Raw genomic sequence first — 57,671 nt, 5'->3', positions numbered from 1 at the left:
CGGCAAGGGCTCGGCCGCTTCGCTGCGCCAGGCGGGTTGCCGCGTGCTGGTGTCCGAAATCGATCCGATCTGCGCATTGCAGGCGGCGATGGAAGGCTATGAAGTCGTGACCATGGAAGACGCCGCACCGCGCGCCGACATCTTCGTCACCGCGACCGGCAACAAGGACATCATCACCATCGAGCACATGCGCGCGATGAAGGATCGTGCCATTGTCTGCAACATCGGTCACTTCGACAACGAGATCCAGATCGCCACGTTGAAGAACCTGAAGTGGGACAACATCAAGCCGCAGGTCGACGAAATCACCTTCCCAGACGGCAAGCGCATGATCCTGCTGTCCGAAGGCCGCTTGGTGAACCTCGGCAACGCGACCGGACATCCATCCTTCGTGATGTCGGCTTCGTTCACCAACCAGACGCTGGCGCAGATCGAACTCTATGCCAACAACAAGGACGGCAAGTACAAGAAGGAAGTCTACGTCCTTCCGAAGTCGCTCGACGAGAAGGTAGCCCGTCTGCATCTCGCCAAGATCGGCGTCAAGCTGAGCACGCTCAGCAAGGAACAGGCTGCTTATATCGGTGTGAAGACCGAAGGCCCGTTCAAGGCGGACCACTACCGCTACTGAGTTTGTTTTGACGAATTGAAGAAGAAAAGCCCCGGAGTGATCCGGGGCTTTTTGTTATTTGAGCATCTCTCGGACCATCGGAATGACCTTTGTTCCGTATAGCTCGATACACGTCATCAGCTTCTCATGCGGCAATGGCCCCGCGCTGTATTTCAGATCGAAGCGCGAAATGCCGAGCGCCTTCGCGGTTTTCGCGATCTTCTTCGCCACGGTCTCTGGCGATCCCACATAGAGCGAGCCGTGTTCGGCTTCCTGATCGAATTCGCGGCGTTGCATCGGCGGCCAGCCGCGCTCCTTGCCGATGCGATCGCGCATTGCTTTGTAATCAGACCACAGTTCCTCACGCGCCTGCTCGTCGCTGACGGCGACATAGCCTGGCGAATGCACGCCGATCGGCTTTACCGGTCGCTTAATCTCGCCATAGGCGCGGTGATAGAGATCCACATAGGGTTTGAATCGCTCGGGCTCGCCGCCGATGATCGCCAGCATCAAAGGCATGTCATAGCGCACCGCGCGAACGACTGACTCAGGACTGCCGCCGACGCCAATCCAGGTCATCAGCCTGCCGGCCTCAATCGGCGGATAGACGCGCTGATTGGTGAGTGGCGGGCGGGTCGTGCCGCTCCAGGTTACTTCCGGCTCGGACGCGAGCGCGGCGAACAGATCGAGCTTGTCCTCGAACAGCGTCTCGTACTGGTCGAGCTTGAAGCCGAACAGCGGGAAGGATTCTGTGAACGAGCCGCGGCCGAGGATGACTTCGGCGCGGCCGTTCGATGCGGCATCCACGGTCGCAAAGCGCTGGAAAACGCGGATCGGATCGTCGGAGCTCAGCACGGTCACGGCTGAACCGAGGCGAATGCGCTTGGTGCGCGTGGCGATCGCCGCGAGCACGACTTCGGGCGCCGATACGGCAAAGTCTGCGCGGTGATGCTCACCGACGCCAAAGAAGTCGACGCCGAGCTGATCGGCGAGGACGGCCTCGTCGATGACATTGCGGATGACTTGTGCATGTGACAGCATTTCGCCGCCGGCGCCACGTGTGACGTCACCGAACGTGTCGAGACCTAGTTCGAGCGGCATGGATCGCTTCCCTGATGGAGCCGAAACGAAAAAGGCCGCGCGTGACGCGCGGCCTTTCGCAGTAAAGGCGTGCGTGACTTACTTGGGTTTGGTGATTTCGAACTTCAAGGTGCCGATGCCGTCGACGCCGCATTCGACCTTGTCACCCGGCTGAAGCGCGGCAACGCCCGCCGGGGTGCCGGTCAGGATCACGTCGCCGGCGCCGAGTTCGACCTGCAGCGACAGCTTGGAAATGATCTCGGCGATGTTCCAGATCATCTCGGACAGGTCGCCCTTCTGACGTTCGGTACCGTTCACCGAGAGCCAGATCTTGCCCTTCGAGGGATGACCGACCTTTGAAGCGGGGACCAGCGCGCCGGTGGGGGCCGACATGTCGAACGACTTGCCGATTTCCCAGGGCTGCTCTTTCTTGCGCGAGATGGTCTGGAGGTCGCGGCGGGTGAGGTCGACGCTGACGCCATAGCCCCAGACGTGATCGAGCGCCTTGTCCGGCGAGATGTTGAGGCCGCCGCTCTTCAGCGCGACGACGAGCTCGACCTCGTGCTGCATGTCCTTGGTCAGGGTCGGGTATGGGATTTCGCTGCCATCAGGCACGATCATGTCGGCATGTTTGGCGAAGAAGAAGGGAGGGTTGCGCTCGTCATTGCCGAGCTCCCGGATGTGCTCGAGATAGTTGCGGCCCACGCACCAGACACGGCGCACCGGGAATTTCGAAGTCTCGCCCTGAACGGCGATGGCGGCCTGCGGTGGAGGAGCGATAACGAACGATGCGGTCATGGACGGCTCTCGGGCTGGTTGTGAAGGCTGGGATTAAAACGGATGCCGTGCTTGCGCGGCAGAAAACAGAGGCAAGTCTTACGCCGACGCATGAAGCGGTGCCAGCGGCGAAGCATCACGATGTTGCAAGCGGAAGAACGACGCGTAGCGTCCGCCACGGCGCAGCAGGTCGTCGTGGCGGCCGCGCTCGACGATCTCGCCGCCCTCGACCACAAGAATGGCGTCGGCGTGCATGATGGTGTGCAGGCGGTGCGCAATGACGATCGTGGTGCGATTCTGGCAGAGATGCTCGATGGCTTCCTGCACCGATTTTTCGGATTCGGAATCCAGCGCTGCGGTAGCTTCGTCCAGCAGGATGACCGGCGCGTTCTTCACCAGCGCGCGCGCAATGGCGATGCGTTGGCGCTGGCCGCCGGAGAGTTGTGCGCCATGCTCGCCGACCGGCGTCTCGTATCCGAGCGGGAAGCCCATGATGAAATCATGGGCGCAGGCGGCCTTGGCTGCCGCTACGATCTCGTCTTCCGTCGCGCCCGGTTTGCCGAAGGCGATGTTTTCGCGGATGGTGCCGCGGAACAGATAGACGTCCTGGCCGACATAGGCGGTCTGGCCGCGCAGCGAGCGCCGCGACACCTGGCCGATCGACTGGCCGTCGATGGTGATATCGCCTTCGCTGACCTCATAGAGTCGCAGCAGTAGTGCCAGCACGGTGGACTTGCCGCCGCCGGAGGGACCGACCAATGCGGTCACCTTGCCGGGCTCGGCGACGAAGCTCATGCGGTTGAGCACCACCTCATTGGGGCGATAGCGGAACGTCACGTCATGCAATTCGACGCGCGCATCGGTCAGTTTCAGCGCCGGTTTGTGATCGTCGTTGGGTTCGGAAGCCGGACTGTCTACGATCTCCAGCAGCGTATGCGCGCCGATGATCTGACTGTTGAGATCGATGTTCAGCCGCGCCAGCCGCTTCGCCGGCTCATAGGCCAGCAGGAAGGCGGTGACGAAGGAAAAGAATTGCCCGGGTGTCGCGCCCATGGCCACCACGCGATAGCCGCCATACATCAGCGACGCCGCGATGGCGAAACCGCCGAGGGTTTCCATCAGCGGGCTAGAGCGGCTGGAGACGCGCGCCATCTTGTTGGCGTTCTGCTCGACGGCCGTGATGCTCGCTTCCATGCGTTGCTGCATGGTCTGTTCGAGCGTGAACGCCTTCACCGTGCGGATGCCCTGCAGCGATTCCTGCATCACTTCCAGAATCTCGGTGGTCCCGGTGAACTGGTTGCGGGCGAGACCCTTGATACGGCGGACCAGCTTGCGCAGCACCAGCATCGCGGGCGGCGCCACCAGGAAGCCGAACAACGCCATATAGGGGTCCTGCATCACCATCACGCCGACCAGCGCGATCAGCGACAGCAGATCGCGGCCGACGGCGTTGATCAACAAGCTGAGTACCTGCGTCACCGAATTAGCGCCGGCGGTAAGCCGCTGCAGGAATTCCGACGAATGCCGCTCCGAGAAGAAACCGATGCTCTCGTTCATCAGCTTGGCGAACAGCCGGCGCTGATTGTTGGCGACAATGGCGTTGGAGATCTTCGACAGAATGACGGTGTGGCCGTAGGTCGACGCGCCCTTGATCAGGAAGATCACCACCACGAAGCCCGAGAACAGGGCGATGCGCTCGATGCTCTTGTCCACATAGGCCTGGTTGATGACCTCGCCAAGCATATAGGCGGCGCCTGCGGTGGTCGCGGCGGAGACCGCCATCAGCAGGAAGGCCAGGAGGTAGCGCCGCCAATAGGTGACCGCCTGTTCGGCGACCAAGCGGCGGATCAGCGCCCAGGCGCCGTAAGGATCGTCAGTGACTTTGCGAGTAATCTTGGCCATCCGCGGTCCAGCGACGGCGCCGGGCAGGGATTTGCCGAGGCGCCAGGGTCAGCTTGCGAAACAGCCGCCTGATTGCCCGTTAAATCGCGGTTTTTCAAGCCAAAATCGGGCTTGCCAAGACTTTGTTAACCCGTTGGTCCGGCGGCATCTGCAGCCGGATTCGGGCCGATTTTGCCCTAGAATCTCTCGGAAGCACGGCACGCGACAGGTACGCGCCATGCTTCCGGTCGGCAGGATGTAGCCCGATCAGAACCGGTAATTCACCCCTGCTTTCATGGTGTGGAACCTGGTATCGACCGCGATGCTGGAGTTGGAGGAGAAGCCATTGGCGATGTCGTTGACGGCAGTGGAGAACAGCGTGCTCCGGCCAAGATCCACATAGAGATATTCGGTCTTGAACGACCACTGCGGGGTGAATGCGTATTCGAGGCCCGCACCGGCGGTCCAGCCCCACTGTGTCTGGCCGGCCGACACCGCCGCAACCTGGCCGAGCACACCATTCGGGCCGGTCAGAGTAAAGTTCCCGTTGGTGTTGACCCGGCCATAGGCGCCGCCGCCGGTGCCGTACAGGAACACGCGGTCCCATGCATAGCCGAGCCGGCCGCGAATCGTGCCGAACCATTCGACTTCGGAGCCGGTGCCGAATGCTGCGGACGTGGTCACGCCGTTATTGTTCAGCGTCTGATTGCCCTCGAAGCGGCCCTTGATGCCGGACCACTGGAAGTCAGTCTCGATGCCGACGACGAAGCCGCCGTTGTATTGATAGTTGTAGCCAGCCTGTCCACCGCCGAAGAAACCGCTCGAGGTCAGGCTGAAATTGCCGTTGGTGCTGGCAACGAGCGCGGCTGCCTCTGCCTGCAACTGCCGCTGTGTAGCCTGGAACGGATAGTCGAACTTGTCGCCGCCGAAACCGACATTGGCGCCGACATAGAAGCCGGTCCAGGAGAACACCTGGACGGGCGCGACTGGCGCCTTCACCGGATAGGGCATGTCGGCCGCAATGGCAGGAACGGCTGCACCGATAAGCAGTGCTGCGCCAGCGAATACTCTCTTCATGATCAGGCCCCTCAGTTTCTTGCGCGCGGCAAGTGATTTCCGATGCATCGCCGTCATCAGCGATCGCATGTGAAGTGTCGTCGAGCGAAGACATCTGCGAATGATGTCGGGACTCGCGGCTTCCACTTGCACAATGACAGGGCTGGCGGAGAGGTCTTGTTCACGCGCGTAGCAGATTTTAGTTCTCGCGCACTGCCACTAAACTTCGCGTCGATGTGGCGCTGTCGCAACAGCACATATGCGCACTATACAAAAATGGTCGCAGAACATCGCTCTGCCGAGATTTTTCGTGATGAGTTTGTTCTGTGTTGCTACACTATTCGTCGGAAATGAGTTGGACGTATGCATCAGGCCAGTTTTGTCTCAGATGGATTTGATCCGGAATTGCTGGATCATCAGAAATTCGCACTGTGGTGCGAAAACATGGAAGCGCTCACCTGCTGCGTGGACATCACACGTGCTGAAGATCGGCCATTCTCGGCCTTCGTGCACTGGGCAGATTATTCGAAGGTGCGGGTCACGCGGTTCGGCGGCACGTTCAGTCGAATCCGGCGATCCAGAACGGCAATCTCGCGCGGACCCGACGATGATTTCTGTTTGATGTTTCATCGAGGCGAGGGGATGCTGGTTGTCGATCAGGTCGGGCGCGAGACGGCCTTGTCGTCAGATCGCGCATTTCTTGGCACAAACGGACGTCCGGCCGATTTGCGATCGGATGCGGATTTCTCGTCGACGACGCTGACCGTCAGCAGGGAGCGCCTGTTGCCCCTCATTGGCAATGTCGACGATCTCCTGATCCAGCCGCTCGACGAACGGCGCGCAGCCGTTGCTCATTTACGGCGCTACATCGACATCTCGGTCGATCTGCTGCGCGATCCGCATGATGCGGAGCTCGACAGCCATATCAGCACAACATTGCTGGATCTGACGGCGCTCGCGCTAGGTGCCCGCGGCGACGCTGCACAACTTGCGTCGATGCGCGGTCTGCGCGCGTCGCGAACGCAGGAAATCATCGCAGAGATCGATCGCCATTTCGCGGAGCCGGATTTCTCGGTGGGGCAGGTCGCGCGCCGGCTGGATGTGTCGCCGCGCTATCTCCAGGACCTTCTGCAAGATACCGGATCGAGTTTCACCGAACGCCTTCTGGAGCGCCGTCTGCAGCATGCAATGCGTTTGCTGACGAGCGAGCAGGGTGATCGGCTGAAGATCAGTGAAATCGCGCTAGCCAGTGGCTTCAACGAGATCTCATACTTCAATCAGCGATTTCGGCGGCGTTTCGGCGAGACGCCGACGCAGTGCCGGCGCTGATCTAACTACTCAGGCCGACTTCGCTATCAATTCGATCCCATAGCGCTCGCGGGCGAGCTTCTCTTCCCAGGCCAGCGCGTGGCGGGCGATGGTTTCGAGATCGTCGTATTGGGGCGTCCAGTCGAGCGTCGCGCGGATTCGGGACGTATCGGCAATCATGGTCATGATGTCGCCGTCGCGGCGCGGCGCGTATTGAACCGCGAAATTTCGGCCCGATGCACGGCGCACGGCTTCGATGGTTTCCAGCACCGAATAGCCGCGGCCATAGCCGCAATTCAGGGTCGTGGATGCGCCGCCTTCGCGCAGGTAGCTCAATGCGGCGCGGTGGGCCTGAACGAGGTCGCTCACATGGATGAAGTCGCGGATGCAGCTTCCGTCGGGCGTCGGGTAATCGGTTCCGAACACGTCGATCTTGCTGCGCTGGCCGGTGGCGGCCTCGACGGCGATCTTGAGCAGATGCGTTGCGCCCATGGTGGCGAGGCCTGTGCGGCCCTGCGGATCGGCGCCGGCGACGTTGAAGTAACGCAGCGCGACAAACTCCATGCCATAGGCCGGTGCGATGTCGTGCAGCATGATCTCGGTCATCAGCTTCGACGATCCGTAAGGCGACAGCGGACGCGTTGGGGCATCTTCTGCCACCGGCGTGAAATCGGGATTGCCGTAGACGGCAGCGGTCGATGAGAAGATAAATTTTTTGACGCCGCACTTCACTGCCGCGCTGAGCAGGTTGCGTGTCGTCATCGTGTTGTTGCGATAGTAGGCAAGCGGGTCGCGCATCGATTCCGGCACGACGACAGAGCCCGCAAAATGGATGATGGCGTCGATGCCATGGGCAGCAATGACGCCCTCGACAAGGTTCTCATCAGCGACATCGCCGATAAACAGCGGAACGCCCTCGGGGAGATATGTTGAGAAGCCCGTCGACAAATTGTCGATCACGACCACGCTCTCGCCGGCTTCCACCAGCGCATGGACCATGTGACTTCCGATATAACCGGCGCCGCCGGTGACAAGGACGGTCATTGGATTTACTCACTCTCCCGTTTTGGGAACGCTATCGCGCCCGGGATGAAGAGTGGGTTTCGACGGCCGGCAACTGGCCACTATGCTTAATGTTGCGTATAGGAAATCGGGCGAAATGGAGTCACCTGTGCCGATTGCGGGCAAAACGGCCGATAAACTGCAGCTGATCGTCACGAATCTGCACTGGCGCTACTCCGGTGTGACGGCGACCAATCGTATGGTGGCGCCGAAACTCGCAGACATGTTCGACGCGGCTTGGCTTGGATCCGACGCGCCCGCCGGCATTGCGCGCATGGATATCGGCGATCTCGTGAAATTGTGGCTGCGCCGCAAGCCTGTGATTTGGCACGCGCGGCGCAACAACGAGATGATTGCCGGCGTTCTGCTCAAGGCGCTCGGGTGGCCGATGAAACTGCTCTTCACCTCGGCAGCGCAGCGCCATCATACCTGGATCACACGCTGGCTGATCAGCCGGATGGATGCCATCATCGCGACCAGCGACATTTCCGCGTCATATCTGAAACGGTCTGCGACGGTGGTGACGCATGGTGTGGATACCGACCGCTACGCGCCGCCCATCGATCGCCGAGCGGCGTTTGCCGAGGTGAAGCTACCGGGGCGCTATGCAATCGGCTGCTTCGGCCGCGTGCGCGCGCAGAAGGGCACCGATCTGTTTGTCGAGGCGATGTGCGAGTTGTTGCCGCGCTATCCCGATTTCATCGCCGTCATCGTCGGCGCGATCACGCCGGATCAGATCGGCTTTGCCAATGAGCTCAAGAAGAAGATCGCCGATGCCGGTCTGCAGTCGCGCATCGTCGTCACCGGCGAGTTGCCGATCGAAGAGGTCGAGCGATGGTATCAACGCCTGACGATCTACGCTTTCACTTCGCGTAATGAAGGCTTCGGTCTGACGTTGATCGAGGCTATGTCGGCGGGAGCTGCGTTGGTCGCAACGCGTGCGGGCGCCGCGGAGATCGTGGTCGAGGAGGGCGTGACCGGCAAGCTCGTGCCAACCGGCGATGCAGTGGCACTCACGCTGGCATTGGAGCCGCTGATGCGCGATCCCGATGCCGCTGCAGCCATGGGTGAACGTGCACGCCAGCGCGTGCTCGACAAATTCAGCCTCGATGCGGAAGCGCGCGGAATCGCTGAGGTTTATCGCAGGCTGCTCTGACCCTGCAGGATATCCGCAACGAACGCGTCCAAGTCGCCGCCTGCAAACAGGAAGCCGGGCAGGTGCGCAGCCTTGGCCGCTTCGATATCCGAATCGCGGTCGCCGATGGCAAAACTACCTTTGCGTTGCACAGGCCAGTGCTGCATCAGGTCGAGGATCATGCCCGGGCTCGGCTTGCGCCAGTGATGATCTTCCAGATAGCCAGCAACTGATCCAGCCGGATGATGCGGGCAATAGCGGACGTCATCGATGCGGGCGCCTTGTGCCGCGAGTTCGGAGCGCATCCACTTAAACAGCGTATTGAGTTCGTCTTCGGTGAAATAACCGCGTGCTACGCCGGACTGGTTGGAAAACAGGAAGACGAAATAGCCGGCATCGTTGAGCCGGCGAATAGCCTTGGCCGCGTTCGGCATCCAGCGGATGCGATCGGATGTGCCCATATAGCCGTCGTCGTAATTGATGACGCCGTCGCGATCGAGAAACGCTGCGGGCTTTGCTTGCGTGGTCGTCATATCTGCGCGCTTCTGTTGGACGCCTCGGCCATCACGCTCTGGATAATCTCGGCGACATCGTCGGCCGGAATGTCCCGCATGCAGGCATGGTTGTTCATGGTGCAGACCGGTCTGTGACACGGCTGGCAGGGAACGATGGTCTTGGTCTGCACGGTGGCCGCCAGCGGATTGAGCGGTCCCCAAAGCTGTGGGCTGGTCGGTCCGAAAATGCCGACGGTCGGCGTGCCAACGGCGGCCGCAATATGCATCAGGCCGGAATCATTGGCCACGGCGACATTGGCGGCGGCCATGCCGATCACGCCATTGCGCAGGTCGTTGGTCGTAAGATCGCGAGCGCGGGGACCGGCGGCGGCAATGATTTCGTTGGCGAGGTCCTTCTCGCCCGGGCCGCCGATGATCCAGACGTCCAGCCCGCGCTCGACCAGCAGTTTTGCGGCCTCGGCATAATAGGTCCAGCGCTTGGACGAGCCCACTGAGCCGGGACCGAGCGCGACCGCCGGACCGGTTCCCAGCCCATTGGTCTGCCGCCAGCGCGCGATCTCGTCGGCGGGCACGCGGAACTGGGGTACCGGCCATTCCGGCGGCAGTGGCGTGCCGTCCGGCAGCGCCAGCGCGCATTTCTTGTCGATCATGCGCGGCAGTTTCTTTTCGCCCCAGCGCCACTGGTTGATCAGGCCGAAGCGCGCCTCGCCGACGAAGCCGATGCGCTCCGGGATGCCCGCCAGAGCGGGTGCCAGAGCCGATTTCCAGGTCCGCGGCATCACCAGCGCGGTGCCATAGTTCCGAGCGCGCAGGGTGGCCGCCAGTTCCCATTGCTTGGCGAGCGCGAGCTGGCTGCGCGGCAGGTCCCAGACGATGCCTGCGCGCACGCCCGGCATGTAGTCGACCAGCGGGGCGACCAGTCTGGTCACCAGCAAATCGACCGGCCGGTTCGGCCAGCGCTCTTTCAGGACCCGGACGACCGTATGACCCCGAACGAAATCACCGATCCACATATAGGGCACGATCAGGATCGGCCGGGTATCGTCCGGATCGACCATCACGCCCTGGTATGGGGAATTTACGTTCATTCTTTCAAGGACTTCGCTGTTCTGCCGCGGGCTATATCCGGCTCACGTCGGTACCCGCTCCATTCGGACAGGTAAAGCCATTTGGGATGTTTCCAACCATGTCCCCATGGCGGCGACGAACATCCCGTTGCCCAAGTTGCCTGTGGGGCAGGGTTGAGGCAAAGGTGGGTCAATCATGAGATCGGGGACTTCATGCTGCTTGTGACCGGGGGAGCCGGTTTTATCGGATCGAATGTCGTGGCCGCGTTGAATGACGCCGGCCGCGCGGACGTGGCCGTCTGCGATGTGCTCGGTCATGATGGAAAATGGCGTAATCTTGCTAAGCGGCAACTTGCGGATGTGGTGCCGCCAGCCGAGCTGATGGACTGGCTGAAGGGCCGCAAGCTCGATGCGGTCATTCATCTCGGCGCGATTTCGGAAACCACCGCGACCGACGGTGATCTTGTGATCGAGACGAATTTCCGCCTCTCGATACGCCTGCTGGACTGGTGCACGGCCAATGCGACGCCGCTGATTTATGCATCGTCCGCTTCGACCTATGGCGATGGTGCGCAGGGCTTTCGCGACGAGCAGACCGTTCCCGAACTCAAGAAACTGCGGCCGATGAACCTCTACGGCTGGAGCAAGCACCTGTTCGACCTCGCAGTGGCCGAGCGCGTCGCCAAGGGCGAAAAGATGCCGCCGCAATGGGCCGGCCTGAAGTTCTTCAACGTGTTCGGGCCGAACGAGTACCACAAGGGCTCGATGATGAGCGTGCTGGCGCGGCGCTTCGACGACATCAAGGCCGGCCGCGGCATCCAGCTGTTCAAGTCACATCGCGAAGGTATTGCCGATGGCGATCAGCGCCGCGACTTCATCTATGTCGAGGACGTCGTCCGCGTAATGATGTGGCTGCTGGCGTCACCCAATGTCAGCGGCATCTTCAACGTCGGCACCGGAACCGCACGCAGCTTCAAGGATCTGGTGCTGGCTGCCTATGCTGCACTCGGCACCAGGCCGAACATCGACTATATCGATATGCCCGAGCAGATTCGCGGCAGCTATCAGTATTTCACGCAGAGTGAAGTCGATCGGTTGCGCGGCGCCGGCTACAACGGCGGTTTTACAACATTGGAAGATGCGGTCTCGCATTATGTGAAGGGCTTCCTCGACCAGCCCGATCGCTTCCGTTGACGGCACAACAGGTACCGGTGTGATGTTTGATTTCGACGCCCTGTCGCACGCGATTGCCGACCAGACAGTGCTCTGCGTCGGCGATCTGATGCTCGACGAATTCGTCTATGGCGAGGTGTCGCGGATTTCGCCGGAAGCGCCTGCGCCGGTCATCGCGGTTCGGCGCAGCGAGATCAATATCGGCGGCGCCGGCAATGTCGCGCGCAATATTGCAGCCCTCGGCGCGAAATGCATCTTTGTTGGCCTGGTCGGTGAGGACGATGCCGGCGTAACGCTCAAGAATGCGCTCGCGCAGGAGTCTCTGATCGAAACATTGCTGGTCGCGGATTCATCGCGCCCGACGACACGCAAGGTGCGCTTCGTGTCCGAGCATTTCTCGACACATATGCTGCGCGCCGACTGGGAACTGGCTACACCGGCGTCTGCGGTCATCGAGAAGCAATTGATCGATACGATTCTGCCGCAGCTCGCGCGTGTCGACATCGTACTGCTGTCCGACTACGCCAAGGGCGTGCTGACCGCGCGGGTGATCCGCAACGTCATCGACGCGGCGAAGAAGCTCGGCAAGCGCGTCATCGTCGATCCCAAGAGTGCAAATTTTGCGATTTATCGCGGCGCGACCTTGCTGACGCCGAACCGCAAGGAATTCGCCGAGGCAACGCGTAGCCGTGCAGACAGCGACATCAACATCGCGACCGCCGCGCAGGAAGCGATGATTCTGGCGGACTGCGCCGCGATGCTGGTGACCCAGAGCGAGCATGGCATGACGCTGGTGCCGCGCGATGGCGAGCCCATCCATGTGCCAGCGCTGCCGGTCAAGGTGCGCGACGTCTCGGGTGCCGGCGACACGGTGGCGGCGATGCTGGCTGTAGCGCTCGCGGCCGGAGCTGACTGGGAAGCGGCATTGCGCGCGGCAACTGCCGCAGCAGCGGTCGCTGTCAGCAAGAAGGGGACGGCGGTGGTCACACCGTCCGAACTGCGTCGCCGGATTTTGCCGCATGCATTTCTGGCCGCTGAAGAGAAAATCGTGGCATCGACTGAGCTCAATGCGCAACTGGCCGACTGGCGCAAACAGCAGTTGCGGATCGGTTTCACCAATGGCTGTTTCGATATCCTGCATCCCGGTCATGTAAAGGTTCTGACGGCTGCGCGCGCGACTTGCGATCGCCTGATCGTCGGCCTCAACAGCGACGCGTCGGTGAAGCGTCTGAAGGGCGAGGGGCGCCCGGTGCAGGACGAACGCGCCCGCGCAGAAGTGCTTGCGGCGCTGGAAGCGGTCGATCTGGTTGTGATTTTCGAAGAGGATACCCCACTGAACCTGATTACGCAGATCGCGCCGGCGACGCTGGTCAAAGGCGGCGATTACACGCGAGAGCAGGTGGTCGGCCATGAGGTTGTCGCCGCCAACGGCGGAGAGGTGATCCTGATCGATATCCTGCAAGGCCACAGCACGACGTCGCTGGTCGAGCGCGCGCGCAGCGGACAGTCATGACACGCATCACACAGTTTTCTGCCCGCAACTGGCTGATTGCGACGCATGACGCCATCGTCACGGCGGCCGCGGTCGTTCTCAGCTTCGTGCTGCGTTTCGATGGTGAAAATCTGTGGGATCGGCTGCCGCTGCTCCTGAAGATCCTGCCGTACTTCGTCGTCTTCAGCTTTTTCGTCTGTTACCTGTTCAATCTGACGACGACGAAGTGGCGCTTCATTTCGCTGCCCGATTTGCTGAACATCATCAAGGCATCCACGGTGCTGACGGGCGCGCTTCTGGTGCTCGACTATATCTTCCTGGCGCCGAACGTGTACGGCACGTTCTTCCTCGGCAAGACAACGATCATCATCTACTGGTTCATCCAGATATTCTTTCTGAGCGGATCGCGACTGGCCTATCGCTATTTTCGTTATACGCGTACGCGCAATCAGGCGCGCGCGATGGATGCGTCACCGGCACTGCTGATCGGTCGTGCGGCCGATGCCGAGGTGTTCTTGCGCGGCATTGAGAGTGGTGCCGTCAAGCGCATGTGGCCGGTTGGTATCTTGTCGCCGGCGATGTCCGATCGTGGACAGGCGATCCGAGGTGTGCCGGTCCTAGGCGGCATCGACGATCTCGGTAATGTCGTTGATGACTTCAGCACGCGGCAACGCCCGATCGAACGGATCGTGATGACGCCGTCGGCGTTTGAAGCAGAGGCGTTACCTGAGTCGGTATTGATGCGTGCGCGCAAGCTCGGGCTGACGGTTAGCCGGATTCCGTCGCTCGAGGAAAGCCGCGATACGCCGCAATTGGCGCCGGTGGCAGTCGAGGATCTGTTGCTGCGGCCGAGCGTCAAGATCGACTATGCCCGACTGGAGAATTTCGTGCGCGGCAAGGCGATCGTCGTGACCGGTGGTGGCGGCTCGATCGGCTACGAGATCTGCGACCGCGTCATCACGTTCGGCGCGGCACGGCTGCTCATTATCGAGAATTCAGAACCGGCGCTTCATGCGGCTATGGAAAAGCTGGCGGCCAAAGTCACCAGCGCAGCGATCGAGGGCCGCATCGCCGATGTCAGGGACCGCGAGCGCATTCATCAACTGATGATCGCCTTCAGGCCGGATGCGGTGTTTCACGCAGCCGCGCTGAAACATGTGCCGATCCTGGAGCGTGACTGGGGCGAGGGTGTCAAGACCAACATCTTCGGTTCTGTGAATGTCGCCGATGCGGCGCTCGCATCGGGCGCTGATGCGATGGTGATGATCTCGACCGACAAGGCAATCGAGCCGGTGTCGATGCTCGGCCTCACCAAGCGTTTTGCCGAGATGTATTGCCAGGCGCTCGATGGCGACGCCATCAGCGGCAGTGACGCCAAATCACCCATGCGGCTAATCTCGGTGCGGTTCGGTAATGTTCTGGCGTCGAATGGGTCCGTCGTGCCGAAGTTCAAGGCGCAGATCGAAGCCGGTGGGCCGGTGACGGTGACGCATCCCGATATGGTGCGCTACTTCATGACCATCCGCGAGGCCTGCGATCTAGTCGTCACCGCTGCAACCCATGCGATGAATGCGCAGCATGCCGACGCATCGGTCTATGTGCTCAGCATGGGGCAACCGGTGAAGATCGTCGATCTCGCCGACCGCATGATCCGGCTGTCCGGTCTTCAGCCCGGCTACGATATCGATATCGTGTTCACCGGTGTCCGACCGGGCGAGCGGCTCAACGAGATATTGTTCGCCGAGCAGGAGCCAACCAGCGAGATCGGTATTGCCGGCATCGTCGCTGCCCGCCCGAACGAACTGCCGTTGGAGACGTTGAACAGCTGGCTTGCGATCTTGCAGAAAGCCATTGAGGCGGATCAGCACGAGGTCGCTGTGGCGACGCTGAAGGATGCGGTGCCGGAATATCGGGCGGCGGCGCAGTGAGTCGGCGTCAGCGGCGCGGCGTCGAGAATGCCCGCAATGCCGTGGCGACGGCGACGCTGCCAAGGACAAGCAGAGCTGTGTCGGCGACGCCTGAGCGGAAATAGATCGACAGCCCGGCCAGGGCCGCCAGGCCGATATTGAGTACGAACACCGTTCGTACCACCTCGATCACGGTGAAGCCATTGTCCGTCGCGCGCTGATAGAAGTGCGAACGATGCGCCAGCCATACCGGTTCGCGTTTTGCCAACCGCCGCAGCAGGGTGATGGTCGCATCGGCAAGGTAATACAGCGGCAGCAGGATGGCGGCAGCCAGATGGTGCGCATAGGCGAGTTGCAGGAAGCACCAAGCCAGCAACAGCCCGATGGGGAGGCTGCCGACGTCGCCCAGAAACATCTTCGCAACGGGCCGATTGAACGGCGCGAAGCCGAGTGTGGCGCCGCAGAGCGCAGCGGCAATGAGCGCCGTTGATAACGGCAGTTGCCCGGAGAAGCCGATCAGCACCAGCGCCGCGGTGATCGGAATCACTTCGGCCACTGTGATCCAGTCGAGCCCATCCATGAAATTCACGAGATTGACGAACCAGAGTGCAGCCAGCAGCAGCAAGCCGCGTTCGATCCAGAGAGGCAGGTCCGGTGTAATCTGCAGTGTCGGGGGCAGAGCAAACAGGATCGCGGCAATACTGACGGCTTGCAGCAGCAGTCGCGGCGCCACGGAAATCGGACGCAGATCATCAATCGCGCCGATGGTCGCGATCAGGATCGTTGCACCGAACAGCACCCACAGCGCCGGTGTCGCTGAAACGGAAAGACTTGCAATCGAGCACCCGGCAACCAGCAGCGCGACTGATATCACCGCGATGCCGGCGCCTTGCGGTGTCGGCACCTTGTGGGACGATCGGGCGTTCGGTCGCGCCATTGCATAGCGGATGAGCAGCGGATGAATAGCGTTGATGCAAACCGCGGACAGAACGGCGGCTACAACTAGAGCGACGAAGGTTGTAATCAATTCGAATGACGACATCGGGATGACATTGATCGCAGGAAAGACATGCGTTGCGGGGAAGATTTGGGTCGCAATGAGACAAATAGTTCGGAGTTATGCACGGCGGCTCTTCTTATCCTGTTTTCACGGCATAGCTAGCGGCGAAGGCCGCGCTTCTGACGCAATCGGATGCTGCGATGCCGAAGTGTTGCAACATCATCGCCTGGATGGCTAATGGAATGCGACACGGATCGTCATGCAACATGGCGATTTCTGGCGAATGTCTGGGGACACGATGTCTGAACAACCCATCCTTGTCACCGGTGCTGCCGGCTTCATCGGTTTCCACGTGACGCGGCAGCTGCTGGCCGAAGGCCGAACGGTCGTTGGTCTCGATAGCGTCAACAGCTATTACGATCCGGCGCTGAAGGAGGCGCGGCTGAAGCTGCTGGAGGGCCAGCCTCGCTTTACCTTTGTGAGGGCGAATCTGGCAGATCGTCCCGCGATCTCGGCGTTGTTTGGCGAATACAAATTCCCGGTCGTCATTCATCTCGCAGCACAAGCCGGCGTTCGCTATTCGATCGATCAGCCGCACGCCTATGCCGATGCCAACCTCGAGGGCTTTCTCAATATCCTCGAAGGATGCCGGCACAATGGCTGCGCGCATCTGCTCTATGCGTCGTCATCCTCGGTCTATGGCGCCAACAAGAAGAAACCGTTCTCCGTCAGCGACAGGGTAGACAATCCGATCAGCCTTTATGCTGCGACGAAGAAGGCCAACGAGTTGATGGCGCATTCCTACAGCCATCTCTATCGCCTGCCGACCACCGGGCTGCGTTTCTTCACCGTCTATGGTCCTTGGGGTCGGCCGGATATGGCGATCTTCCTGTTTACCAAGGCGATTCTCGACAAGCAGCCGATCAAGCTTTTCAATCAGGGCAACATGCGCCGCGACTTTACCTATGTCGACGACGTTGTCGGTGCTATCGGGCGGCTGATTGATCATGTGCCGACGGGTAGTGAGGACGAGGCGCCAGCGCGAATCTACAACGTCGGTAACCACAAGCCGGAGGACCTTTTGCATGTGGTCTCGGTTCTTGAGAAAGAACTCGGGCTGGAAGCCATCAAGACGATGTTGCCGATGCAGCCGGGCGATGTGCCTGAGACTTTTGCCGATGTGGACGATCTGATGCGTGACGTCGGCTTCAAGCCGGATACCTCGATCGAGGAGGGGATTCGGCAATTCGTGACGTGGTATCGCAGCCACTACGGTAATCTGAACGCGAAGGGTTGAGAGCGACTGATGAGCAAGCGCATTATTCCCCTGATCATGTGTGGCGGTGCCGGTACGCGCCTGTGGCCGTCGTCGCGTGAGGGGCGCCCGAAGCAATTTCTGCCATTATTCGGGCCGCGCTCGACCTTTCAGGACACCGTGATTCGCGTGTCCGATGCTGGCCTGTTCGATCGTCCCATTGTCATCACCAGTGCCGCCTATCGGTTCATGGTGCGCGAACAACTTGCCGAGATCGGGCTCGATGCAGACATTCTGCTCGAGCCGGCGCGGCGCGATTCAGGTCCGGCCATTGCCGCCGGTGCCGCGTTCGCCCAAACCCGCGATGAGGACGCGGTCGTGCTTGCACTTGCGGCTGATCACGTGGTGCGCGATGTCCCGGCTTTCGTGGCGGCGTGCCGGGCTGGTCTGGTGGTTGCCGATGCCGGACACATCGTAACGTTCGGCGTGCAACCGGAGCGTCCGGCCACCGAATACGGCTATATTTCACCAGGCCAGGTGCTTTCCGGCGAGGTGAAGAGCGTCGCCAAATTCGTCGAGAAGCCAGACCTGAAGACGGCAACCGGTTATATTGAGGCTGGCTATCTCTGGAACAGCGGCAACTTCATGTTTCGGGCGGGGATGCTGCTCGATGAATATCGTGGTGTCGACGCCGATAGTGTCGAGACCATCACCAGCGCTGTGGCGAAGGCCGGCCGCGATCTCGGCTTCTTTACGCTCGATGCGGACGCTTTCGGGAAGGCAAAATCGATCTCTGTCGACTATGCCGTGATGGAGAAGACGAGGAAGGCGGCCGTGGTGCCGGTGTCCTGCGGCTGGTCGGATGTCGGCTCTTGGCTCGCAGTGTGGGAGCTGTCTGACAAGGATGCGCAGGGCAATGCCGCGCAGGGGGTGGCGGTGTTCGAGGACTCGCGCAACTGCAACGTGGCCAGCGATGGTCCGGTGGTGGCGTTGGAGGGCGTCGACGATCTCGTGGTGGTGGCGACGCACGACGCCGTGCTGGTCTCCCGTCAGAAGGATGCCAACGGCTTGAAACGGCTTGTGGCGAAGCTGAAGGTCACGGCGCCGCAGGTCACCGAGGATCATCTCAAGGTGCATCGCCCATGGGGATCTGTGCAGGCTCTCGAGGATGGCGAGCGCTATCAAGTGAAACGTCTCGTGGTGAAAGCCGGCGAGCGGCTGTCACTCCAAATGCACCACCATCGCTCCGAGCACTGGATCGTTGTGCGTGGGAGCGCGAAGGTGACGATCAACGATCTGATCAAGACCGTCCACGAGAACGAGTCGATCTACATCCCGCTCGGTGCCACGCATCGTCTGGAAAACCCCGGCAAGATTCCGCTCGAGCTGATCGAGGTGCAGACAGGTAGCTACCTTGGCGAGGACGACATCGTTCGCATCGAGGATGACTACAAGCGGAACTAGCCGTCGTTACACGTCATACTCGAATCAATGCACCCAGAGGGTGTGTTCTGGTGGATTGCTTGGCCGATAGCATGCCGCGCGCTCATTTGTGTCGTATCTTTTTCCATTTTACGAAATAGCGATGATTGCCACAATTGGGCGCGCTCTGGCCCGCCCAGCGCGCATTCATCGTCCTGGGGGCGGCTCTGCCGCTCACGAAATCGTGTTAACCTGTTGTTAGGAATTGATAAATACCTGAAATCAGGGACGAAAATGACAGCGTCGTGACGGATAAACGGACCGTGTCGCCTCCGGACGAGGTAATGCATTCTTGCAACAATGAGTCAGTTTTCGATCCAAAATGTGGCTTTCGGATTGCGGCAAGTTCCGTTTCTTGTTAGCGCTCAATCCATGAAGCAGATCGCAAAGATTTTCCTTGTAGTTGTATTGCTGGGATCGAGCGGCAAGTTCGCTCATGCAGCCGAACCATTTTTCATTCTTGACGCCATCAATCAGGCGGTAAAGACGAACCCAGGTGTCGGCGAGGCGTCTGCCAATCGCCGCGCCACCGAAGCCGAACTTCGCCAGAGCCAAGGTACTTTGCTGCCTCAGATCAGGCTGCAGGCGAATACCGGCCCCGAGATGTTGAACCGGGCGATCGTTCCTGCGCCGGCCGGCAATGGCTCCTATGTCAACGGCAGCGAGGCGTCGGTAACGGTGCGCCAGCTGGTGTTCGACGGCTTTGCGTCAATCAACGACATCTGGCGTCAGGCTGCGCGCGTCGATGCTGCGGCGTTCCGGGTGCTTGAACGGACCGAACTGATCGCGCTCGATGCGGCCGAAGCCTATGTCGATGTGACGCGCTATTTGCGTCTGGTCGCGCTTGCCGAACAAAATCTCAAGGTTCATCTCGAACTGCGTGCCAATGTCCGTGCACGTTTCGCTGGCGGTCGTGCCGGTGAGGGCGATACCCAACAGGCGGAAGAGCGTGTAGCCGCAGCAGAAGCTGTGCTGTCGGATTTCCGCCTCAGCCTCGATTTCGCGCGCGCCAAGTATCGCAAGACCGTTGGTCTTGAGCCGTTCAATGTGCGTTTCCCCGGTCGCCTGCCCGATATGCCGGCAACCAAGAACGAGTCGCTCGACGTCGCCTTCAAGTACAATCCGACGATCCGCGCCGCTGGTGCGGATGTCGATGCGGCCAAGCGTGCTTTCGACTCGACCGCCGGCGCATTCGTTCCGAACGTCGCCCTGGAAGGCCGCGCGCTGCGCGGCAAGGACTCGATCACCTATCCGGGCAACCGCGACGAAGTCAGCGGCAAGGTTGTTGTGAGCTGGGATATCTTCCGCGGCGGTCAGGATGCGTGGAAGCGCGCCGAAGCTGGCGAACGCATGATTGAGCAGCAGCAGCGCCATGCACGCCTGCAGCGCGATGCGCTGGAGTCGCTCGACAAGGCATGGGCTGCGCGCACGATCACGACGGAGCGTGCTGCAGCGCTGGTGCGTGAAGTTGAAGCCGCGCGTCGTACTTTCGTGGCCTACAACAAGGAATACGAGCTCGGCCAGCGCACGCTGATCGATCTGCTGAACTCGCAGAACCAGTACTTCAACGCCAACGTCTCGCTGGTGTCTGCACGCGGCGTCACCGTGTTCGCCGACTATCAGTTGCTGGCGGCCATGGGACAGCTGCTGTCCTATCTGAAGACCGGCAAGCCGCCGGAGTCTGAGCCGATCGAGAGCCGTGCATCCGGTCTTATCCCGTATCGCCTGCCGCCGATCCTGCTGACGGCGCCGGAGCCGGGATCCGAACCGCTTAATACGGTTCTGCCCTTCCAGACCTGGAATTCGCCTTTCGCGCCGGCGCTGGAACCGAAAGCCGTGCTGTTCGGTGATCGCTGGGCCTCGCAAGATCTGTCGAACGCCAACGCATTGTTCGTGACATCGGGCCAGGTCGGGCAGGGCAGCGTGTCGGCCGATGCTTCTGCGGGGCGCCGTTAACCAATTAAGCACGCGGATTTATAATCCGCGGTCGGGTTTACCGTAAGTTCAGCAATTCGTCTGAACCGCGAAATAGTACAGGCGCTCCGCAAGGATCGCCTGTAAAGCTGGCACGTCATATTTTGTAAGGCCAGTAGATCCGCACACGGGTCATACAAGGCGCCTGGAATTTCCGAGGCTGCATTGAACATTCCCTCACCCCAGTTCGATATTGCAATGGACCTGCCGGCTGCGCCCGTAGTGGAGGTCGAGCATCAGCATGCCGATCCGTTAACGGACAGCCTGCTTTATCTCGCCGCTCACCACGGCAGAGCTGTCAGCCGCAGTGCACTCCTTGCCGGTCTCCCTGTTGAGCGCGGCGTGCTGACAACGGCACTGTATGAGCGTGCCGCGCAGCGGGCGGGCCTCGAGGCCGAACTGAACGAGCGACCGCTCAAGGATATCCCTGCGCTGGTCCTGCCTGCTGTGCTTCTGTTTCACGATGGTTCGACGCGGATTCTGCGCGGCATCGATCTGGCGAGTGGCCGTCTGACACTGGCAACCCCCGTCGGTGACGGTGCGATCGCCATGGAGCGGATCGAAGCCGTCGAAGAGAAATATGCCGGCTTCGTCTATTTCGTCCGTCCGGCGTCCGTCAGCGATCCGCGCGCGATCGCCGCCGGCGATCTGCCGAAGGCTCACTGGTTCTGGTCCGTCGTCAGCCGGTTCGGCTCCAACTACAGCCATGTCGCCATTGCAGCTTTCATCGTCAACATGCTGGCGCTCGCCGCGCCGCTGTTCACCATGAGCGTGTATGACCGCGTCATTCCGAATGGCGCGATCCCGTCGCTGGTTGCACTTGGTATCGGCCTGTCGCTGGCGATCGCTTTCGACTTCCTGCTCAAGGTGGTCCGCAGCCGCATCATCGACATGACCGGCAAGAAGATCGACGTGGTGCTGGCGTCGAACATCTTCGAACATGTGATGGCGCTGAAGATGGACAAGCGTCCGCCCTCGGTCGGCATTCTCGCCAATCAGATGCGCGACTTCGACTCGGTACGCGAATTCTTCACATCGGGCACGGTCGTGTCAGCGACCGATATGATATTCGCGATCATCTTCATCGCAGTGCTGTTCGTGATTGCCGGCCCGCTGGCCTGGATCCCGCTGGCGATGCTGCCTGTGATGATCCTCGTCGGTCTCTTGATCCAGCGGCCGCTCGATCGTGCGATGAAGCGCCTGCAGGCGGAATCGGCCGCACGCCACGGCATCCTCATCGAATCGCTGAACGGTATCGAGACCGTTCGCGCAGTTGCTGGCGAGAGCCGGGTGCAGACAGTGTGGGAACGTTCCGTCGCCGCGACTGCGCGTTCAAGCGAAGGCGTGCAGTTCTGGTCGTCGCTGGCGATGACCAGTGCGAGCGTGGCGACGCAGTTGTGCAGCCTGTTGCTGGTCGTGGTCGGCGTGTTCCTCATTCTCGACGGCAAACTGTCGGTCGGTGCGCTGGTTGCGGCCAATATGTTGTCGGGCCGCATTCTCGGTCCCATCGCCGGCATCGCGGCCGTGATGACGCGCGCGACACAAACCATGTCGGCCCTGCGGTCGATCGATCGCCTGATGGCGACGGAGCGCGAGCGACCGCCGGAAAAGATCTTCGTGGCCCGCGAGATCACCAAGGGCAGCATCGAATTCCGCAATGTCAGCTTTTCCTATCCGAACAGCCCGGCCAAAGCACTCGACGGCATCTCTTTCCACGTGAAGCCTGGCGAGAAGATCGGCATCATCGGCCGGGTCGGCTCAGGCAAGACCACGGTCGGTCGTCTGGCGACGGCGTTCTATCCGCCGAGCGAAGGCAGCATCCTGATCGACGGCATCGATATCCGGCAATACGACCCGGCGGACCTGCGCGCCGGCATCGGTTTCGTGCTGCAGGACACCGATCTGTTCTATGGCAAGCTGCGCGACAACATCACGCTGGGCCGTCCCGATGCGACCGATGAGGAAGTGCTCGCGGCTGCACGGCTGTCCGGCGTCGAGACCTTCATCGCCGGTCATCCGCAAGGCTACGATATGATGGTTGCCGAAGGCGGCCGTAGCCTGTCGGGCGGCCAGAAACAGGCGATCGGCCTCGCGCGCGTACTGATCCGCAAGCCACGTGTGTTGTTTCTCGACGAACCCACGGCCCATTTCGATGTGCGCAGTGAGGGTGAATTCCTCGATCGCCTCAAGACGCTCGCCAAGGGCGAGATGTCGATCATCGTCTCGACGCATCGCCCGTCGCTCCTGTCGCTGGTCGATCGCATTCTGGTGTTCGACAACGGCAAGATCGTCGCCGACGGTCCCGCCGATCAGATCCTGACGCGCTTGCGTCCGCAGCCGCAGGCTCCTCAAGCAGCGGGGAGGCCGGTCAATGTCGCAGTCTGATTTCGCATTTTCGAACGACGTTCGTGCCGCCATGGAAATGCGCACGCCGCGCACGGCGCGGATGTTGTTGATGACCGTCACCGGTCTGCTCGTCGTGTTCCTGCTGTGGGCACACTTCGCCGTGCTGGATGAAGTGAAGCGCGGCAATGGCAAAGTGGTGCCGTCGCGCCAGACCCAGGTGGTGCAATCGCTTGAAGGCGGTATCATCAGCGAATTACTGATTCAGGAAGGCGCCATCGTCAGGAAAGATCAGCCGCTGGCGCGCATCGAAGATACCAACTTCGCGGCGCAATTTGGCGAAATCCGCGAGCGGCGCGGTGCCATGGCTGCCCGCGTGATCCGACTGGAGGCAGAGACCTTCGGCAAGACCAGCGTCGAGTTTCCGGAAGATCTCACGAAGCTTGCACCGCGTGCGGTTCAGACCGAACGGAGCGTGTTCGACGCTCATATGCGCAAGCTTGCGCAGGACATCGACGTGATTGCCCAGCAGGAATGGCAGAAGAAAAAGGAAATCGACGAGCTCCGTGCGTCGGAAACCCGTTTCTCCGAGACGCTGACGCTGTTGACCCGCGAAACCTTGCTGACGCGCCGGCTTTATGAGCAGAAGGTCGTTCCCGAGATCGAGATGCTGCGGTCCGACCGCCAGGCCACCGACATGCGCGGCCAGCTCGCGGTGGTGCAGGCGACCATGGTCAAGACCGAGGCCGCCGTGAAGGAAGCGCAGTCGCGACTTCTCAATATCACCGCGGCATTTCGTTCCACGGCGGAAGATGATCTCGCGAAATCGCGCGGCGATCTCGCGGTGCTCGACGAAAACATCAAGTCCGCGCAGGATCGCGTTCGGCGCACCGAACTGCGGTCGCCGGTCTACGGCATCGTTAACAGACTCAACGTCACCACCATCGGTGCGGTCGTTGCACCAGGCGCCAGCGTGATGGAGATCGTGCCGCTTGAGGATACGCTGCTGGTCGAGGGGCGCATTCGTCCGCAGGACATCGCCTTCATCCGTCCGGACCATGAGGCGGTGGTGAAGCTCAGCGCCTACGACTCTTCGGTCTATGGATCGCTTCACGGCCGGGTCGAACGTATCAGCGCCGATACCATCACCGACGAGAAGGGTGACAAGAATGAGCGCGGCGAGACGTTCTACCGCGTCATGGTGCGCACCGAAAAGAACCACCTCGGCACTGCCGAGCAGCCGCTGCCGATCATTCCCGGCATGGTAGCGACAGTCGAAGTCCTGACCGGCAAGAAGTCGGTGCTGGATTATCTCGTGAAGCCTGCGCGCATGCTGCGTGACGAGGCGTTTCGTGAACGCTGATAGCGCTACGGAGCATCTCCGCTGCTCCGTATGTTACCTTGCTCCCGGTCCATCAGAGTCAACGAACTCTTAAAACGCAGGCTTCGCTAAAATTCGAGCGAATGCGTTGGTAGGCGATTGAGCGCGTTCAACGACATACCCGCACAGGTTGACGTGTTTTAACCGGCCTGAAGCAGCCCCCGATTTATCCCTGATGCCACAAGATCCGGACGGGGATCGACGCAATGACGTCGGCCGATGCTCCGGACAACGGGGCGTCAGTCATGTTGCGTATCGATCAGACGCGGGCATTCCCGCGTGCGCTGGGGTTCGTGCTCGCCGGTGTTGTAAGCGTCAGCGCTTGCGATGGAGCATTTGCAAAGTCACGCGCGAAGAAGACGGTGCTTGAGCGCCCCGTGATGGAATCGGTGATCGCGGGCATGACCGCGCCGCCGGTTCGGTTCTTCACGATCAACCAGGTGCTGGCCAAGCGTGACAGCGAGAACCGTGCAAAGCCCGGCAATATCGAACTCGCATCCTTGGACGCGTCGCAGGGATCAGATGCCAAGGTGATCAGCGATGCGCCGTCTCCGGCCGCGATCCTGCCTGCCACCAGCGAGGAGCCGTTCGGCCTGTTCACGTTCCGCGCGCCTGAAGGGCTGCTATGGACGAAATGGCGCGGTGTGGAAGCGCGTATGCGCGCCGACTTGAAATCGATCGAGGACTGCAAGGCTGATAGCGAGAACTGCGCCGCCGGTGCGCGCAAGTTTGTCGCCGTCACGCGTTCCGCCGCCGAGTTGGGTCTGCGCACACGCGTCGAGGCGATCAATCGCGACGTCAACTATGCGATCCGCTATGTCGGAGACTATCAGCAGCACGGCGTCGCCGATCTGTGGAGTTCGCCGCTCGAGACGCTGTCTGCGGGCATCGGCGATTGCGAAGATTATGCGATCGCCAAATTCGCCATGCTCGTCGCAACGGGTGTGCCGGAGGCCGATATCAAGATGATGCTGGTGCGTGACATGGCGGTGCGCCAGGACCATGCGGTGCTGACCGTCCGTGTCGATGGCCGCTGGCTGGTGCTCGACAATCGCTACTCCCGACTGTCGGAAACGCGCGATCTGCCGCATTTCATGCCGCTTTTCGCCATCGACCACAAAGGCGTCAGCCTGTTCGCCGCGCCCTATGCCGCGCGTCCGCATCATGAGAGCGAGACCGACATGTTGCCCGCGGCCGAGGTGGACGGCTTCGGCGGGGGCTCTTCCTTGCCGCTGGCGCTCTGAGATAGTTCGACAACACAACGTCGACAATCGGCCTGATATCGACGTTTTATGCGCTTCGCGATCTTGTACTTCCGTGCATCTTGGGCTCTTAATGCGCCAGGGTGAGGTCGACGAGGGGATTGAGATGCGCTTCAAGCACACGCTGTTGGGTTTGTTGGTGGCGGCCGGAATGGCTTCCGGTGCAACTGTCTCGCATGCCGAAGGCCTGCTTCCGGGCGCTGCCTTCTCCGTCGATTGTCAGAATGGGGCGGTCTACAAGCTGACCTCCGGCCGTGTGACCTTTCCGGGTGATATCGTCACCGGCCATCTGTACCTGACCCCACGCCGTGCAATGCCTGTTCGCCTGATCCCGATGGGTGAGGGATATCGCTATGCAGGCCGTGGCGTATGGCTGGATGGCATTCGCGAGCACGCGCTGTTGTATCGGGCCAAGTATAGCCCGGTCGCGTGCGTCGTTACCCGCATCTAGACTTTTATCCTATCAATTATCTCCTGCGATAGCAGTCCTGCGATAGCAGTTCTGCGATAGCGAGTTGCGTATCTGCGCAGCTTGCCGATTCACGTCTGTGTCCGGAGAACAAGTCCGCGATCTCAGAGATTCGCGGACTGCGCACGGCAAATGGCGACCTTGCCATCTGGCCGTGACACGAATGCGCTTTAAGCAACTGTCCCATTTCGAAATTTACTCGCGAAGGGCGATCACCACGCGGCGGTTCGCGCCGCTGTCGATATCGGCTCGCGAAAGCAAATTCAGGCGCCCGTCCAATATTGGCGGAGGTGCCTGTGGTTGTGAGTTGATTTCGTTGTTCAGTGCGATATGAGAAGTCATCTTATCAAGTATAAAATAAGTCGTTTTTTCGAATACTTTCTTATTTTTACAATAGATACGCCGCGATTTGTGGATTTTTCCGGGCATTCCCAAAAATAGACTGTCTAGACGAAGTATTACTGTCGAATGGTTCATCTTTATTAATACGCTGTTTCATTTTTGAACTTAACCAATGCAACGAAAACGCTTCAAATTTTACAGGTATTCATTGACGTCTCTGCGTTCTTAAGAATATTTTAACCCTCGCAGGACTTGGACGTTTTTCGGTCCGATCAGCTTGAGGTTGTAGTCATGAACGCTCCCGTATTGCTCGCGCAGCTCGCCGGTTCCACCACGCAGACCCCGCCGTCTCCGAAGAACCTGAAGCTCGAGAAGCCGCAAAATGGGCAGGCGATTTCGGTCCATCTCGACGGGAACACCAAGCTCGATTTTGCTGATATCGCGAGCGAGAAGCTGACCTTCGTCAAGGTCGGTGAAAAGCTGATCATCCTGTTCGACAATCAGTCGACGGTGACTGTCGATCCGGTGTTCGACTCGATGGGCAAGCCGCTCACCGATCTCGCATTCGACATGGGCTCCGATCGCACGCTGACAGGCGAGCAGTTCGCGCAAACATTTCCGATCACCACCGATCAGTCCGTTCTGCCCGCAGCCGGCGGTGCAACGGGCCCGACGGGCGGCGCGAATTTCGGTGATGCGACCGTCGGCGCGCTCGGTGCTTCGGGCGCGCGTCTCGCGCTGCTGACGGGCGAAGACACTGGCGGCGGCTTCGACAATCTCGACGATGGAACGCCTAACCCGTCGCCGATTCCCGGCGGTGTGACGGCGGTGACGCTGAACGAAGACGGTTTTGCGGAAGGCAATCTCGGCGGCACCGGTGACACGGGCGGCACCGCGACGTCCGTGACCGGTTCGCTCAATGTCGATTTCGGTACCGATGGTTCGAATCGCAGCTTCGCATTCTCGCTCAATCAGCCGACGCTCGTCGGCCTGACCTCGGATGGTCAGACCGTTCAGCTCGCTTTCACCACCGTGAACGGCCAGCCCGTGCTGATCGGCTATGTCGGTGGCGATTTCAATGTCGCCGCCAATCAGGTCTTCACGGTGTCCCTGGATGCTTCATCGCTGCAGGGCAACTATACCTTCACGCTGTTGCGTCCGCTCGATCATCCGATCGGCGGTACCGAAGACACGATCAATCTCTCGATCAACGTGATCGCGACGGATGGTAGTGGCGACACTGTGGCCGTCACGATTCCGATCGGCATCAACGACGATACGCCAGTGATCGGCACGCCTGCCGATGCCGCGCTGACGGATCCGCTGTCCGGCAATCCGGCGACGCAGACGGGCTCGCTGGGAATCTCCTGGGGTGCCGATCGCTACAACGATCATGTCGATGGCGGCGTATCCGCGACCACAGGCGCAACGGGCGACCGCTCGGTCGTGTTTGCCAACACGCAGGTGACGGCCACCGGCGACGGCGCAACGGCCATCGGTACGCTGACGTCGCATGGCGAGACCGTCCACTACGTGCTGCTCGAAAACGGCACTGTGCTGGTTGCCTATACAGGTGCGACCGCGCCGACCAGCCTCGCCGACCTGCAGCAGAGCGGCACGCCGAGCGGTGAAGGCGAGGGTGGCGAAGGTGGAATTGCCAACAACGTCGTCTTCGTCGTGACCCTGTCCGACGCCAGCAATAGCGGCAGCTATGTCGTCACCCAGTATCGTTCGCTGGATCACGATAATGGTTCAGCCACGTTCCAGAACATCGATCTGGCCTTCAACTTCACTGCGACGGACAGCGATGGCGATACGGTGAACGGCACGCTGCATGCGGTGATCGCGGATACGGTGCCGGTTGTGACCGGTCCGGCCGACGCAAGCACACTGAGCGAAGGCAACGGCGAAACGCCGCCGAGCGAAGGTGGCGGGGACATGCCCTCCTTGCTGGTGGTCGGCGGTTCATTTACGCCGAAGGATACGGGAGCCGTATCGCTGCACATCGATTGGCGTTCGGATAATCAGAATCCGACTGCTGCGGGCGGCGCGCATGATCGCTCGGTCACATTCACCGCTGCGACGCAAACCGCTCTCGAAAACCTCGGCCTGACTTCCGACGGCGCGACGATCATCTACACGATCTCCGCGGGGGGGACTTTGCTGACGGCAACGACTGCTGCCACCGAAGGCCATAGCGCGCGCACCATCTTTACTGTGCAGTTGTCCGACAGCGGAAATGGCAGCTACGACTTCACCTTGCTGGACAATCTGGACCATCGGGGCAGCTCCGAAGGCAGCCAGGCGCTGACATTTGGCTTCATTGCGACCGACAGCGATGGCGACTCGACGGTTCCAGCGAGTTTCACGGTCAACATTACCGACGAAACTCCGTCCTTCACCTCCGAAGGCGTTGCGCCCCAGTTTGTCGATGAGGAGGGCAATGCGGGCGACACCTATGCGTCCGGCGATCTCGCTGGCGAAGCCAAGACCGCGACCGCATCGCTGAACATCGCGTGGGGGGCGGACGACGCCAATAACGTGGTCGATGGCGGCTTCACGGGCAGTGCTGGCGACCGTTCGGTGGTCTTTGCGAGCAATGCCGTCAGTTCGCTTCAGGGGCAGAATCTCACGTCTAACGGCGTCGCGCTGCAGTATGTCCTGTCGACCGATGGTACGACGCTGACGGCCTATCAGGGTTCAGGCCGTCTCGATGGCGACAAGGTGTTCGCCGTCACGCTGTCCGATCAGGGCAACGGCTCTTACAATTTCACGATGCTGGGTCATCTCGATCACCCGATTTCGGGCGTTGAAGATGATCTGACGCCGGTGTTCAGTTTCACGGCGCGCGACGGCGACGGCGACGCGATCTCTTCGAGTTTCTCGGTGACGATCAACGACGACGCGCCAGTGGTGCCGGTCACCACGCCGGTCAATCTGATCATCAATGGCGACTTCTCCGCCGGCGACTGGTCGGGCGTCGCGAGCTGGGGCAACTACAGCACCAATGTCACCGGCTGGACCATCACCGGCGACCGTCTCGAACGCGTCAATAGTGGCTATCTCGGCGCGACCTTGCCGAATGGCGGTCACATGGTGGATCTGGAAGCCTCGCCCGGCGACCTGACCCTGTCCCAGACCATTGGCGGCATGACCACCGGCCAGACCTATCATCTGTCCTTTGCGATCGGCGAAGCGACGGGGCCGTATGGTGCACATCTGGAAGTGTATTGGAACGGCACCCTGGTTGGCAGTTATTCGCCGCAGACCGGCGCGATGCAGACCATTGATCTGACTGTCGTTGCCGATGGCACCAGTAACACGCTGTCGTTCAAGGAAACGGGCGCCATCGATAACAGCGGCACCTTCCTCGCTAATGTCAGCCTGACGGCGGCAGCGGTCGGTATCGTCGATGAAGATGGTTTGGCCAACGGCGTGGCAGGCGGTGTCGGCGATGTCGCCGGTCAGGTGACCGTGGTCACAAATGCGCTGAATATTTCTTGGGGCTCCGATAACGGCAACAGCGTCGTTGATGGCGGCATCACGGGCTTGCCGGTGAATGGTGACCGCGCCGTTACTTTCGATGCGTCGAATGTGAGCGCGCTGTCGGCCTTGGGCCTGACCCACAACGGCACCGTGATCACCTATCAAATCTCTGCCGACGGCACCAAGCTGATCGCCTCGGCAGGAGAGCAGGAGATCTTCCACGTCGCGTTGTCCGACGTTGACAGCGGCTCCTACACTTTCACGCTGACCGGCGCCATCGATCACCCGCTGCATTCGGTCGAAGACAATGTGACGCTGAACTTCGCAGTTCGTGCGACTGACAGCGATGGTGACAGCATTCCCACGTCATTCGCCGTTCTGGTCAACGACGATGCCCCTTCGATCGGCAAGATCGGCGATCAGACGATTGCAGAAAGCACCAGCACCGAGTTCTCCAATACCTTCCTGACTCAGACTCTGTCTGACGTTTCGTTGAATATCTCGTGGGGTGCGGACGACAACAATTCCGGCGCGTTCAATCGCTCTGTCGCCTTCGATGCCGCGCTCGCCGGTACGGCACCGAGCGGTCTGACTTCGAATGGCGTTGCCTTGATCTATGTGCTGTCGGCTGACGGCACCGGGCTGACGGCCTATCGTTTTGACGGCACCAATTATATCGGAGTCGGTGGCGGCAATCTCGGTACCTCGCCATCGGATGCTGCACGCGTGTTCAGCGTGCAACTGTCGGATCTCGGCAACGGCAGCTACACGTTCAAGCTCTACGACAATCTCGATCACAAGACGGGCGATGGGACATCGCTCAATCTCTCGTTCGGTTTCACCGCGACCGACAGCGACGGCGATACGACTCCGATCTCGAATTTCACCGTTGTCGTCACCGATAATGTCCCGCTACTGGTCGGTAATGCCGACGTCGGCGCGCTCACGGAAACGGGGCTGCCGGCTGTCTCGTCGACGTTTGGCAATCTTGGCATCGACTGGAATGCCGATGATCGTGGTTCGGCCCATCTTGAATTCGCAGAGGATTCCAACGGCCTGGCCATCGTTCCGCAGGGGTTGACCTCGGACGGTGTTGCGCTTGCCTACATTGTGCGTCTCGCGGCCAACGGTGTTGATGAAGAGCTCGTCGCCTACAAGGTCGGCGACACTGTGGACCATCCGGTGTTCATCGTCGCGCTGAATGGTCTGGTCAATCCGGCCTTCGCTGCCACGCTGTTCCAGAATCTCGACCATGTCGGCGCTGGTAACGACAGCAGCCTGACGCTCACCTTCACGGCGCATGCGATCGATGGCGATGGCGATACGGTTGATCGCACCTTCACGATCACAGTCGCGGACACCAAGGCGACGGTCGGGACACCCGAGTCGGCTCGGGCGGATGAGGACGCGTTCGGCAATCCGGCGGGCCTCAGTCTGATCACGGACAGTGCCATCGACACCGATAACAACAACCGCACCGTCGGCGGAAAGCTCAACATTTCCTGGGGCAGTGACGATTCCAATACGGTCGTCAATGGCGGCATCACCGGCGCTCCGGTGGCCGGCGATCGCGCCGTGACATTCGACGCGTCGAATATCACGACACTGCTTGGCCTGAACCTGACGCATAACGGAGCTGCGCTGAGCTATCAGATCAGTGCTGACGGCCAGACCCTGACTGCGAAGGCGAATGGCGAAGAGATTTTCAACGTCAAGCTGTCTGACGTCGACAGCGGCTCATATATTTTCACACTGACGCGCAATCTGGATCATGCGGACCGGTCCGGCGAGGACAATCTGCCTCTGTCGTTTAAGTTCAACGCGACCGACTCGGACGGCGATGTCACGGCCGGCAATTTCACCGTCGAAGTGAACGACGATAGCCCGGTGATCGGCACCCCGGCCTCGGCCCAGGCCGACGATAGTTCACTCGGCAATGTGGCGGGTCTGTCGATCATCACCGACTCGAGCGTCGATACCGACAACAGCAGCAAGACCGTCGGCGGCAAACTCAATATCTCCTGGGGTGCCGACGACGGCAACAATCTCGGCAATGTCGGCATTACCGGTGCTGCCTCGGTCAACGGCGATCGCGCTGTGACGTTCGATGTGAACGCGACCAATACGGCACTTAACGCGCTTCATCTGACCCATGACGGTACGTCTCTGGTCTATAGCTACAGCTCGGGTAATTCGCTGCTGACGGCGAAGGCCAACGGCGCGACCGTGTTCACGGTGCAGCTGTCGGATGACGGTTCGGGTAAATACATCTTCACGCTTGTCGACAGCCTCGATCATCCGACCCACGGCACGGCAGATAATCTCAATCTGACCTTCAGTTTCATCGCCACCGACAGCGATGGCGACAAGGCGACCTCCACCTTTGCGGTCGCCGTCAACGATGATCTTCCGACCATCGGCAGCCCGGCTGCATCACGAGTCGATGAGGACGATCTGTCCGCCGGAAATCATGATGGCCTTGCGCCGATCACCGATGTGACGGTCGATACCGACAGCAGCCGACTGACCGTGGGCGGCAAGCTCGGTATTTCGTGGGGGGCTGACGACGGCAACAGCTCCGTCAATGGCGGCATCAATGGCGCGTCAGTGAATGGCGACCGCGCCGTCACCTTCGATAGCGCGACGACGGCTGCGCTGACCTCGCAGCATCTCTCTCAGGGCGGCGTTGAGCTGACCTATGTCATCAGCAACAACGGCACGGTGCTGAAGGGCATGGCCGGTACGGCGGAAGTGTTCAGCGTCACGCTGTCCGACCAGAACGACGGTTCGTACATCTTTACGCTCAAGGGCAAGCTCGACCATCCGGATACGACAACCGAAGACAATATCGACCTGACCTTCAACTTCACCGCGACGGACAGCGACGGCGATACGGCCACGTCATCCTTCAAGGTCACCGTCAACGACGACGCACCGACCGCCGCTGGCGAAACCGCTACGGTGGCTGAATCCTCGCCGGCGCTGGGCACCGGCAACATCATTCTCGCTTTCGATCGTTCCGGAAGCATGAATGACGATCCCGATGGCTCGGGCGGTTTCTCGTCGCGGCTTGCGCTGGCGAAGGCTGCAGCCATCAATCTCTTGAACACGAGCAATGCTGATCAGGTTCTGATTGTGACATTCTCGGACAACGCCACGTCCTCGTCCTGGATGACCAAGGCGCAGGCGATCGCGTATATCAACAGCAATTCGTTCCCGGGAACGAACGGCGGCACGGACTACGACAACGCCACGGCCGCAATCCAGGGCGCCACGATTCCGTCTGGCGGTACCTCGGTCTACTTCTTCACCGATGGCCAGCCGACAGGTAGCGGCGGTCTCAACAGCACGGAACGTGCTGCATGGGAAAGCTTCCTGCAAAGCAAGAGCATGACGTCCTACGCCGTCGGCGTGGGTAACGGCATCGGCGCCAACGATCCCGACCTCAACGATGTCGCCTATCCCGGCTCACCGCTGATCATCACAACGGCCAACGATCCGGCGCTGCTCGGCACCATCACGCCGACGCTGCCGACCTCGGTTACCGGCAATATTCTCAGCAATGACCACTTCGGCGCCGATGGTGGGCGGATTCTGTCCATCACGATCGGCAGCGTCACCTATACCTGGAATGGCGCGTCGACCATCACCAAGAGCGGCGGGGAAACCGGTACGATCCCCGGCAATGCGTTGTCGATCGACACAGGCATCAACGGTCACCTGAACTTCAACTTCTCGACCGGCGCCTGGAGCTACAGCGCGCCGGCCCAGCTCGTGACCAACACGACCGAAACGTTCTCCTACACATTGATCGATGGCGATAAGGACACCGCCGGCGCCAATCTGGTCATCAGCGTCACCGCGGTGAACGACGCGCCGACCAACACCGTTCCGACCGCGCGCGTGGTGAATGAAGACACGGCGATCGTTTTCAGTTCCGGCAATAGCAACGCGATCTCGATCGCGGATGTCGATCACAACGGTGGCAACGAAACCGTCACGCTGTCGGTGCTGCACGGCAATCTGACGTTGTCGGGTCTGAGCGGTCTCACCGTGACCGGAAATGGCACGGGCAATGTAACCGTCACAGGCACGGTTGCGGCAATCAATTCCGCGCTGAACGGCCTGAGCTATCTGCCGTCCAACAACTACAACGGCGCTGATACGCTAACGATCGTGACCAACGACAACGGTAACAATGGCGTGGGCGGTGCCAAGAGCGACACCGACACGATCGCCATTACCATCAACCCGGTGAACGATGCGCCCGTGATCACGCCGGAAACGCGTGAAGTTTCGTATATCGAGAACGGTAACGATCTGAAGCTGCTGTCGAACGCAGTGATCACCGATCCGGACAACCCGACCTCGCTCAATGGCGGCTTCATCTCCGTTACGCTCGGCAACACCGTTGCCGGCGACCAGCTGCAGATTGCTGACAACAGCAATGTGCGCCTGCAAGGTAATAACGTGCAGGTCTCCAACGGCTTCGGCGGTTGGACGACGATCGGCACGATTTCGGCCGGCGGCTTCGGCGGTACGTCCGTCACCATCACCCTGAATTCGAATGCCGATGTGGCTGATGTGCAGACTGTCGTGCGCAGCCTGGCGTTCTATTCGAGCTCCGACAATCCGACAGGCGTAGACCGCACGGCGACCGTCACCTTCAACGATGGCGGCCATGACGGAAGCGGCGGCCCATTGTCCGACACCTCGACGGTGACCATTCATGTCACTCCGGTCAACGACGTGCCGGTGATCGCTGGCGGTTCCGAGCGCTCGGTTTCGGTGGCGGAGAACACCACAGGAGTGACCACCGTAACGTCCACAGATCCTGACGGTGGCACGCCGACTTACTCGATTGTGCAGACCGCAGGCACCGACTTCGCGAAGTTCACGATCAATCCGGTCACCGGAGCGCTCAGCTTCAACGCAGCGCCCGATTACGAAAATCCGACCGATGTTGGCGGCACCAACGGCAACAACACCTATGAGGTTGACGTCCGCGTGTCGGACGGCAATGGCGGTACGGCGGTTCAGACCATCAACGTCACCGTCACCAATGTGAACGAGGCGCCGGTTCTGGCGCCGGACACGAATTCGATCAGCTATACGGAGAACGGCAACGCGCCGAAGCTGATGGCGAACGCGTCGGTCACCGATCCGGATAGTCCGTCGAGCTTCGTGGGCGGTTCGATCACCGCCTCGCTCGGTGCGACCGCGGTCAGCGGCGACCAGCTGGTATTCGCCGGTAGTAGCGGCGTCTCGTTGGTCGGCAATGTCATCTGGGTTGGTTTCACCGTGGTCGGAACCGTGAGCGGTTACGGCACTGCAAACATGACGATCAGCCTCGCGGCTGGCGCCACCGACGGCAATGTCGAAACGGTGCTGAAGGCTCTCGCCTATCAGTCGACCTCTGAGAACCCGACGGGTGCGGATCGCACGGCGACCGTCACCTTCAACGACGGTGGCAATGACGGCAGTGGCCCGGCGTTGTCCGATACGTCGACTGTCACCATCCATGTGACGCCGGTGAACGATGCACCGCTGGCCGTCAACGACACGGGCTCGGCTACGGAGAAGGGCGGCGTTGCCAATGCCACCGGCGGCAGCAATGCCACCGGCAATGTGCTGAGCAACGACAGCGATGTCGATGATCTCCAGACCTCGCTGGTGGTTTCCGGCGTGCGCGTCGGCACCGCCGGCAGCACCGGGACCGTCGGTTCGACTCTGACCGGCGCGCATGGCTCGCTGGTGCTCAATGCCAACGGTACCTACACCTATGTCATCGACGAGACCGATGCGCAGGTGCAGGCACTGAACGTCAATGGCACCATCACCGATACTTTCACCTATACGGTCCGGGATCCGAGCGGTGCGACCGATACGGCCCAGCTCACGATCACCATCAACGGTGCCAATGATGCACCGGTGGCGACCGACGATACGGGCAGCGCCACCGAAAAGGGCGGCGTCAGCAACGGCAGCGGCGGTGTCACTGCGACGGGCAATGTGCGGACCAACGACGGCGATGTCGACAACACGACGTCCTCGCTGGTCATTTCCACCGTTCGCACCGGCGGGGAAGCCGGTACGGGTACTGCAGGTACAGTCGGTTCGTCACTGGCTGGCCAGTATGGCAGCCTCAAGCTCAATTCCGACGGCAGCTACACCTACACGGTCACGGAAACGAACAGCACGGTCCAGGCTCTGAACGTCGGTCAGTCTGTCACCGAAACCTTCACCTATACGGTGCGCGATGCGGGTGGTCTTACCGACACAGCCCAGCTCGTGATCACGATCAATGGCGCCAACGACGCGGCTGTCATCACCGGTAACGTCACCGGCTCGGTGACGGAAGCGAGCGGCGTTGCCAACGCTACGCCCGGAATCCCGACCGCGACCGGCGATCTCAACGCGACCGATGTGGACAATGCTGCGACCTTCGCGGTGCAGAGCAATGTCACGACCAGCTACGGCACTTTCTCGATCGGTGCCGACGGCGCCTGGACCTATAACCTGAACAACGCCAACAGCACGGTTCAGGGCCTGAACAACGGCGGCACGCTTCACGACCTGATCACCGTCACAACGGCGGACGGTACGTCGAAGCAGATCGACGTCACCATCAACGGCGCCAACGACGCTGCAGTTGTGTCTTCCGCAACGGTGAACCTCACCGAGACCAATTCGGCTGCGTCCATCAGCACCACGGGCTCGCTGACGATCACTGACGTCGACAATGCTGCGACATTCGTCGCGCAGAACAATGTCAACGGCACTTACGGCAAGTTCTCCATCACGACTGGCGGTGCATGGACCTACACGGCCAGCTCGGCTCATGACGAATTCCAGGTCGGCCAGACCTATACCGACACATTCTCTGTGAGCGCAGCGGACGGCACGCAGACCAGCGTGACGATCAAGATCGCCGGCACCAATGACGCGCCTGTGCTGACCGTGACCAATGGTGTCAGCGACGATATCGGCGACGGTTTCCAGAGCGGTGGCTATACCGGCTCGACCGGCAGCCCGAACCTGTGGACCACGAACTGGACCGAGGTTGGCGAAACCAGCGGGAATGACATCCAGATCCGTACGGTCTCGGGCAATTCCTACGTCCGGCTCGGGGATAGCGACGGCGGGAATACGTCCCTGCAGCGTACGCTCGACCTGAGCGGCACCTCGTCGGCGACGCTGACCTTCAAGTATCAGCGGGTTGGCCTCGATGACTCGAACGACCAGGTGTTCGTGCAGGTCTCGACCGATGGCGTGAACTTCACCCAGATCGCGGTGATCGGTGGCGGCAATTTCAACGACAGCGGATTCCTGAGCACCAGCATTGATCTCTCGGGCTATATTTCGAGCGCTACGACGATCAGGTTTGTTGCGTCGTCCGGGCTCGACAACAACGAGTACGTCTATATCGATGACGTCAATATCGCTTACACCCGCGAGCCGACCTTCACCGAGAACGGTTCGGCCGTCGCGATCGTCAGCGACGCCGGACTGACCGATGTGGACGATGCCAATATGGCGTCGGCCACGGTCTCGCTCACCAACAAGCAGGCCGGCGACCAGTTGCTGATCAACAGCACGCTGCTTTCGAACGGTGCTACCGGCTCCATCGGCGGCGTCAACTACTCCGTGATGGAGACCGCCGGCGCCATCACCATCACTTTCAGCGGCTCGGCCTCCAAGGCCGCTTATGAAGTAGCCATCGAGGCGGTGAAATATGCCAGCTCCAGCGAGAATCCGTCCACCGTCGATCGCACATTCCAGATCGTCGTCAATGACGGACACGACAATTCCAACACCGGGACAGCCGTCGTCCATGTGATCGCCGTCAATGACGCACCGGTAGGCGTGAATGACACAGGCGCCGCGACCGAGAAGGGCGGCGTCAACAACGGCACTGGCGGCAGCAATGCCACGGGCAATGTTCTGACCAATGATACCGATGCCGAAACGCCTGCCGCGCTGGTCGTCTCCACGATCCGCACCGGTACGGAAGCCGGCACCGGCACGGCCGGCACCGTCGGTTCGTCGCTGAACGGTCTGTATGGCTCGCTGAAGCTGAATTCCGATGGCACCTACACCTACACAATCAACGAAACCAACAGCACGGTTCAGGCACTGAATGTCGGTGGAACGCTGACCGATACTTTCACCTACACGGTGAAGGATCCGAGCAATCTGACCGATACCGCCCAACTTGTGATCACCATCAATGGCGCTAACGATGCCGCGGTGATCTCGGGCACGACGACGGGCTCGGTGACGGAGGCTGGAGGCCTCAACAACGCAACGACCGGTTCGCCAAGCGCGACGGGCACGCTGATCGACACCGACGTTGACAATACCGTCAACACCTTCACGGCGGTGACGACGGCAACCGCCACGGCCCATGGTTACGGCACCTACACGATGAGCTCAGGTGGCGTGTGGACCTTCACGCTCGACAACACCAATACGACGGTGCAGGGACTCACCTCCGGCCAGACTCTGACCGAGACTTTCACGGTACAGACCGTGGACGGCACGTCGCAGGTTGTGACGGTCACTATCAATGGCGCCGACGATACGGCGGTGATCTCCGGCACTGCCAGCGGCGATGTCACCGAAGGCGTGACGCTGAATGCCACCGGCACGCTGACCGTGGTCGACCCAGATGCCGGCCAGAGCGCGTTCCAGGCTGTGACGGTGGCTGCCGCCAGCTTGGGCGGCTATGGCACCTACACGGTGACCGCCGGGGGCGTGTGGATCTATAACCTCAGCGACAGTCTGCCTGCGATCCAGGCGCTCAGTATCGGGCAGACCCTGACCGATACTTTCAAGGTAAAGTCGATCGATGGCACCGAGCAGGTGGTGTCGGTCACGATCACCGGCTCCAACCATGCACCGGTTGCAGTCGCCAACAGCGTCTCGCTCGATGAGGATGCGACCGCATCGACAACGACCTATGCAACCGGCGTTCTCGGCAACGACAGCGATGCCGACGTTGGAGATACGCTGAAAGTGACGGCGATCCTGGCCGGCACCTCGGGCACTGCGACCGCTGTCAGCAGCGATCTCTCCAGCCCGACCGTGATCGCCGGCATCTATGGAAATCTGACCATCAAGGCCGATGGCACCTTTCAGTATTCGCCCAGCAACGGCGCCGCGCAGGCACTGGCCGAGGGGGCACATGCCGCGGATGTCTTCACCTATACGGCGACGGACAGCCATGGTGCCAGCACGACCAGCACGCTGACGATGAACATCACCGGCAAGAACGACACGCCGAAGGCCGTCTACGATCAGGGCACGATGACGGAAGATGCGGGGTCGAAGGTGTTCGCCGTTCTCGCCAACGACACGCTGGATCCTGACAGCGGCGCACCGAACAGTGTGACGCTGGGGACGACAACCGTCTATGGCGGCATCGGTTATGGGATCGACGCCAGCGATGTCGAGGTTACCTGGACGGTCAACGGCATTCAGGTCAAGCTGCTCGGCAGCGACTGGGAGAAGCTGCCGACGGCCGCGCAGCTCGTTGTCAGTGTCGGCTACACGCTGCACGGCGATCAACCGACGGACTCGGCGTTCCAGGTGCTCGATGTGACAGTGACCGGAGTCAATGACGCGCCGGTGCTGGATGCGAGCAAGACGCCCTCCATGAATGTGGGCGAGGGATCGGGGGTGCCGTCGGGCGCCGTCGGTACCCTCGTGTCCGCTCTGATCGGAATCGGCAACTACAGCGACGTTGACGGCACGGGCAGTGGCATTGCCGTCACCGGTGCAAGCAATACCCATGGTACCTGGTATTATTCGCTCAATGGGGGCAACAGCTGGGTTGCAGTCGGCACCGTATCGGACACTCAGTCCCTGCTGCTGACCTCCACGGCGCGCATCTATTTCAAGCCGGCTGCAGGCTACACCGGCACTGCCGACGAACTGACCTTCCGTGGATGGGACGCCCTCGCCGGCGAGGGCGGGAAGGTGAACACCACCGCCAATGGCGGCACGACGCATTACTCGGCGGCCTCCGATACGGTCAGTGTCGCGGTGGTGAGCGCAAATCACGCGCCGGTTGCTTCCGACGATACCGGCCCGGCGACCGAGAAGGGTGGCGTCAACAATGCCACCGGCGGTTTGAATGCGACGGGCAATGTCATCACCAATGACAGCGATGCCGATAACAATGCGCTGTCCGTTTCGGCCGTCCGCACCGGCACCGAGCAGGCGGGCAGCGGCACCTTCGGCACTGTCGGCCAGGCACTGGCCGGCGCCCATGGCACGCTGACGCTCCTCGCGGATGGCTCCTATACTTATATGATCAACGAGGATGACACGCAGGTCCAGGCACTCAATGTCGGTGGCACGATTACCGACACTTTCACCTATACGGTGAAGGACACCGGCAATCTGACCGACACCGCGCAGCTCGTGATCACCATCAACGGCACCAACGACGCCGCGGTGCTGTCGTCCGCGACGGTTGCGCTGACCGAAGGCGGTACCCCGGCAGCGATCAGCACCGGCGGTACGCTGACGATCAGCGATATCGACAGTGCGCAGACCTTCGTTGCGCAGAGCAACGCGGCGGGCACCTACGGCAAGTTCACGATCGGAACCAACGGCGTCTGGACCTACACCGCAGATACGGCCCACAACGAATTCGTGGCGGGCCAGGTCTATAGCGAGACCTTCGCGGTGACGTCGGCAGACGGCACGGCGACCTCGGTGAAGATCAACATCACCGGCACCAACGACGCCCCGGTCCTCGACGCCGCCCGTTCGGTGGCGCTGGCGAACGAGGCTAATCAGGACGGTCTGCTGACCGGCGCCGATAAGGCGGTCAACGGAGGCTTCGAGAGCTCGCTGTCGACAGGCTGGACGACCAGTGGCAGCGGCGTTATTTTCACGAGCAGCACCGAACACACTGGCAACAACGCCGCGGCGCTCCTGGGTACGACGCCCGGGACGCTCTCGCAGACGTTCGCCACCGAGATCGGTCAGCAATACGTCGTCACTTACTGGGTTGCTTCAAACTATGGTCCGGACAGCTCAAACAACGGCGGCAAGGTCGATTTGAAGTTGAACGGGACGTCTGTCTATCAGGTGTCTGGCATTCAGGGACTTAACGGTGGTGTGCCGTATTATACCGAGGTGAGCACGACGGTGACGGCAACGTCTACGTCTACGACGTTGTCATTCGTGCTTTCGGATACTGCGGCGAATAAAACGGTTTATCTCGACGACGTGACGGTGAAGCCGGTCGCCATCCCAGCGGGCGTCGGCACTTTGGTGTCCTCGCTTGTGGGCATCGGCACCGGTCCCGGAAACGTGACGGATGTCGATGCCGGTGCAACAACCGGTATTGCGATCACGACGGTGGCAAACACGTTGAGCTTCAACGGCAGCTGGTACTATCAGCTCGCGGGCTCGAGCACCTGGGTGCCTTTCGGCAACGTCAGTGCCACCGCGGCGCTGCTGCTTCCGCCGGATGCGAAGATCTATTTCCAGCAATCCATAAGTAATGATTTTGGCACGGGCACGATTACGTTCCGGGCCTGGGACCAGACCTCGGGCACGGTTGGAAGCAAGGCCGATACGACCGTCAACGGCAATGCCACGGCGTTCTCCACCGCGACCGATACGGCCAGCCTTAGCCTCGACACGCCGAACTTCAGCAGCACCGCGGCGCTGACGACGTCCAACAGTGACTACGTCTTCTACGCGAGCGGCAGCAACACCGTGACGGCGACGGTGAACACGCAAAGCAGTGGAGCTTCGGCAACGAGGCTGAATTCGGGTGACAAGGTGTTTGGCGCCGGGCACGATACTTTTAACATGACGGTTAACACGACCGGTATGGGCGGTAGTTACTCCTTCAATTTTGGAACGATGGGCAGCAGCGGTGGCGCCTTTACCGGCTTCGATCGTATCAATGTGCTGGCCAATCCGGGCAAGGACGTCAGCCTGACGTTCGGTAATGCCAACATCCTGAGCAACCAGACGATGACGATCGACGGTTCGGCCGCAGTAACAGCCACGCCGAGCAAAACGTTTGCAGTCGACGCGTCAGGCGTGACCAACTACGGCGACTTCGTCTTCGTCGCCGGAGACTTCACCAGCAACTCCTTCAAGGGCGGCAACGGCGACGATACCTTCAAATTCACCTCCGCGCAGTTTGGCGTCGCGCACACGGTGGCCGGCGGTGCCGGTGACGATACGATCATGATCACCGGCAGTGCTGCCACCGTGACCATCGCCGACAGCGCGTTTGCCAACGTGACCGGCGTCGAGCATCTCATTCTGAGCGACGCCACCAACAGCGTGACGCTTGGCGCCAATGCCAATACGGACATGGCAACGGCGGTCGGCAATATGCTGACCATCGATGGAAGTGCGTCATCGGCTTCGCACGGTCTGACGGTCGACGCGTCGTCGACGACCTTTACGAACAATGCGCATCTGACTGTGATCGGTGGCGCAGGCAACGACGTCATCACCGGTTCCTCCGGCAACGATATTCTCGCCGGAGGGCTTGGGAACGACATGCTCAGTGGTCGGAACGGAAACGACACCTACGTGTTTGGCCTGACTGACGGCAGCAACGATCGGATCAACGAGGGCTTCGGGGCCAGCAACAGCGACTTCGACCGTATCGTCATCAAGACGGGCGGCGCGGCAATGTCCGGTCTCTACGCCTTCGATAACAGCACCGACACCCTCTACGGCGACTTGGTGATCCAGTATAACGGCCAGCAGGTCACGGTTGAGGGCCATTTCTCGACGAATGGGTTCCAGGTCGAGCTCATCAACTTCGACGGTGGCTCGGTTTACGGTTACAACCTGGGAAGCAACGATTACACAATCCAGAGCGGCATCGCCGCAGATCCGTTCGAATTCGACGGTACGCGCGCGATTACCTTGTCGTCTGGAGACAACTTCGTTGCGGGCGAACTCGGTACCGTCAACAAGATCACAGGTGGCACTGGCAATGATCTGATCTTCGGCGGCAGCCAGAATGACATCCTGTCCGGCGGCGGCGGCAACGATCTGCTCGTTGGCAATGCTGGCGGTGATACGTTGTGGGGTGGTGCGGGCAACGACGTACTGGTGGGCGGCACTGGAGCCGACATCTTCAAGTTCGGTGCAAACGAGATCGGTGCAAGCAATCTCGACAAGATCATCGACTTCAGCAACGCCGAAGGCGACAAAATCGACATATCAGGCTTGCTCGATGGCATTGCCGGCGTGCAGGCGGATGGTTCGAACATCAATAACTACGTTCATCTGACGCAGAACGGAGGCAATGTCCTCGTGCAGGTCGATACGACCGGTGCCGGCAATTTCTCCGGCAACACGCATGATGTCGCAACGCTGGTCGGCTATGGCACTAGCAATGCTGATATCGTGAACATGGTGTTCAAGAACACAGATCACACGATGACTGTCTGATGATCGAACTAGCCGGCGATCCCGGCCGTATCGCTTCAACGAATTGCAAAAGCCCCCGATCATCGGGGGCTTTTCTTTTGGGATATTGCTATTGAACTTGTCAGGTATCCTAAATCTTCTGCCCCGCTGGAGCCTTCGGCCCCGCGGGCACACCTCCGCCACTCCCGCCCACATCGATCCTGATCCGCTGCACCTCCGTGCGCCCGGCCGGATACTTCACCTCGATGGTCACTTCATCGCTGCCGACGAAGTCCGCCTTCGACTGATAGAAGGCGATGAACCCTGGCACTTCGAGCGCGAGGCATTGCTTGTAGTTGGTGGCGCTCACCTTGCCGCGCTTGATGCTGACGGTGCCGTTCGCAGGTGGGGTCACCATGCGCAAAGCGGGCAGGGTGCCCGAGGTGCAGTCGGGCTGGACGTTGAGATAAACGCCGACCTGGAAGTTGCGCGCGGTCGGGCCCTTGGCGGTCCGCTCGACGACAGATGGTGTGGCGGCAGGCGGCGCTGGCGAGGGCGTCTGCGCCCAGACGGCGGTTCCGGCACCGGTTCCCGCCAGAGTGCTTATGACGAGACTCAGCGCGACAACCGGCTTGCGAAACATGGAATTTCTCTCGATTGGCAGGTAATAACAGCGCGGCGCGACATCCCAAGGATGCAGCAAAAGTGCTGTCATATCAATGGATCGCAGGCCCGTGGGCCGGATCGATGAGGGGCGGTTGGCCGGTCTCACGACTTGGTGTAATTCTTTGAATCAAAACGTGTTTGGGTAGCTCCGCGGGGCAATCGCCACATCTGTGGCGGGCATGCTAGGAGAACCCACGGCGCCAGTATGGTGAATCGCCGCGCCGGCTCTTTAAGAATTCTGAGGTTTGTTGAATGGTGTCGAAAGAAACTTCCGCAGCGAAGGATGCGGTGCGCACGCTGCGGGTCGGCGTCGTGGGCGCAGGTGTCATGGGCACCAATCATGGCCGCGTGCTGGCCGGGCTGCCCGGGATCGAAATGGTCGGCATCGTCGATCCTCTGCTCGAACATCGGGAGCGTGCCGAGAAGCTGATCGGCTGCAAGACCTTCGCGGATCTGGATGCGTTGCTCGCCGCCGGCGTCGACGCCGTCACCATCGCGGCGCCCACTCACTTGCATCACGAAGTGGCGCTGGCCTGCATCGCCAAGGGCATCCATGTCCTGGTCGAGAAGCCGATAGCATCGACCGTGCAAGAGGGCCGCGACATCGTCGCCGCTGCCCGGAAGGCCGGCGTGACGCTGATGATCGGTCATGTTGAGCGCTTCAATCCGGCGGTCGCCGCCATCAAGAAGGCGATCGAGGGTGAGGATATTCTCTCCATTGGCATTACGCGCGTCGGCCCGTTCCCGCCGCGCATGTCCAATGTTGGCGTTGTCATCGATCTTGCCGTGCATGACATCGACCTGATCCGCTGGTTCACCGAGAGCGACATCGTCGAGGTGCAGCCGCAGCTCGCCTCCGCTGTCGCCGAGCGCGAAGACATCGCGCTGTTGCAGTTCCGCACCGCCTCCGGTGTGCTTGCCCATATCAACACCAACTGGCTGACGCCGTTCAAGGCGCGCACCGTCACCGTCGCGACACGCGGCAAATATGTGATGGGCGATCTGCTGACGCGGCAGGTCACCGAATGTTTCGGTTTCCAGAACGATGGCAGCTATTCGATGCGCCATCTGCCGGTCGGGCAGGACGAGCCGCTGCGCGCCGAACTCACTGCGTTCCTCCATGCGGTGCGAACTGGCGGTGTGCCGGCAGTGACCGGCGAGGAGGGCGTTGCCTCCCTCGAAATTGCCATCCAGTGCCTGGAAGCGCCGAAGAAGCGCGCGGCAACGGCGACGCGTCCGGCGCCCCGCAAGGTCGTTGGCTGACGCAAGCGCGACCCGGCGCATGCATGCGCCGGCGTCCAATATCCAGACTTCAACACGACACTCTGCAGGCCAGGCATCATGAACCAGCACACCCGCATCGACCCCGTTCCCTTCATCGACCTCAATGCGCAGCGTCAGCGGCTCGGATCGTCGATCGACGAGGCGGTCACCCGCGTGCTCAATCACTGCCAGTTCATCAACGGCCCGGAAGTCACCAAGTTAGAGGCCGAGCTCGCCAAATATTGCGGCGCCAAGCACGTAATCAGCTGCGCCAGCGGTACCGACGCGCTGATGATGGTGCTAATGGCCAAAAAGGTCGGCCCGGGCGACGCCGTGCTGTGCCCGTCCTTCACCTTCTGCGCCACCGGCGAGGCCGTGGCACTGGTCGGCGCGTCGCCCGTGTTTGTCGAAGTCGACGAAGTCACTTTCAACATCAGCCCTGAGTCCGTGAAGCGTGGCATTGCCACCGCCAAAAAGGCCGGCCTCAAGCCTCGGGCGATCATCCCGGTCGATCTGTTCGGCCAGCCCGCGGATCTCGATGCGATCAACGCCATCGCCGAGGCCGAGGGCCTGTTTGTGCTGGAAGACGCCGCGCAGGCCTTCGGCGCGACCTATAAAGGCAAGCGCGTCGGCACCTCGGCGCTGGCCACCACCACCAGCTTCTTCCCGGCCAAGCCGCTCGGCTGCTTCGGCGACGGCGGCGCGATTTTCACCGATGACGACCAGCTCGCCGAGGACCTGCGCAGCATCCGCATCCATGGCCAGGGCTCCGACAAATACGACAATGTCCGTCTGGGCATCACCGGCCGCCTCGACACCATCCAGGCCGCGGTGCTGCTGGAAAAGCTGAAGATCTTCGACGACGAAATCGCCGCCCGCAACAAAGTAGCCGACCGCTACGCCCGCAGCCTCGGTAACCTCGTTACCGTGCCGCGAGTCGCCGAGGGCAATACGTCGATCTGGGCCTGCTACGTGATCCGTCTGCCGCAGGGCACCGACCGCGACGCCTTTGCCAATGCGCTGAAGGCGCAGGGCGTGCCATCAGCGATCTATTACGCGAAGTCGATGCATATGCAGACTGCCTATAAGGACTATCCGGTCGTCGATGGCGGCCTGCCGGTCTGCGAGGCGCTGTCGGCCGACGTCATCAGCTTGCCGGTGCATGCCTATCTCGACGAGGCCACCCAGGATCGTGTCATCCAGGCTGTGCGCGACGCGTTGGCGACCTAAGTTGAGCATTTTGCACCGCCACTTCATGCTGTAGAAGCGGCTGATGCTGGGACGCATTTTCACCGTCGGCGGATATACGCTCCTCTCGCGGATCACCGGTTTCGCGCGCGACATCATGCTCGCGGCGATCCTTGGCGCCGGGCCGGTGGCTGACGCCTTCTTCGTGGCGCTGCGGCTGCCCAATCACTTCCGCGCCATTTTCGCCGAGGGCGCGTTCAATGCCGCTTTCGTCCCGGCCTATGCCCATGTGACCGGTAAGGGCGGCCCGGCATCGGCGCATCTGTTTGCCGACCGCATTTTCACGCTGCTGTTTGCATCACAGGTCGTGCTGCTCATCCTGGCCATTCTGTTCATGCCGCAGGCCATGAGCATCCTCGCGCCGGGCTTCACCGATGATCCCGCGCAGCGTCATCTCGCCATCGAGCTGACACGCATCACCTTTCCCTATCTGCTGCTGATCACGCTGGTGACGCTCTATGGCGGCATGCTGAACGTCATGCAGCGCTTTGCCAGTGCCGCGGCGGCCTCGATCTTCCTCAATATCTCAATGATGGCGACACTGGCTCTGGCTGCGTTCTTTCCGAGTGCAGGTCACGCCGCCGCCTGGGGTGTGTTGATTTCGGGCTTTCTGCAATATTTCCTGCTCGCCGGCGACTTGCAGCGCCATGGCGGACTTCCTCGTTTTGCGCCGCTGCGCCTCGACGAGGATGTGCGCGGATTCTTCCGCGCGCTCGGCCCCGCGACGCTCGGCTCAATGGGCACGCAAGTCGCATTATTTGCCGATACCATCATCGCGACCTTCCTGCCGGTAGGCGCGCTGTCGGCGCTGTATTATGCCGACCGTCTCAACCAGTTGCCGATCGGGGTGTTCGGTATCGCCATCGGCACGGTACTGTTGCCGGAAATGTCGCGGCGGATGGCGGCAGACGATCACGTTGGCGCCATGGGCGCGCAGCGCCGCGCCTTCCTGTTCACGCTGTTGTTCTCGCTGCCCTTCGTCGCCGCATTCCTCGTGGTGCCCGATGTCATCATGCGGGCGATGTTTGCCCGTGGGGCCTTCACCAACGCCGATGCTGCCGTCGCTGCGGCGACGCTCGCCGCCTATGCCATTGCGCTCATCCCCTTCGTGATGATCCGCAGCGCGGTCGCAACTTTCAATGCCCGCAAGGATACCACGACGCCGATGATTGCTGCGCTCACCGCCATCGCAGTCAACGTCGCGCTGAAGATTTTGCTGATGGGACCTCTGGCGCAGATCGGCCTCGCGCTTGGCACCGCGGCGGGAGCCTGGATCAATCTGTTGCTGGTCATCTTCTTCGCCATGCGGGCTGGCTATCTCGAATTCGATCGCGCTTTTATGCTGGCGCTCGGCAAATTCGCGTTGACCGGCGTGGTTCTCGCTGCGGTGCTATGGGGGACCGCGCGTCTTGCGGCGGAGCAGTTTGCGGGCCTCACCAGCCTCCGCGACGAAGCGACGCTGGGAGTTCTCATCATCGTGACCGTCGTGGTCTATTCGGCATTGGTCCTGGCGCTTTTCGGCAAAAGCTGGCTGCGCAGCCTGGTCCGCGCCAGATAGCTCGCTTCATCGTGTCCCAAAGTCGGGCAGGGCGACGCTCTGTGCCACTTGCCGCCATCCTCCCGCAGTGTAGATTGAGTCTAAACTGCATGCGGAGGAACGATGGCCCCCATCAAATTCGGCGTCGGACAGAGTGTCCTGCGTAAGGAAGACGACGCCCTCATTCGTGGCCGTGGCCGCTATACCGACGATCATGCGCCCGTCACGCTGCATGCCCTCGTGCTGCGCTCGCCGCATGCCCATGCCAATTTCACCATCGATGTCAGCAAGGCGCGCACACTTCCGGGTGTCGCTGCGATTCTGGCGGCGGAAGACACCAAGGACCTCGGCGGTCTGCCCTGCCTGTTCAATCTCGAAGATCATCCTTTCACCGGGCCGGATTATCCGATCCTCGCCGTAGGGGAAGTCCGCCATGTCGGCGACGCCGTGGCCTTCGTCGTTGCGGAGACTGTCGCGCAGGCGCGTGATGCGATTGAGGCGATCGAGGTCGACTGGAAGCCGCTGCCGTCCGTGAACGGTCTGGTCAATGCCGTCGCCAAGGGCGCGCCGCAGGTATGGGCCAAGCATCCCGGCAACATCCTGTTCGATGTGCCGATCGGCGACAAGAAGGCGGTCGATGCGGTGTTCGCCAAGGCGCCCGTGATCGCCGAGGTGAAGATCGTCAATCCGCGCGTCATCATCAACTATATGGAGACCCGCGCGGCGATCTGTGAATACGACGCCAAGCGCGATTACATGACGCTGACCATCGGCAGCCAGGGCAGCCATCGTCTGCGCGACATCCTCTGCGATAACGTGCTGAAGATGCCCAAGGACAAGATGCGCGTGATCTGTCCCGATGTCGGCGGTGGTTTCGGCACGCGGCTGTTTCCCTATCGCGAATATGCGCTGGTGGCCTTTGCCGCCAAGAAGCTTGGCAAGAATGTGAAGTGGGCGGCGGACCGTACCGATCACTTCCTCGGCGACGCGCAGGGCCGTGACAACGTTACCCATGCACGCATGGCGCTGAGCGAGGATGGCAAGTTTCTCGCCATGGATGTCGACCTGATGGCCGACATGGGCGCCTATCTGTCGACTTTTGGGCCGTACATTCCGCATGGCGGCGCCGGCATGTTGCCGGGGCTCTACGACATCCAGGCCTTCCACTGCCGCGTCCGCACGGTGTTCACCAATTCTGTGCCGGTGGATGCCTATCGCGGCGCCGGCCGTCCGGAGGCGGCTTACGTCGTCGAACGTCTCGTCGATCAATGCGCGCGCAAGCTCGGCATGACGCCGGATGCGATCCGCCGCAAGAATTTCATTTCGCCGAAGGCGATGCCGTACAAGACCGCGACCGGCAAGGTGTACGACTCCGGCGATTTCACCGCGCATATGAAACGCGCGATGGATGTCGCGGGCTGGAAGGAATTTCCAAAGCGGGCCAAGGCCGCGAAGAAGGAGGGCCTGGTTCGCGGCATCGGCATGGCCACCTATGTGGAAGTCTGTGGCACCATGGGCGACGAGACCGCCAATGTGGCCCTTGGCGCCGATGGCGACATCACCATTTTGATCGGCACGCAATCGACCGGACAGGGTCACCACACCGCCTATGCCCAGATCGTCGCCGAACAGTTCGGTGTGACACCGGACCGCGTCCACATCGTCCAGGGCGACACGGCGAAGGTGGCGACCGGTCTCGGTACCGGCGGCTCCGCATCGATCCCGACCGGTGGCGTCAGCGTGCAGCGCGCCACCAGGCAGCTCGGTATCAACCTCAAGGAGCTCGCGGCGGATATGCTGGAAACCAGCGCCGCCGACCTCGAGATCGATGGCGGCGTGGTGAAGATCGCCGGCACTGATCGCTCGGTGTCATTCGCCGATCTTGCAAAGAAGGCCAATCCGTCGAAGCTCAATGCGTCTGAAACCTTCAGCAGCGCCGACGGCACCTTCCCCAACGGCACCCATCTGGTCGAAGTCGAGATCGATCCTGCGACCGGCAAGATCGCCATTGTCAATTACGTCATCGTCGACGATTTCGGCGTCACGCTGAATCCGTTGCTGCTGGCCGGCCAGGTTCATGGCGGCACCATGCAGGGCATCGGCCAGGCGCTCATGGAGCAGGCGATCTATGATCCCGAGGACGGCCAGCTCGTCACCGGCACTTTCATGGACTATGCGCTGCCGCGCGCGGCCGACGGCGCGCCGATCTCGTTCGAGACCCACAACATCCCCTGCGTGACCAATCCGCTGGGGGTGAAGGGGGCTGGCGAGGCTGGCGCCATCGGCTCCTGTCCGGCTGTGATGAACGCCATCATCGATGGTCTCTATCGCGAATACAAAATCGAGCACATCGACATGCCCGCAACTCCTGAGCGGGTGTGGATGGCGATCCGCGAGCACGAACGGCTCCACACGCTGTAAAGCGCCGCCGCCGGGAATAGCCGGATGGCGGCGGGGTTCATCTACATGTTGCGAACTAGTCCTAATTGAATTCCAAACAGGGGTATTGGTTGATGAAACGTGCGCTTCTCGTTGTCGGAGCTTTGCTGTTGGGCGTGGGGGCGGTCTCGGCCCAGCAAGAGATCGTCAAGGAACGCCAGACGCTGATGAAGTCCAATGGTCGCGCTCTTGGCGGCACGCTCAGCGCGATGGCCAAGGGCGACAAGCCCTATGATCAGGCCGCGGTCGAGGCCGCGCTGACCGTGCTGGACGAAACCGCCAAGAAGCTGCCGACACTGTTTCCGGACAGCACCAAGGGTCTGAAGGCCGAGGGTGACTATTCGACGTCGCCGAAGGTCTGGGAAGACAAGGCCGGTTTCGATGCCCACATCGTCACCTTCGCCAAGGCCGTCACCGACGCCAAGGCCAAGATCAAGGATCTCGACAGCCTCAAGGCGAATGTCGGCGGCATCGGCAAGGCATGCGGTGGCTGTCACGAGACGTTCAGGCTCAAGATCTGAGTCAGACCTCAGTCGGCAGAGCTATTTCCGGACAAGATTGTCTGAAGTTGGTGCATGACATTTCGAAGCGCAGGCTTGGCGATCTTGCCGATGCGCTCAGCGTGCAGAACTTCAATGATCGCGATCTTGAACGGGCGAACGACTGATGCGACGGGGAGGCCGCTACGCTCGTGGTTCGGGATGGGTACATCGCCGAGCCATGGCCTGTTCTCTGCGGATGTAATCATGACGACCCAGAGCAACGCGCTGGCTTCTCCTATCGGGCCGGAAGACACGACCAAAGCGGGGCGACGTTGCCTCGTGTCCTTATCTGTATAAGGAAATGGGACGCGGATGATATCGCCTTGCTCAAAGTCGGCCATAGGCCTTCCGGTCAGCGGCGCTATCCCATTCGTCGAATGTGGCGAAGGGGTCTTCGGGTTTGCTCTGCTCGGCACGCGTAAGGACGACGCGGCCTTCTTCGATGGCATAGGCGATCTCGTCGCCTTCCTTCAGCCCAAGCGCCGCGCGCACGGGTTGGGGGATCGTCGTCTGAGCCTTGCTGGTCATCTTGCTGGTGATCATCGAGCATCCTCAGATTACAATGTAAGGAAAATCCTTACATTGTTCAAGTGGATGTCTTGCTCCGGAAATGAGATGTTTCCCGACAGCACGAGGGCGAGTGCTGTAGCACTCGCCCTCGTGTCCAAGCCATGTTCGGCACGAATGTTACTTCGTCACCTGTCCGCGGATCTCGCCGCCTTTGTTGGCCTCAGTGTGGATGTTGACATAGTACTTGCCGGCCAACAGGTCGGCGGCCTGTGCGTCGGTCAGCGTGGCGCTGCCTTCGGAGCCGGATGTGGCTGGTGTGATCGGTACGGCCACTCCGGCATTCTTGCCGGCTTCGGCGGGGCCGTGGAAATGCGCCATGGTCGCAGGACCCGTGAGGCCGGAATAGGTCAGCTTCCAGGTCAGCTTCTTGGTGGCGGGATCGAAGTCGATATCGGCGGTGCCCTTGCCGGCGCTGGTATTGGCGGGCACTTCGGAGGCGCTGTCGAGGGTCGCCTTCATCTTGTCGGCGGAAGCGGGGCCGGCGAGGGCGATGCTGGCGCCGAGTGCGAGGGACGCGAGCATGATCGAACGAGGTGACATGGTTTTCTCCCTGATGATGGTGAGGTCGTCATGGCTGGAAACATCCGAGACGCCAATTCATTCCCCCGGGAGCCTAAGGGATGGATCACGGTTTCGTTCCGGCAGCGGCTGTTCGACGCGCTTTATGTGCTGAAGTTTGACCCGGATACCAATTGGACATGTACGTGCTGAAACGGCTTTTCATTCTCGCATTTGTCGCGGCTGTCATCGGCCTCGGCGTGTTCTGGTGGCTGACGATTCCCGTAACAGTGGCTGCGAGCACGCTCCCGCCGCACACGCCCAATCCCGGCAATGGCGCAGTGGTCTTCAATGCCGGTGGCTGCTCGTCATGCCATGCGACGCCCGCGCAGCAGGATCGGCTCAAGCTTGGCGGCGGGCTGCCGCTCACATCGCCGTTCGGTACGTTCTATGTGCCAAACATCTCGCCGGATCCGGTCGCCGGGATAGGCCGCTGGAGCGAGGCTGATTTCGTCACGGCGCTGTTGAAGGGGACGTCGCCGAACGGTTCGCATTACTTTCCGGCCTTTCCCTACACGTCCTATCAGCAGATGAAGATGGAGGACGTGCGCGATCTGTTCGGCTATCTAAAGACGCTGCCACAGGTCGCCAGCAAGGCGCCTGATCATGCGGTGCCATTCCCGTTCAACATCCGCCGCAATCTCGGCGTCTGGAAGCTGCTGTTCCTCGATGGCAAACCCTTCGAGGCGGATGCATCGAAGTCGCCGCAGTGGAATCGCGGCAGCTATCTGGTGAATGCGCTGGGCCACTGTGCCGAGTGCCACAGCCCGCGCAATGCGCTGGGCGGCATCGTGACGGCACAGCGCTTTGCCGGAGGTCCTAATCCTGACGGAGAGGGTTGGGTACCCAACATCACCCAAAAGCGTCTCGGTGACTGGAGCGAAAAGGACATCGCGTATTTTCTCGAAACCGGGCAGACCCCGGACGGTGACACCGCCGGTGGCTCAATGGCCCGCGTAATCCGCAATACCTCCCAGTTGAGCGCAGACGACCGCTCGGCGATGGCGCTCTATCTGAAATCGCTCCCTGCGGTGGAGGGGCCCATTAGGCCCGCCAAAAAGGGCTAAAACCGCCCGCGCAAGGTTGGGTTGTGGCGAGGTGCGGCCTTGCATGGAAACCCGCCAAGCCATGTCGCATCGGCGGTTTTCGTGAGGAGGCTCACGTGATTGTGTGCTGCAACATGAAGACCCCCACGATTCCCCAGATCTCCATTTCCCCGAACTCATGAACATCTTCAAAGCCGTGTCGCTGAAGATTGCCAGCACCATGGCGTTTGCCATCATGGGCGCGCAGGGTCGCTATCTCGGCAGCGACGTGCCGCTCGGCGAGATCGTGTTTGCCCGCGGGTTGTTTGCGCTGATCCCGATCGTGCTCTTTTTCGGCTGGCGCGGTCAATTGCGCGGCGCGCTACGCACCAACCGCGTCTCCGCGCATCTGGTGCGCGGTTCGTTCAGCGTGATCGGGACGTTCTGCACCTTCGGCGCGCTGGCGCGATTGCCGATCGCGGATGTGACCGCCATCGCCTTCATCGCGCCGCTGATCACCGTGGTGTTCGCCGCGATCTTCCTGAAAGAGCAGGTCCATGCCTATCGTTGGTCGGCGGTGGCAATCGGTTTTTCCGGCGTGATCCTGATGCTGTCGCCGTATTTCCACGATCACGCGGCGCTGACCACGTCGATGATCGTCGGTCTGTCGCTGGCGCTGCTCAATGCCTTCTCGTCGGGCGGTGCGACCATCCAGATCCGCCGGCTGACCGCAACGGAGTCCTCATCCGCGATCGTCATCTTCATGACGCTGATCGTGATGGCGGCATCGCTGCTCACGGCGCCATTTGGCTGGCGCTGGCCGACGAATTTCGAACTGGCACTGCTGGTCGGTATCGGCATTTCCGGCGGGCTCGGGCAGATGCTGTTCACCGAGAGCTATCGCTATGCGCCGGCGTCCTTCCTGGCGCCGTTCGACTACACGGCGATGCTGTGGGCCTTCTTGCTCGGCTTCTGGATGTTCGGCGAAGTGCCGACGCCCTATGTGGTTGGCGGCGCGGTGATCGTCGCGGGCGCAGGCATCTTCGTCATCCTGCGCGAACGCCATCTCGGCCTGAAGCGGCTGCGTGACACACCGATGTCGCCGATTTCCACCATGGCGGACGACGAAGCTGACCCGGATGCGCCCATCGCTGTCCGCGCAAAGTCGCGCTGATTTTTCGTTCAATTTTGTTGCAACGCACACTGCGCTTTGCTGGCAAGTTGCGACAATTCGATTTTAGAACGCGCGCAAATCACGGGGCCTTGCTCCTGCCACGCGGCTGGATTTATATGCATTTGCTGCTTTCACGCGGCATCCCGTGCATGACGGGCTCATGAGGCGAAATGACCGCGCAAGGGTGCTTGCCGGACGTGTCGTTCCTTCCCAGATAGACCCGGCTGCACAGAATTTTCTGACGACAGACGTTCCCGCAATCAAAGAGGTTACCAATGGTCAACCGCCTGCAATTCTACATCGATGGCGCCTGGGTCGATCCCGTCGTCAAGAAGACCACCCCTGTCGTCAATCCGGCGACTGAAGATGCGATGTACGACATTGCGCTGGGCTCCAAGGCCGACGTCGACAAGGCTGTCGCCGCTGCCAAGCGCGCTTTCGAGACGTTCTCCCAGACCACCCGTGAAGAGCGCATCGCGCTGCTCGAAAAGATCATCGCGGTCTACAAGACCCGCATGTCGGATATCGGTGCGTCGGTCTCCGACGAAATGGGCGCTCCGCTGCCGATGGCCGAGAAGCTGCAGGCCGGTGCTGGCCTCGGTCACCTCGTCGCCACGCTCGACGTGCTGAAGACCTACAAGTTCGACGAGGCGCACAACGCCGCCATGATCACGAAGGAGCCGATTGGCGTCGTTGGCATGATCACCCCGTGGAATTGGCCGCTAAACCAGATCGCCTGCAAGGTCGCACCTGCGCTCGCCGCTGGCTGCACCATGCTCTTGAAGCCGTCGGAATACACCCCGACCTCAGCGTTGATCTTCGCGGAAATCCTCCATGAAGCCGGCGTGCCGAAGGGCGTGTTCAACCTCGTGAATGGTTTGGGCCCCGACGTCGGCGTCGCCATGAGCGAACATCCCGACATCGACATGATCTCCTTTACTGGTTCGACCCGCGCCGGCATCGACGTTGCCAAGCGCGCCGCGAACACCGTGAAGCGCGTCAGCCAGGAGCTCGGTGGCAAGTCGCCGAACGTGATCCTCGATGGCGCCGACTTCGTGAAGGCCGTCACCGGCGGCGTCGCGCACATGTTCAACAACTCCGGACAGTCGTGCAACGCGCCGAGCCGCATGATCGTGCCGCAGGCGAAGATGAAGGAAATCGCTGCCATCGCGAAGGCGCAGGCCGATAAGACCAAGGCCGGCGATCCGCGCGCTGATGGCACCGTGATCGGTCCGGTGGTCAATCGCGGCCAGTGGGACAAGATCCAGGGCCTGATCCAGAAGGGCATCGAGGAAGGCGCCACGCTGGTCGCCGGTGGCCCCGGCCTGCCGGAAGGCGTCAACAAGGGCTTCTATGTACGTCCGACGATCTTCGCCGACGTCACCGAGAACATGACCATCGCGCGCGAGGAAATCTTCGGGCCGGTGCTTGTGATCATGGGGTCCAAGGACGAAGCCGATGCGCTCCGCATCGCCAACGACACGCCCTATGGCCTCGCTGGCTACGTCTCGGCTGACACGGTTGAGAACGCCCGCAAGTTCGGCCGTCGCATCCGCGCGGGCAACGTCAACCTGCAGGGCGCTCCGAACGATCGCACGGCGCCGTTCGGCGGCTACAAGCAGTCCGGCAACGGCCGCGAATGGGGCAAGCATGGTCTCGAGGACTTCCTCGAAGTCAAGGCGATCGCAGGCTACACCGCGGCGTAAGACCGCGTCGTTGAAGCGCAAGCTTCGTGACTGAAAACGCCGGCATGGAGCCATCCATGCCGGCGTTTTTGTTTCTACGATGGTCTCTCCGCCGTCATTGCGAGGAGCGAAGCGACGCGGCAATCCAGAAGGCCACAAGCGTGGAAAGACTGGATTGCTTCGCTACGCTCGCAATGACGTTGAGAGGGCGGTGTACCCGTCAGCCCCCCAACGCCCCCTGCGTGTTTACATACACCGCATAGATCGACTGGCTCGATGCCATGAACAGCCGGTTGCGTTTCACGCCGCCGAAACAGACATTGGCGCAGCGCTCGGGCAGCGCGATGCGGCCGATCTGTTCGCCATCGGGCGCGAAGATGAAGACGCCGTCGAGCTCCGGCTTGCCCATGCCCCAGCCGCACCACAGATTGCCATCGATATCGCAGCGCATGCCGTCGGGCGTGCCCGGGCCCGCATCGATCAGTACGCGCTTGTTCTTGAGTGTCTTGCCGTCGGCAGCAACGTCGTAAGCGAGAATCTTGCGGTTCGGCACACCGCGGGATTCCACGACATAGAGCAGCTTCTCGTCCGGTGAAAAGCATAGCCCGTTGGGGCCGAGCACATCGTCGGCGACAATGGTGGACGTCAACGTATCGCCATCGATGCGATAGATATTCTGTCCGATCTCGGATGGCGCTTTGTTGCCCTCATAGTCGCTCATCAGGCCGAACGGCGGATCGGTGAACCAGATCGAGCCGTCGGACTTCACCACGACGTCATTCGGCGAGTTCAGCTTCTTGCCTTCGAAATTATCCATCAGTACCGTGATGGAGCCGTCATATTCGGTGCGGGTGATGCGGCGGCCGTGTTCGCAGGTGATCAGGCGTCCCTGGCGATCCCGCGTGTTGCCATTGCCGTAATTCGATGGCTTGCGGAAATCGCTGATCGCGCCGGTTTCCTCTTCCCATTTGATAATGCGGTTGTTGGGAATATCTGAACACAACAGATAGCGGCCGTCGCCGAACCACACCGGTCCTTCGGCCCAGCGCATGCCGGTGGCGATGCGTTCGATGGCGCCGAGCTTGATCCAGTATTTTTCGAAGCGGGGATCGAGGGCGTGAATGGCGGGGTCGGGATAATAGGTCGCCGGCTGCCAGCCGCGCGATGATGTGTCGGACATTGGCGTCTCGTTCTCTGTCGTTTCCTCGGATGCGTTTGCTAACATTGGCGAGGGTAGGCGGCAAGCAATGCCGGTTCCACTGCCTTGCCGTTGCGCCCGCGCCGCGCCATACTTGTCTGACAACTGACAACATTGCGAGGGACGGAATGAAGATCTTGATGACGGGCGCATCTGGCGGAATTGGCACGCGCTTGCGCGAATTGCTGCCGCCGATCTATCCGGACCTCGTGCTGAGCGATCTCACCACGCCGCCCAATCTCAAGCCGACCGAGAATTTCAAACAGGCCGACCTCGCCGATCTCGCCGCCGTGGAGGCGATCTGC

The 57,671-nt window shown here is 61.1% G+C and carries 36 protein-coding genes (2 of these 36 cut by a window edge); 23 read left to right on the top strand and 13 right to left on the bottom strand.

Annotated features, from left to right (window positions below; translation table 11 throughout):
* Window positions 1-628, top strand: the 3' end of a protein-coding gene (gene ahcY / locus BLW80_RS28920) for an adenosylhomocysteinase (RefSeq protein WP_093761982.1). Its footprint begins 794 nt before the window's first position; the window shows 628 of its 1,422 coding nt (coding positions 795-1,422); its start codon lies beyond the left edge, outside the window; the stop codon is at window positions 626-628.
* Window positions 629-682: 54 nt separating this feature from the next.
* On the opposite strand, the gene BLW80_RS28915 is transcribed toward ahcY, so the two are convergent.
* From BLW80_RS28915 to BLW80_RS28900, 4 genes are all read right to left on the bottom strand, one after another.
* A complete protein-coding gene (locus tag BLW80_RS28915; protein ID WP_093761980.1) occupies window positions 683-1,708 on the bottom strand; it encodes an LLM class flavin-dependent oxidoreductase in 1,026 nt (341 codons plus the stop codon).
* Window positions 1,709-1,786: 78 nt separating this feature from the next.
* The gene (locus tag BLW80_RS28910; protein ID WP_093761978.1) at window positions 1,787-2,485 is read right to left on the bottom strand and encodes a fumarylacetoacetate hydrolase family protein; all 699 of its coding nucleotides are present in this window, start codon (window positions 2,483-2,485) and stop codon (window positions 1,787-1,789) included.
* A gap of 78 nt (window positions 2,486-2,563) precedes the next feature.
* Entirely contained in the window at window positions 2,564-4,366 is a 1,803-nt protein-coding gene (locus BLW80_RS28905; protein WP_093761976.1) for an ABC transporter ATP-binding protein, read from the bottom strand.
* A gap of 246 nt (window positions 4,367-4,612) precedes the next feature.
* Entirely contained in the window at window positions 4,613-5,422 is an 810-nt protein-coding gene (locus BLW80_RS28900) for an outer membrane protein (protein WP_093762010.1), read from the bottom strand.
* A 342-nt stretch (window positions 5,423-5,764) separates the two neighbouring features.
* Between BLW80_RS28900 and BLW80_RS28895 the strand changes: the two genes are divergently transcribed.
* Window positions 5,765-6,730: an AraC family transcriptional regulator gene (locus BLW80_RS28895; protein ID WP_093761974.1), complete on the top strand. Its 966-nt coding sequence runs from the start codon at window positions 5,765-5,767 to the stop codon at window positions 6,728-6,730.
* 9 nt (window positions 6,731-6,739) lie between these two features.
* Here the strand turns inward: BLW80_RS28895 and galE are convergent, their stop codons facing one another.
* Complete coding sequence (gene galE, locus BLW80_RS28890; protein WP_093761972.1) at window positions 6,740-7,753, bottom strand: UDP-glucose 4-epimerase GalE; 1,014 nt, start codon at window positions 7,751-7,753, stop codon at window positions 6,740-6,742.
* Between the two features lie 115 nt (window positions 7,754-7,868).
* On the opposite strand from galE, the gene BLW80_RS28885 reads away from it, so the two are divergent.
* Window positions 7,869-8,927, top strand: coding sequence for a glycosyltransferase family 4 protein (locus BLW80_RS28885; protein ID WP_244528489.1), 1,059 nt, complete (start codon window positions 7,869-7,871; stop codon window positions 8,925-8,927).
* On the opposite strand, the gene BLW80_RS28880 is transcribed toward BLW80_RS28885, so the two are convergent.
* The gene (locus BLW80_RS28880) at window positions 8,909-9,439 is read right to left on the bottom strand and encodes an HAD family hydrolase (RefSeq protein ID WP_093761968.1); all 531 of its coding nucleotides are present in this window, start codon (window positions 9,437-9,439) and stop codon (window positions 8,909-8,911) included. The two genes, BLW80_RS28885 and BLW80_RS28880, sit on opposite strands and share 19 nt — an antisense overlap.
* Entirely contained in the window at window positions 9,436-10,509 is a 1,074-nt protein-coding gene (gene waaF, locus BLW80_RS28875; RefSeq protein ID WP_093761966.1) for a lipopolysaccharide heptosyltransferase II, read from the bottom strand. Before waaF ends, BLW80_RS28880 begins: the two co-directional genes overlap by 4 nt.
* Before the next feature lie 192 nt (window positions 10,510-10,701).
* Here waaF and rfaD point away from each other — a divergent pair, with 192 nt between their 5' ends.
* Genes rfaD through BLW80_RS28860 form a run of 3 tightly spaced genes read left to right on the top strand, consistent with a single transcriptional unit; the run spans window position 10,702 to window position 15,081 of the window.
* Window positions 10,702-11,682, top strand: a complete 981-nt coding sequence (rfaD, locus tag BLW80_RS28870) for an ADP-glyceromanno-heptose 6-epimerase (protein WP_093761964.1) — start codon at window positions 10,702-10,704, stop codon at window positions 11,680-11,682.
* A gap of 22 nt (window positions 11,683-11,704) precedes the next feature.
* Window positions 11,705-13,174: a D-glycero-beta-D-manno-heptose-7-phosphate kinase gene (rfaE1, locus tag BLW80_RS28865; protein ID WP_093761962.1), complete on the top strand. Its 1,470-nt coding sequence runs from the start codon at window positions 11,705-11,707 to the stop codon at window positions 13,172-13,174.
* On the top strand, window positions 13,171-15,081 hold the full coding sequence (locus BLW80_RS28860) for a nucleoside-diphosphate sugar epimerase/dehydratase (RefSeq protein ID WP_093761960.1): 1,911 nt from the start codon (window positions 13,171-13,173) through the stop codon (window positions 15,079-15,081). The genes rfaE1 and BLW80_RS28860 overlap by 4 nt, the downstream gene beginning before the upstream one ends.
* A 7-nt stretch (window positions 15,082-15,088) precedes the next feature.
* On the opposite strand, the gene BLW80_RS28855 is transcribed toward BLW80_RS28860, so the two are convergent.
* On the bottom strand, window positions 15,089-16,102 hold the full coding sequence (locus BLW80_RS28855; protein WP_093761958.1) for an MraY family glycosyltransferase: 1,014 nt from the start codon (window positions 16,100-16,102) through the stop codon (window positions 15,089-15,091).
* Between the two features lie 256 nt (window positions 16,103-16,358).
* Here BLW80_RS28855 and BLW80_RS28850 point away from each other — a divergent pair, with 256 nt between their 5' ends.
* The 8 genes from BLW80_RS28850 to BLW80_RS28815 all read left to right on the top strand — a co-directional run bounded on the left by BLW80_RS28850 (window position 16,359) and on the right by BLW80_RS28815 (window position 43,503).
* Window positions 16,359-17,357: an NAD-dependent epimerase gene (locus tag BLW80_RS28850; RefSeq protein WP_093761956.1), complete on the top strand. Its 999-nt coding sequence runs from the start codon at window positions 16,359-16,361 to the stop codon at window positions 17,355-17,357.
* 9 nt (window positions 17,358-17,366) lie between these two features.
* Window positions 17,367-18,779 carry a mannose-1-phosphate guanylyltransferase/mannose-6-phosphate isomerase gene (locus tag BLW80_RS28845; RefSeq protein ID WP_093761954.1) on the top strand — a complete coding sequence of 471 codons (1,413 nt, stop codon included), beginning with the start codon at window positions 17,367-17,369 and terminating at the stop codon, window positions 18,777-18,779.
* 390 nt (window positions 18,780-19,169) lie between these two features.
* Window positions 19,170-20,753, top strand: coding sequence for a TolC family outer membrane protein (locus BLW80_RS28840; RefSeq protein WP_093761952.1), 1,584 nt, complete (start codon window positions 19,170-19,172; stop codon window positions 20,751-20,753).
* A gap of 216 nt (window positions 20,754-20,969) precedes the next feature.
* A complete protein-coding gene (locus BLW80_RS28835) occupies window positions 20,970-23,156 on the top strand; it encodes a type I secretion system permease/ATPase (RefSeq protein ID WP_093761950.1) in 2,187 nt (728 codons plus the stop codon).
* Window positions 23,143-24,477 carry an HlyD family type I secretion periplasmic adaptor subunit gene (locus BLW80_RS28830; RefSeq protein WP_093761948.1) on the top strand — a complete coding sequence of 445 codons (1,335 nt, stop codon included), beginning with the start codon at window positions 23,143-23,145 and terminating at the stop codon, window positions 24,475-24,477. Before BLW80_RS28835 ends, BLW80_RS28830 begins: the two co-directional genes overlap by 14 nt.
* Before the next feature lie 224 nt (window positions 24,478-24,701).
* Window positions 24,702-25,739: a transglutaminase-like cysteine peptidase gene (locus BLW80_RS28825; RefSeq protein WP_244528488.1), complete on the top strand. Its 1,038-nt coding sequence runs from the start codon at window positions 24,702-24,704 to the stop codon at window positions 25,737-25,739.
* Between the two features lie 124 nt (window positions 25,740-25,863).
* Complete coding sequence (locus tag BLW80_RS28820) at window positions 25,864-26,208, top strand: hypothetical protein (protein WP_093762006.1); 345 nt, start codon at window positions 25,864-25,866, stop codon at window positions 26,206-26,208.
* Window positions 26,209-26,859: 651 nt separating this feature from the next.
* Window positions 26,860-43,503 carry a VCBS domain-containing protein gene (locus tag BLW80_RS28815; protein WP_093761946.1) on the top strand — a complete coding sequence of 5,548 codons (16,644 nt, stop codon included), beginning with the start codon at window positions 26,860-26,862 and terminating at the stop codon, window positions 43,501-43,503.
* Between the two features lie 109 nt (window positions 43,504-43,612).
* On the opposite strand, the gene BLW80_RS28810 is transcribed toward BLW80_RS28815, so the two are convergent.
* Window positions 43,613-44,176 carry a hypothetical protein gene (locus BLW80_RS28810; RefSeq protein WP_349633316.1) on the bottom strand — a complete coding sequence of 188 codons (564 nt, stop codon included), beginning with the start codon at window positions 44,174-44,176 and terminating at the stop codon, window positions 43,613-43,615.
* 203 nt (window positions 44,177-44,379) lie between these two features.
* On the opposite strand from BLW80_RS28810, the gene BLW80_RS28805 reads away from it, so the two are divergent.
* From BLW80_RS28805 to BLW80_RS28785, 5 genes are all read left to right on the top strand, one after another.
* Entirely contained in the window at window positions 44,380-45,390 is a 1,011-nt protein-coding gene (locus BLW80_RS28805; RefSeq protein ID WP_093761942.1) for a Gfo/Idh/MocA family protein, read from the top strand.
* A 78-nt stretch (window positions 45,391-45,468) separates the two neighbouring features.
* On the top strand, window positions 45,469-46,620 hold the full coding sequence (locus tag BLW80_RS28800; RefSeq protein ID WP_093761940.1) for a DegT/DnrJ/EryC1/StrS family aminotransferase: 1,152 nt from the start codon (window positions 45,469-45,471) through the stop codon (window positions 46,618-46,620).
* Window positions 46,621-46,663: 43 nt separating this feature from the next.
* A complete protein-coding gene (murJ, locus tag BLW80_RS28795) occupies window positions 46,664-48,196 on the top strand; it encodes a murein biosynthesis integral membrane protein MurJ (protein ID WP_093761939.1) in 1,533 nt (510 codons plus the stop codon).
* Window positions 48,197-48,298: 102 nt separating this feature from the next.
* The gene (locus tag BLW80_RS28790; protein WP_093761937.1) at window positions 48,299-50,596 is read left to right on the top strand and encodes a xanthine dehydrogenase family protein molybdopterin-binding subunit; all 2,298 of its coding nucleotides are present in this window, start codon (window positions 48,299-48,301) and stop codon (window positions 50,594-50,596) included.
* Window positions 50,597-50,688: 92 nt separating this feature from the next.
* Complete coding sequence (locus BLW80_RS28785) at window positions 50,689-51,135, top strand: c-type cytochrome (protein ID WP_093761935.1); 447 nt, start codon at window positions 50,689-50,691, stop codon at window positions 51,133-51,135.
* An 8-nt stretch (window positions 51,136-51,143) separates the two neighbouring features.
* On the opposite strand, the gene BLW80_RS28780 is transcribed toward BLW80_RS28785, so the two are convergent.
* The 3 genes from BLW80_RS28780 to BLW80_RS28770 form a co-directional block, all read right to left on the bottom strand.
* On the bottom strand, window positions 51,144-51,497 hold the full coding sequence (locus BLW80_RS28780) for a type II toxin-antitoxin system PemK/MazF family toxin (protein ID WP_093761933.1): 354 nt from the start codon (window positions 51,495-51,497) through the stop codon (window positions 51,144-51,146).
* Window positions 51,484-51,699 carry a type II toxin-antitoxin system PrlF family antitoxin gene (locus BLW80_RS28775; RefSeq protein ID WP_089266946.1) on the bottom strand — a complete coding sequence of 72 codons (216 nt, stop codon included), beginning with the start codon at window positions 51,697-51,699 and terminating at the stop codon, window positions 51,484-51,486. Before BLW80_RS28775 ends, BLW80_RS28780 begins: the two co-directional genes overlap by 14 nt.
* Before the next feature lie 144 nt (window positions 51,700-51,843).
* On the bottom strand, window positions 51,844-52,266 hold the full coding sequence (locus BLW80_RS28770; RefSeq protein WP_089266947.1) for a CHRD domain-containing protein: 423 nt from the start codon (window positions 52,264-52,266) through the stop codon (window positions 51,844-51,846).
* A gap of 164 nt (window positions 52,267-52,430) precedes the next feature.
* Here BLW80_RS28770 and BLW80_RS28765 point away from each other — a divergent pair, with 164 nt between their 5' ends.
* From BLW80_RS28765 to BLW80_RS28755, 3 genes are all read left to right on the top strand, one after another.
* The gene (locus tag BLW80_RS28765) at window positions 52,431-53,351 is read left to right on the top strand and encodes a c-type cytochrome (RefSeq protein ID WP_093762004.1); all 921 of its coding nucleotides are present in this window, start codon (window positions 52,431-52,433) and stop codon (window positions 53,349-53,351) included.
* A gap of 157 nt (window positions 53,352-53,508) precedes the next feature.
* The gene (locus BLW80_RS28760; RefSeq protein ID WP_093761931.1) at window positions 53,509-54,483 is read left to right on the top strand and encodes a DMT family transporter; all 975 of its coding nucleotides are present in this window, start codon (window positions 53,509-53,511) and stop codon (window positions 54,481-54,483) included.
* 275 nt (window positions 54,484-54,758) lie between these two features.
* Entirely contained in the window at window positions 54,759-56,189 is a 1,431-nt protein-coding gene (locus BLW80_RS28755) for an aldehyde dehydrogenase family protein (protein WP_068738114.1), read from the top strand.
* Between the two features lie 199 nt (window positions 56,190-56,388).
* On the opposite strand, the gene BLW80_RS28750 is transcribed toward BLW80_RS28755, so the two are convergent.
* Window positions 56,389-57,348: an SMP-30/gluconolactonase/LRE family protein gene (locus BLW80_RS28750; protein WP_093761929.1), complete on the bottom strand. Its 960-nt coding sequence runs from the start codon at window positions 57,346-57,348 to the stop codon at window positions 56,389-56,391.
* Between the two features lie 146 nt (window positions 57,349-57,494).
* Here BLW80_RS28750 and BLW80_RS28745 point away from each other — a divergent pair, with 146 nt between their 5' ends.
* A protein-coding gene (locus BLW80_RS28745; protein WP_093761927.1) for an NAD-dependent epimerase/dehydratase family protein crosses the window boundary here: on the top strand, window positions 57,495-57,671 show its 5' end (the start). The gene runs 639 nt beyond the window's last position; 177 of the gene's 816 nt are visible here — the first part of the coding sequence; it begins with the start codon at window positions 57,495-57,497; the stop codon falls past the right edge of the window.

The sequence above is a fragment of the Tardiphaga sp. OK245 genome (assembly GCF_900108575.1).
Lineage (GTDB): Bacteria > Pseudomonadota > Alphaproteobacteria > Rhizobiales > Xanthobacteraceae > Tardiphaga > Tardiphaga robiniae.
Note: the sequence above shows the minus strand (reverse complement) of the source record. Positions and strands in the feature narration are given on the sequence as shown.

Coding starts and splice junctions, on each gene's coding strand:
- BLW80_RS28770 (WP_089266947.1), bottom strand. CDS start 52,266: ATGTCACCTCGTTCGATCATGCTCGCGTCCCTCGCACTCGGCGCCAGC.
- BLW80_RS28785 (WP_093761935.1), top strand. CDS start 50,689: ATGAAACGTGCGCTTCTCGTTGTCGGAGCTTTGCTGTTGGGCGTGGGG.
- BLW80_RS28900 (WP_093762010.1), bottom strand. CDS start 5,422: ATGAAGAGAGTATTCGCTGGCGCAGCACTGCTTATCGGTGCAGCCGTT.
- BLW80_RS28815 (WP_093761946.1), top strand. CDS start 26,860: ATGAACGCTCCCGTATTGCTCGCGCAGCTCGCCGGTTCCACCACGCAG.
- BLW80_RS28835 (WP_093761950.1), top strand. CDS start 20,970: ATGGACCTGCCGGCTGCGCCCGTAGTGGAGGTCGAGCATCAGCATGCC.
- BLW80_RS28840 (WP_093761952.1), top strand. CDS start 19,170: ATGAAGCAGATCGCAAAGATTTTCCTTGTAGTTGTATTGCTGGGATCG.
- BLW80_RS28845 (WP_093761954.1), top strand. CDS start 17,367: ATGAGCAAGCGCATTATTCCCCTGATCATGTGTGGCGGTGCCGGTACG.
- BLW80_RS28750 (WP_093761929.1), bottom strand. CDS start 57,348: ATGTCCGACACATCATCGCGCGGCTGGCAGCCGGCGACCTATTATCCC.
- BLW80_RS28885 (WP_244528489.1), top strand. CDS start 7,869: ATGGAGTCACCTGTGCCGATTGCGGGCAAAACGGCCGATAAACTGCAG.
- BLW80_RS28855 (WP_093761958.1), bottom strand. CDS start 16,102: ATGTCGTCATTCGAATTGATTACAACCTTCGTCGCTCTAGTTGTAGCC.
- BLW80_RS28880 (WP_093761968.1), bottom strand. CDS start 9,439: ATGACGACCACGCAAGCAAAGCCCGCAGCGTTTCTCGATCGCGACGGC.
- BLW80_RS28775 (WP_089266946.1), bottom strand. CDS start 51,699: ATGATCACCAGCAAGATGACCAGCAAGGCTCAGACGACGATCCCCCAA.
- galE (WP_093761972.1), bottom strand. CDS start 7,753: ATGACCGTCCTTGTCACCGGCGGCGCCGGTTATATCGGAAGTCACATG.
- rfaE1 (WP_093761962.1), top strand. CDS start 11,705: ATGTTTGATTTCGACGCCCTGTCGCACGCGATTGCCGACCAGACAGTG.
- BLW80_RS28910 (WP_093761978.1), bottom strand. CDS start 2,485: ATGACCGCATCGTTCGTTATCGCTCCTCCACCGCAGGCCGCCATCGCC.
- BLW80_RS28755 (WP_068738114.1), top strand. CDS start 54,759: ATGGTCAACCGCCTGCAATTCTACATCGATGGCGCCTGGGTCGATCCC.
- BLW80_RS28825 (WP_244528488.1), top strand. CDS start 24,702: ATGACGTCGGCCGATGCTCCGGACAACGGGGCGTCAGTCATGTTGCGT.
- BLW80_RS28760 (WP_093761931.1), top strand. CDS start 53,509: ATGAACATCTTCAAAGCCGTGTCGCTGAAGATTGCCAGCACCATGGCG.
- waaF (WP_093761966.1), bottom strand. CDS start 10,509: ATGAACGTAAATTCCCCATACCAGGGCGTGATGGTCGATCCGGACGAT.
- BLW80_RS28780 (WP_093761933.1), bottom strand. CDS start 51,497: ATGGCCGACTTTGAGCAAGGCGATATCATCCGCGTCCCATTTCCTTAT.
- BLW80_RS28820 (WP_093762006.1), top strand. CDS start 25,864: ATGCGCTTCAAGCACACGCTGTTGGGTTTGTTGGTGGCGGCCGGAATG.
- BLW80_RS28790 (WP_093761937.1), top strand. CDS start 48,299: ATGGCCCCCATCAAATTCGGCGTCGGACAGAGTGTCCTGCGTAAGGAA.
- BLW80_RS28860 (WP_093761960.1), top strand. CDS start 13,171: ATGACACGCATCACACAGTTTTCTGCCCGCAACTGGCTGATTGCGACG.
- BLW80_RS28830 (WP_093761948.1), top strand. CDS start 23,143: ATGTCGCAGTCTGATTTCGCATTTTCGAACGACGTTCGTGCCGCCATG.
- rfaD (WP_093761964.1), top strand. CDS start 10,702: ATGCTGCTTGTGACCGGGGGAGCCGGTTTTATCGGATCGAATGTCGTG.
- BLW80_RS28895 (WP_093761974.1), top strand. CDS start 5,765: ATGCATCAGGCCAGTTTTGTCTCAGATGGATTTGATCCGGAATTGCTG.
- BLW80_RS28805 (WP_093761942.1), top strand. CDS start 44,380: ATGGTGTCGAAAGAAACTTCCGCAGCGAAGGATGCGGTGCGCACGCTG.
- BLW80_RS28850 (WP_093761956.1), top strand. CDS start 16,359: ATGTCTGAACAACCCATCCTTGTCACCGGTGCTGCCGGCTTCATCGGT.
- BLW80_RS28810 (WP_349633316.1), bottom strand. CDS start 44,176: ATGACAGCACTTTTGCTGCATCCTTGGGATGTCGCGCCGCGCTGTTAT.
- BLW80_RS28800 (WP_093761940.1), top strand. CDS start 45,469: ATGAACCAGCACACCCGCATCGACCCCGTTCCCTTCATCGACCTCAAT.
- BLW80_RS28915 (WP_093761980.1), bottom strand. CDS start 1,708: ATGCCGCTCGAACTAGGTCTCGACACGTTCGGTGACGTCACACGTGGC.
- BLW80_RS28905 (WP_093761976.1), bottom strand. CDS start 4,366: ATGGCCAAGATTACTCGCAAAGTCACTGACGATCCTTACGGCGCCTGG.
- murJ (WP_093761939.1), top strand. CDS start 46,664: ATGCTGGGACGCATTTTCACCGTCGGCGGATATACGCTCCTCTCGCGG.